The organism is Acinetobacter colistiniresistens (assembly GCF_000413935.1).
GTDB classification, from domain to species: Bacteria; Pseudomonadota; Gammaproteobacteria; order Pseudomonadales; family Moraxellaceae; genus Acinetobacter; species Acinetobacter colistiniresistens.
Map to the genome: position 1 here is coordinate 61762 of NZ_KE340376.1, position 57671 is coordinate 119432.

The window sequence follows — 57671 nt, forward strand, 5'->3', positions numbered from 1 at the left end:
AAAATGCGTCTACGTCCAATCATCATGACCACACTTGCATTCGGTTTCGGTGTTTTACCACTTGCGCTTGCAAGCGGTGCTGGCGCAGGTAGCCAACACTCAGTCGGTTATGGTGTACTGGGTGGTGTAATTTCTTCAACACTTTTAGGTATTTTCTTCATCCCTGTATTCTTCGTGTGGATTCGTAGTATCTTTAAGTACAAACCTAAAACTTTAAATACTCAGGAGCATTGATCGTGATGCAAACTGTATGGTCTATTTCCAGTCGTGGCATTGCAATCTCTGCACTCGCGCTCTCTTTGGCTGCCTGCCAAAGTATGCGCGGGCCAGAGCCTGTTGTAAGCTCAGACATTCCGGATAGCTACGCGTCTTACGGTAATGCTTCTGGAACATCAATCGCAGAACAAGGTTACAAAGATTTCTTTGCCGACCAACGTTTACTGCAAGTGATTGATCTAGCGCTTGCCAATAACCGTGATTTACGTACTGCTGCTTTGAACATTCAAAAAGCACAACAGCAATATCAAATCTCGGAAAACAACCAGTTGCCAACGATTGGCGCAAGTGGTAGTGCGGTTCGTCAGGTCTCTCCTTCGGTTAACCCAAACAATCCATACTCTACCTATCAAGTGGGCTTAGGCTTAACGTCATATGAATTGGATTTTTGGGGTCGTGTACGTAGCTTGAAAGATGCTGCTTTAGATAGCTATCTTGCAACGCAAAGCTCACGCGATGCAACGCAGATCAGTTTAATCAGCCAAGTCACTCAAGCATGGTTAAACTACTCATACGCAAACGCGCAATTGAAATTGGCGGATCAAACGCTAAAAGCTCAACAAGACTCGTTTAACTTGAACAAGAAACGTTTTGATGTGGGTATTGATAGCGAAATCCCTGTACGTCAGGCTCAGATTTCGGTTGAAACGGCACGTAATGATGTCGCGAACTACAAAACTCAAGTTGCTCAAGCACAAAACTTGTTGAACTTGCTTGTTGGTCAGCCAGTTCCTCAGAACTTGCTCCCTCAACAACAAGTGGCGCGTATTACACAGCAAAGCGTGTTTAGTGCGGGTTTACCAAGTGACTTGCTCAACAACCGCCCAGATGTGAAAGCATCTGAATACCAGTTAAGTGCTGCGGGTGCGAATATTGGCGCTGCTAAAGCACAGCTCTTCCCAACCATCAGCCTGACAGGTTCTGCTGGTTATGCATCAACTGACTTGAGTGATCTGTTCAAAGCTGGCAATGGTGCCTGGTCTATTGGCCCAAGCCTGAATATCCCAATCTTTGACTGGGGTACACGTAAGGCAAATATCAAAATCTCTGAAACCGATCAGAAAATTGCACTGGCTAACTATGAAAAATCAGTTCAATCAGCTTTCCGTGAAGTGAATGATGCTTTGGCGACGCGTGCCAACATTGGCGACCGTTTAACCGCTCAACGTCGTTTGGTAGATGCCACCAATACCACTTATAAACTTTCAAATGCCCGCTTCCGTGCTGGTATTGATAGCTATTTAACAGTATTGGATGCACAACGCTCTGCTTATTCAGCTGAACAAGGTTTGCTGTTATTACAACAAGCCAACCTCAACAACCAAGTTGAACTGTACAAAACTTTAGGCGGTGGTCTCAAAGCGTCTACCAGTGAAACGGTAACGCATCAGCCATCTAGCTCTGAACAACATTACGCAAAAAAATAATTTCATTTTTTGCGGATAAAAAAGCTCACTTCGGTGAGCTTTTTTGTTGCAACCATTGCCAATATTTCTTATCTTCAAAAGCAATAGATTGATGATTTTGAAAATACAATGTTACTAAGCAGTTTAGAATCCGTACCCGGCCATGAAATTTTACGTCAGCTTGATGTGGTTTATGGCAGCACCGTTCGCAGTAAACATGTCGGCCGTGACCTGATGGCAGGTTTAAAAAACATCGTGGGTGGTGAATTGACAGGTTATACCGAACTGCTGGAGGAATCACGTCAAGAAGCCACACAACGTATGATTGACAAGGCTCAAGCTTTGGGCGCGAATGCCATTGTCGGGATTCGCTTTTCAACTTCAAATATTGCCCAAGGCGCCTCTGAACTCTTTGTCTACGGTACCGCTGTGGTAGTGCAGCCAGTTGCCCCTAAATTGCCTGATCCATTTGATGCATAGGCAACGACATGGAAGGATTAATTTTTCAGATTGTTCTGTTTCTGATTCTCTTCGCAGTTGGCTGGGGCTTTGGTCGTCATATCGAACAGAAACACTTGCGCGAACTGGACCAGAAAGAAAAACAATTTGCACATATTCGGATTGATACCAATCGTTTTGTGCAAACGACAGCATATGGACAAATGGTCAGCAGTAATGTAGTGATCTCACATGATTATTTTAAATATGTGTTGGCCACCATTCGAAACTTTTTCGGCGGGCGTTTAGTCAGCTATGAAAGTGTGGTGGAACGCGCACGCCGTGAAGCTGTGATTCGCCTTAAGCAAGAAGCACATGCCATGGGTGCCAATCAGATTATGGGCGTTCGACTCAGTACCACTGAATTGGGTATGCAAGGTGGGATGGTTGAAGTGTTTGCCTATGGAACAGCAATCATCAACACACATTAAAAAAATCCTGTGCCATGCACAGGATTTTTTTAGGACGCTGCAAAAATCGCTTGCCAGTAGTGATAGGTTTTCTCCTCCCCATCCTCCAGCTTAAACTCATAAGACATTTGCCGCGTTTCAGCAATTTCAAACTCAACTTGATGTTTGAATAACTCACCTGCATAAGCAAAAGTATGGTATTCCCCATTTTCACCACAGACATCGACGTCGCTCGGCATCCGCCCAATTAGCGCTGCATCGATATCTTGCCCAATAAACGACGCATCGAGCTTGCTGGCATCGGTCACGATGATTTTGGTTTTAATCCCTGAATCCAAGAAATTCTGCATAACTTGATTCGAGTTGAGATTCCAAATGGGTTCAACCACTTCAATGCCTAATGGATGTAAACGCTCTTCCCGATATTGACGCACATCACTGAGATAGATATCACCAAAGATGAAATGCTCAACACCTTGAGCTTTAAAATGATGGGCAGCATCCAACATCCGTTGTTCATAGACAGGCAAATTCTTTGGCAAAAATACAGGATAGAGTGGAATACCAATACTCTCGGCCTGCTTTTCCAACAGTGCATGTGGAATGGCATGCATGGAAGACAGCTCGGTTTCTTCATTCACTGTGGTTAATAAGGCAACCACCTCAAACTCATTTTGTTGTAACACCGTATAAAGTGCTAATGCCGAATCTTTACCACCGCTCCAGTTAAACACAGCTTTCTTGCGATTGTTCACACTTATTTCACTTTCATTTTGCGAATCATCTTATACAACAAGTTGGGTGACAATCGAGAGACCAACACACCCAATTGTTCTTTTTTCCCACCGACGACAATATATTGCTCGCCTGCCATTAAGGATTCCACCACCCGTTCAGCAAAAACATCGGCATCGAGACCATTTTCAATGGCTTCATCCTGATGCCCTTGGGGTTTTCCTTCACCATTCAGGGCATTAAAAGAGACATTGGTTTTAACAAAACCAGGAAAGACCACCGAGACTTCAACCCCTTCTGGCGCAACTTCGGCACGTAGACTATTGGCCCACATGTGAATGGCCGCTTTTGCGGCAGAATAAGTTGCACGATATTGCGTACCCAACAAGCCTGCCACACTGGAAACAAACACCACCCGACCTGATTTTTGTTGCAGCAAGGTCGGTAATACGGTTTTGGTAAAGAAGACTTGGGAAAAATAATCCACCTCCATAATGGCACGTTCAGTGTGCATGGTGGTGTCTTGAATCAGGGCCCGTTGACTCAAACCCGCATTATTGATTAACCAATCAATCCGTCCCTTACAGGCCAAAACCTGTTCATGGGCATGGCGGACTTGGGCTTCATCAGTAATGTCTGCTGCAATCGAAAGGTGTTGTTCAGGTTTAAGTAAACCCACCCGTACCGCTTCCAATTCATCATAACGACGTGAAGTGAGGACTACTTGTGCGCCTTGCAAGGCACATTCCCGTGCCAAGGCTTTGCCTAAACCAGAAGAAGCGCCTGTAATCCAGACTACTTTATTTTCAAGCGTTTTGAGTTTTGCCATTTTGATATTCTACCTATGCTTGCTGACGCATAAACTTAAGAAAGTAATCCACATATGTTGCAGCCAACTGCTGATCAATTTGTGAACCTAATTTTTCCAGACGCTTATAACCAAGATGAGTGGTCATATTAATCACTCCATTTAAGGTTTTATCGACCACAAAATTGAACTTCAAACATTTCTTCGGTTCGCGGATTAAATGAGTCACCCCAACATCAATCACTTCGGTTAATAATTTCAATGCTTTTAAAATTTCAGCATGATCACCCTGTATAAGTTTCTGACTGGATGCTTGGATCTGCTCAGCCAATTGCTGCTTAACAGGATAAGTCATATAAATACGTTCATCTTCAAGATATAAGGTTTTAGAAAGATATTCGACCAAAGGAATTAAGCGGTCATTGCCAAAGAACGAGATTGACCATGGCATATACTTGCGAATAGCCTCTAAAATTTGTTGTATGACTTTTTCAGATTCACCCGTTTGTGAATGCTGTTGGTTTTCTTGTAATAGCACCATAAAAACCTGTTCAATCACTTCACAAGCCATTTCAGATAAAACATTACCTAAAGCATTGGCCTGACTCTCTTTATTTCCTTGTAATAACTGCGTCCGAATATGTGCAAATCTTGCATAAGTATCCGCATGAATATTTAAAAAAACGGCGGTCTTCATTCTAATAACCCTAATTTTTAGATCGCATAAAAAAGAGCTTGTGATACAAGCCCTTTTATCAGATCAACTTTTCTATCATTTTTTGCGTTGTACCCGCCGAATTTAGCACACTCTAATCTGTATCAACATGCATAAATGCTAAAAAATGCTTGACGCAATCCGTTGCAGCATTTTGGTCCACCTGATTGCCCATTTTTTCTAAACGCTTATAGCTTAAATGTGCCGTCATATTAATCACCCCATTTAAGGTTTTATCCACTACGGTATTAAAATTCAGGCATTTTTTCGGTTCACGAATCAAGCTAGTCACGCCTAAATCGACAATTTGAATCAAGGTTTGGAACACATCGACCATATCACTGATTTCATTATTTTTGAGTTGCGTAACGAGCGTATGTGCTTGCTGAACCAATTGCCGATCAATTGGATAAGACACATATACCAACTCATCGTGATACTTGATCATATTGGAAAAATAATTGGCAAATGGACAGAGACGCTCATTGCCAAATAAGGCAATCGACCATGGCATATATTTGCGTACCGCAGCAATAATCTGTTGAATCACCCTTTCAGATTCAGCCGTATATTTTTGTGTTAACTGATTCGGTTGGCGATTTTGGATCAATAACACGGAAAAGACCTGCTCGACAATCTCACAGGCAATTTCTGACAGCACTTCACCCAAGATACGAGACTGGCTTTCATGCGTGCCCGCATTCAGTTGCTGACGAATGCTTTCAAATTGTCCATGTGTAACGTCATTAATTTTCAACAGGATTGAATAAGTCATGAGCAGCACCTTTTTTAGTTTTTCGCATTTTTATATTGTTGTTTTAAGCATCAATATTTTTAAGTTATGTGATGCATTAGACAAATTTAATCCTATTTGTATAAAAATCCAACGCCTTTCATCGGCTTTTTTAGAAAAAATGAAGTCTATAAAGACGTTATCGCAATTGAGTAGCCAGTTAGCGGTAATCAAAACCATTTTATGAAGATGTACTAAACACCCTTCTATAACAGTTCAAAAAACCGCAAATTAGTCATTCTTTAAGCGGCTTTTATCATTCGCATCCGCTCAGGCTGAAATGCCTACAGAAGCGAGGATTTTTTGCTACAATAGATCTAATTTTTTATTCAATTTTAATCTTCTGTACTATGACTGACGCTCAATCTGCTCAAAATATTGCAACCACTTACGATCCAACTGAGATCGAAAAGAAATGGTATCAAATCTGGGAACAACAAGGTTATTTCAAACCCTCAGGTCAAGGTGAATCATTCTGTATCATGATTCCGCCACCGAACGTCACTGGTAGCCTGCACATGGGGCATGGTTTTAACAATGCCATCATGGATGCACTGACCCGTTACAATCGTATGATGGGTAAAAACACCTTATGGCAACCCGGGACTGACCATGCAGGGATTGCAACGCAGATGGTGGTCGAGCGTCAATTGGGTGCACAAGGTATCAGCCGTCATGACTTAGGCCGTGAAAAATTCATCGAAAAAATCTGGGAATGGAAAGAGCAATCAGGCAATACCATTACCCGTCAGATCCGTCGTTTAGGTTCTTCTGTAGACTGGTCACGTGAACGCTTCACCATGGATGAAGGTTTATCCAATGCAGTCAAAGAAGTCTTTGTTAAACTGCATGAAGATGGCTTGATCTACCGTGGTAAACGTCTCGTCAACTGGGACCCGAAACTACAAACGGCGCTATCCGACTTAGAAGTTGAATCAGATAAAGAAGAAGCAGGTTCACTCTGGCACTTCAAATATTTCTTCGAAGATAAAAACCTTCGCACCCATGATGGTAAAGACCACATCGTTGTCGCTACCACTCGTCCTGAAACTCTGTTAGGTGATACTGCAGTTGCTGTGGCACTGGATGATGAACGCTATACGCACCTTGTGGGTCAAAACATTATCCTGCCAATTACAGGTCGTGCTGTTCCAATCGTTAAAGATGAATATGTCGATAAAGAATTCGGTACAGGCTGTGTAAAAATCACCCCTGCTCACGACTTTAACGACTATGAAGTCGGTAAGCGTTGTGAGTTGCCAATCATCAATATCTTCAATAAAAATGCTGAAGTATTGGCTGAGTTTGAATACATCGCCAAAGCAGGCGAGCAAATTTCTAAAACCATCCCTGCTCCTGCGGACTATATTGGTTTAGAGCGTTTTGAAGCGCGTAAAAAACTGGTTGAACAAGCTGAAGCTGAAGGCTGGTTAGATCAAATCCAACCTTATACACTGAAACCACCTCGTGGTGACCGTTCAGGTGTAATCGTTGAGCCGTTATTGACGGATCAATGGTATGTAAAAATTGCACCATTGGCGCAACCTGCAATTGAAGCGGTTCAAGATGGTCGTATCAAGTTTGTGCCTGAGCAATACAGCAACATGTACATGGCGTGGATGAACAACATCCAAGATTGGTGTATCTCTCGTCAGCTTTGGTGGGGTCACCGTATTCCAGCTTGGTACGATGCTGAAGGCAACATCTATGTCGGCCGTGACGAAGCGGAAGTACGTGCCAAAAATAACATCCCTGCTGATGTTGTGTTAAACCAAGACGAAGACGTACTGGATACGTGGTTCTCTTCTGCGCTGTGGACCTTCTCAACTTTAGGTTGGACTGGCGATGCCAAGAAAGATGCGGAAAACTATTTCCTTAATACTTTCCACCCAACTGATGTATTGGTGACTGGTTTTGACATCATCTTCTTCTGGGTTGCTCGTATGATCATGTTTACGATGCACTTCATGAAGAATGAAGATGGTACGCCACAAGTACCGTTTAAAACGGTCTATGTTCACGGTCTGGTTCGTGATGGCGAAGGTCAAAAAATGTCGAAGTCTAAGGGTAACGTGCTTGACCCACTGGATTTGATTGACGGTGTTGACCTTGAAACCTTGGTACAAAAACGTACTACAGGGTTGATGAACCCGAAACAAGCAGCGAAGATTGAAAAATCAACCCGTAAAGAATTCCCAGAAGGCATTCAAGCTTATGGTACTGACGCAGTTCGCTTCACGTTCTGTGCGCTTGCCAATACGGGTCGTGACATTAAGTTTGATATGAAACGTGTTGAAGGCTACCGTAATTTTGCCAACAAAATCTGGAACGCGACCCGTTTCGTATTGATGAATGTTGAAGGCCAAACCGTTGCTCAAGAAGCGCGTCCTGAGCTGTGGGAACTTCCTGAAAAATGGATCATGAGCCGTCTGCAAAAAGCAGAAGCTGCGGTACATCAAGCATTCGCTACGTATCGTTTAGACCTTGCTGCACAAGCGATTTATGACTTTATCTGGAATGAATACTGTGACTGGTATGTTGAGTTAACCAAACCCGTTCTAAACGATGCCAATGTGTCTGAAGAGCGTAAAGCAGAAGTTCGTCGTGTGTTACTTGCGGTAATGGAAGCGTCTTTACGTTTGGCACATCCGTTGATGCCGTATTTGACTGAAGAAATCTGGCAAACACTTGCGCCAATGTTAGGCAAAGGCGGTGCAACGATTATGACTGCGCAATATCCTGTTCCTGATCAAGCGAAAGTGAATGATCAAGCTGAAGCAGACATGCAGTGGTTACAAGGTTTGATTGGTGCGGTACGTAATATTCGTGGTGAAATGGGCTTAGGTAATGCACGTTTATTGCCTGTATTACTCAAGAATATTTCTGATGCTGAGCGTGAGCAAATCATCCGTATTGAAGCATTATTCAAAGCACTTGCTAAAGTTGAAAGCATTGAGTTCTTAAGCAATGAGCAAGAACCACCGTTGTCTTGTTCTAGCGTTGTCAGCCATGCATCGGTATTTGTACCAATGAAAGGTTTGATTGATCCTAAAGCTGAATTGGGTCGTTTGCAGAAAGACTTGGATAAGGTTCAAAAGCAACATGATCAAATTGCCAATAAACTTTCGAATGAAGGTTTCGTTGCCAAAGCACCAGCAGCAGTTGTTGAAGGTGAAAAGGTTAAATTGGCTGAGTTTGCTGATCAGTTAGCGAAAATTAAGCAAAGTATGGAGCAGATTGCTGCTTTATAATTAAAATATATGAAAACCCAGATAAATATATCTGGGTTTTCATATAACTATAACTAATTAAATTTTATTTTAAAAACCTATAAGATGAATATTCATACCAAGTCAAACAAAGAAATTATTAGGCAAATAACAAGAATTGCAGATAATTTTGAAGCATCCCAAGAAAATTATCTTTTATCCTATCCTCATTTCTTGAATTACTTTAAAAATATAGAGACTATTAAATTAGAAAATATAATTATTGGAATCAGTTTTACATACTCATGGATGCCCACAATTTTAAAAAAATTAAAACTCAACAATTCGGAATATCTACTTTCAAGCTTAAATGATGTAAAACAAGGAAAAAGAATAAATGAAAAACAGCTTTTATTTCTAAAAAAAACATTTAACAATTCACTTGTCGGTACATCTAAATTATTACATTTTATTAATCCACATAACTATGCAATTTGGGATAGTAGAGTGTTATACTTCTTGTCTAATCAGGAACCTTATACATATAGATTAGAGAATATTCAGACTTACTTTGAATATCTAGATTTAGTTGAAAAACTAACTAAAGAACAAGGTTTTGAAACTTTCTATACATTGATAAAACAGAAAATGGACTATGAAATTACAGAGTTTCGAGCCCTAGAATTTGCTTTTTTCTTAGGCATAGAATAAAAAATTCTCCATATACTTGTATCACACATAATTGAGTCACAGAAAAATAAAATGAGCGGATATAATTTAGATCAAAAACTAGTCATCGGTTTAGCATCAAGTGCCCTTTTTGATTTAGAAGAATCGGATGCCGTCTTTCGAGAAAATGGAGAATTAGCTTATCGAGATTACCAAAGAGATCATGAAAATCAACCATTAGAATCTGGGGTAGCATTTCCATTTATTCAACGTCTTTTAAGCTTAAATGACCTTTTTCCACCAGAAAAACCATTTGTTGAAGTAATTTTACTTTCTAGAAACGATCCTGATACAGGGTTAAGAGTCATGAACTCTATTGAACATCATCAACTAAATATTAAACGTGCAATTTTTTTACAAGGTCGCACACCTCATAAATATATTAATGCTCTTAATATTAGTTTATTCCTATCTGCTAATGAAATAGATGTTAACCAAGCTATTAATGCTGGGTATCCAGCAGGGTTAATCTTAAAAGGGCAAATATTTGATATTGCCCATGATGAAGAACTACGTATTGCTTTTGACTTTGATGGAGTCATTGCAGATGACTCTTCAGAACAAGTATATAAAGAAAATGGATTACCAGCTTTTATTGAAAACGAGTCTAAATTAGCAGATCAACCTGCAAATGCAGGTCCACTACATAAACTTTTGCAACAGCTTTCTACTCTTCAAAAAGCAGAACTCAATTTTTTAAAAGATCATCCGACTTATGAAAGCCGCTTAAGGATTTCAATTGTTACTGCACGTAATGCACCAGCACATAAACGTGTAATAACCAGCTTACGTGCTTGGGGAATCGATACAGTTAATGAAGCATTTTTCTTAGGTGGTATTGAAAAAAGGAAAGTTCTAGAGATATTACAACCTCATATTTTCTTTGATGACCAAGTTACTCATGTCGAAAAAACTGCTAGCAGTATCGCCTCAGTACATATTCCATTCGGGGTCGTTAATAAAAAGTTAGATTCTAGTGAGCAATTTTCTGATATGGAAAATCATGAAAATATTCAAACTACAGAACTAAAATAATTCTCAATATATCTCTCCGCTCAGGAGAATGGTTGACGAAAGATAATTTTATATTATAAAACCCCATGCCCCAACAACATCTCCACTCCACTCACCTTTTTCATATGCTTTAAACGCTCTTTTTCCCACTTCAACTGTTGCTTTAACTCCGCACAATCCGCATCTATGACTTTATACACATCACTAATATGTAGATGCTCAGCTTTGACTTTTTTCGCCAACTGAAAAGAATCTAAAATCTCCTCAATTTGACTTTCAAGCTGCTGACTCTGTGCATCCAAAGCCAGTTTATAAAACTTCACTTGCTCCACTGATAACTCTTTAGCTCCAACACCTTTATTCTGTTCTAGCTGTAATTGAAGTTTCAGTAAATAAAACAAATCCTGCTGTTCATAAGCCTGACTCGCTTGCTGAAACAACTCGGTTTTTTCTTCTTTCTTGGTCTCGTCTTGCTCACGGTCAGGGTGAATCATCGCAGCAATTTTTAAATACACCGTTTTCAATGATTGTGCTGCCATCTGCTCAGCTTGTTCACGTTTCTGTTGCTGTCGAAGTTGCTTGGCTTGTTCACGGGCTTGTTGCTGCTCGGCAGCATATTGCTCAAAATCATCTTGTTCTAATTCTGTACTTTGCTCATAACTTTGATGCTGTTCAAACTTGACTGACTGTACTTTTTTATTCTTTTTAAGCGATTGCTGGGCGTGTTGCTGATAAAAGGTATCGATCTGCTTGACCAGTGTTAACTGTTCATCCTTCAACATCTTGGAACGCTTTAACATTTGGGCAAGCTGGGCAATTTTTTCATCCAGTTGCTGCATTTCCGCTTTGGAAAATTCATGCTGTTGTAATAGCGTCCAAAGCTGATCTAACTGCTGAAATAGGATTTCATGCAGCTCGCTATACACAGGCATCAGTTTTTGCCGTGTATGTTGTTGAATCTCGGCTTGGGCATTCTGCCATATAGTAAGGCTGATTTTTTGCTGTTCTATTTGATCAATCAGGCGATTCAGCTTTTTCTGCTGTGCAGATGGTTCAGCCCTTTGCTTTAAACTGGCTTTGAGATCAAAAGACATAACGCATCCGCCTAAAAATAAAAAAGTGTAGCAATAATCAGACGGCGAAAGTAGCGGCACTCGAATAGAATCAGCTCCATAAAAAATAAAGCCACTCTATTGAGCGGCTTTTTCAATCACATAAATGGATTACTGTGCGGTATAACCACCATCCATCACCACCGCCTGTCCTGTGATTCCTGCCCCTTTGCTACTGGCGAGGAAAATCGCATAGTCGGCAATTTCTTCAACACTGAGTAAACGCTTCTGTGGCACCATGGCTAAAATCACATCTTCCAAAGCGCTTTCCAGACTCACATTACGGGTTTTGGCCAAGTCGGCAATTTGCCCACGTACCAATGGCGTATCCACATAACCCGGACATAATGCATTCACGGTAATGCCATCACGGGCACATTCCAAAGCCGCCACTTTGGTCAAGCCGATCACGCCATGCTTGGCACTGTTATACCCCGCCTTCCCTGCAAAACCAATCAGGCCATTGATCGAAGACATATTGATAATACGACCATATTGTTGTGCTTTCATAATTGGAAATGCATGTTTAATCCCGATAAATGAACCTGTCAACATCACCTGTACCAGTTTCTGATAAATATCCGTTGAGAAATCTTCAATCGCTGCAACATGCTGAAAACCCGCATTATTGATCAGGATATCCAGACGCCCAAAAGTTTGTGTAGTCAAATCAATCGCGGCTTTATAAGCTTGTTCATCAGTTACATCGCAAGGCGCAGACAAGGCTTCAAAACCCTGCTGTTTTAACTGCTCCACGGCTAGCTGGCATTTCTCTGCATTGACATCAGAAATCACCACTTTGGCACCTTCCTGTGCAAATTTTTTCGCAATTTCTAAACCGATACCGCTCGCAGAACCAGTAATAAAGGCCACTTTGGCTTCGAGTTGTTGAGTCACTGTGCTACTCCTGTTCTTGATCATTTTGATTGCTCACCTGTCAAAACAGGCAAGCTGAATTTAAAATTTGCCTTAGACAATACCGAACCATGTAAATGCAGCAATCACCACAAATACCGCCAAGGTTTTAATAATCGTCACTGCGAAAATATCTTTATAGGATTGCTTATGGGTTAAACCTGTCACCGCAAGCAAGGTTATCACCGCACCATTATGTGGTAGCGTGTCCATACCACCCGACGCCATCGCTACCACACGATGCATCACTTCTGGTGGAATGCCTGCCGCCACAATAGCTGCGTTATAGGTTTCTGCCATCGCGCTCAAGGCAATACTCATCCCACCCGATGCAGACCCAGTAATCCCTGCTAGTACTGTCGTGGTCACTGCACCATTCACCAAAGGATTGGTAAAGGTCGTCCCCAATGCATGGCTAATCAAAGCAAAGCCCGGTAATGCCGCAATAATCGCACCAAAACCATATTCAGAAGCAGTATTCATCACCGCCAATAATGAACCACTGATACTGGCATTCACACCTTCTTTAAAATTAGTTACCACGCGTTGATAATCAAATAAAATCGCGGCAATAATGCCGACAATCAAGGCCAAACCGACTGCCCAGATCGCCCCTGTTTTTGCTACATCAACAGTGTAGTTGGCTAAACCAATTGCATTAAAATCAAAGCCATTTGGATACCATTCTTTGATGGCTGTGGATAGATAACGGTTCATCACCGCAACCAGAATCAACGGAACAAAGGCCATACATTGACGCAGCACTGAACCGTTGTTTTGCTTAGATAGCTCTACATCAGTAGTCGTTTGCGTGGCTGCATCTTCAGCAGCAAAACCAGCATAACCTTCACCTGCACGAGCAGCGGCTTTACGGCGTGACTCTAGATACAACAGCCCCATGCTTAAGACGAAGATTGCTCCAATTACACCCAAAAACGGTGCTGCATAGATATTGGTACCAAAGAAGGTGGTTGGAATCACGTTCTGAATTTGTGGTGTACCCGGCAAGGCATCCATGGTGAATGTAAATGCACCGAGGGCAATGGTGCCGGGAATCAAACGTTTTGGAATATTGGCCTGTTGGAACAACTGATTGGCAAATGGATAAATCGCAAATACCGCCACAAATAAGCTAACACCGCTATAAGTCAGAATGGCACCCAGTAAAACCACCGTTAAAATGGCTTTCTTTGCACCAATCAAATTGACAATGGTACGGGCAATCGACTCGGCAATACCTGACATTTCCACCACTTTGCCAAAGATCGCCCCCAGCAAGAACACCAGAAAATAGTCTTTAATGAAATTAACCATTTTCGGCATAAAAACGCCCGAATAAAACGGCAATACATTGGCGGGGTTAATCAGAAAAACCGCCAGCAATGCACATAACGGTGCCATCAAAATCACGGAAAAACCGCGATAGGCCGTGTACATCAGCAAGCCTAAAGACAGCAGAATGACAAATAAGTCCCACATATTCTTTTACTCCATTCCAAAGAATATATGTCAGGGTCAACCAAATTATTTTTTTTATACTATGTGGTGGTTATCCTAACCATAAACAAAATTAAAATACTGCGAACTGCAGTACAGAATCTAAAGCAAAGACGCATGCTAAAACGTATTTTAAAATAGCATTAAAATCATAAAAAACAATATCATTAAATCAAAATCAATCATTTAAATTAATCATAAAAATCATATAGATACAAAAATAACACCCAAATAATTTAATTGATTAATAAAACAAATTAACTATTCAAAAATACTCATTAATCCCATCAAAGTATATTTAGCTTATTATTTTAATCATCTATTTTCCAATATTGCGATAAAATAATTCAATAATCATTTGCCGATTTTTTAAAAATAAATAGCTTGCCTCTCATCAGCGAATTAACAAAAATGCCAGTCACAATGTGCTGTTTTTTTTATAAATTACAGCATATAAATCAAAAACTTTCCGCATAGGTCGTCCACCATGACTTTAAAGCAACTCAAAGCATTTCTGGCTTTGACCCGTACCCTGAATTATGCAAATGCCTCTGCTGAATTGCATCTCAGTCAATCTGCTTTAAGTCTAAGTATCAAATCACTGGAAGAAGAACTGGGTGGCAAGCTGTTTAAACGTAATACCCGTCGGGTTGAGCTGACACAGGAAGGAAAGTCCTTGATTCCCTATGCCAAGAAATTACTGGCCAATTGGGAAGATATGGAAAAGGATGTTAAACAACGTTTTAAACTCAATCGCGGAACATTGAATATTGCTTCGATGCCCTTTGTCACCCATGCGATTTTGCCGCAAGTGATTCATAGCTTTTTAGCCAAACATCCCAATATCAGCTTTTCCATTCATGACATTCCCAATGAAAAAGTACTGGAAAATGTGCAGGATGGTATCTTTGAAATAGGGATCTGCTTTGAACCGCCACGCAATGACCAATTGGAATTTAAGCCCTTATTTGAGGAAGACTTCCTTGCACTCTTACCAAAAACGCATCCTTTGGCAAGCGCGGATTCGATCAGTTGGAAACAGTTGTGTGCCAATCCCTTTGTGACCTTACAGCATCCCTCCATTGTTCGACACCTGATTGAAGAAAACTGTCTTAAAAACCATCTGACTTTAGATTTAAAAGTCGAATGTCATCAGATCAGTTCCCTCTCCAGCTTTGTGGCATTGGATATGGGGGTCAGTGCCATCCCCCGTCATTTTCAGAATTTTATCGACAAGGAACATAATGTACTGATTGAAATTGAGGACGGCAAGCTGCCTCAGGCGATTGGCATTGTCTATAAAAAAGACTTTGAACTTTCCAATATTTCAGCCGAGTTTATCGAGATCTTGCTGCAACATGATTTTGGCTAAGCCTGATTGACTGCTACACAAAGACAGATTCGCTCCGTCATCGTGCCCTGTTAAGTGAAATAGATAAAATTTATTGTATTAATGAGTTTCCCTCATTAATCCTTTAGAAATTTAAACTTCTGTAAATAATCCCTGAGTGCTAAAACTATTAGAAACCAAGGAATTTACAGGTGAAAAAATGAATAAAGTCTATTCAAGCGCAGCACTGGCACTGCAAGATGTGGTGCAAGATCAGCAGACTTTTGCGGTTGGCGGTTTTGGCTTATGCGGTATTCCTGAGGCCTTGATTCAGGCGCTGAAAGAAACAGGTGTCACAGGCCTGACTTGTATCTCTAATAATGCAGGTATTGATGATTTTGGCTTGGGTGTGTTGCTCAAGACCCGACAAATTAAAAAAATGATCTCGTCTTATGTGGGCGAAAATAAAGAATTTGAACGCCAATATCTAAATGGTGAACTCGAAGTTGAACTCACCCCACAAGGCACATTAGCGGAAAAACTACGTGCTGGTGGTGCTGGTATTCCTGCTTTTTATACTGCAACAGGTGCAGGTACCTTAGTGGCTGAAGGTAAGGAACAACGCGAATTTAATGGTCGTACTTATATTCTGGAACCCTCTCTTACCGCAGATGTGGCCTTGGTTAAAGCCTATAAAGCGGATAAAGCCGGCAATCTAGTGTTCCGTAAAACCGCTCAAAACTTTAATCCTGAATGTGCAATGGCTGGAAAAATTACCATTGCCGAAGTTGAACAGATTGTAGAAATTGGCGAACTGGATCCAGATGAAATCCATTTAGCAGGGATTTACGTCAATCGTGTGGTGCTCAATGCCACACCAGAAAAACGGATCGAACAAAAAACCCTCAAAGCACAGGACGCATAATCATGGCATGGACACGTGAACAAATGGCACAACGTGCCGCACAAGAATTACAAGATGGTTTCTACGTCAATCTGGGTATTGGCCTGCCCACTCTAGTTGCCAATTACATTCCAGAGGATATGGATGTATGGCTGCAATCGGAAAATGGTCTGCTCGGTATTGGCGAGTTTCCAACCGAACAGCAACTCGACCCTGATTTAATCAATGCTGGCAAACAAACTGTCACCGCGCGTGCAGGTGCAGCCTTTTTCTCCAGCAGTGAATCCTTTGCCATGATTCGTGGCGGACACGTCAATATCGCCATTTTGGGTGCCATGGAAGTCTCTGAACAAGGTGATTTGGCCAACTGGATGATTCCGGGCAAAAAAGTCAAAGGCATGGGTGGCGCGATGGACTTGGTTGCAGGCGTACAGCGTGTGGTGGTGTTGATGGAACACAATGCCAAAGACGGGACTGCCAAAATCGTCAAACAGTGCAGCTTACCACTGACAGGTCAAAAAGTGGTGCATCGCATTATTAGCGATTTAGGTGTTTTGGATGTTGTTGCTGAAGGCATCAAACTGGTGGAACTAGCACCTGATGTGACTGAACAACAAATTCAAGCTGCTACAGGTGTTGAGCTGTTGATTGAAGCCCAAGCTTAATTCTACACACGCTTTTATTTTTCTCGTTGAAGTGATGCTGTGATGGCATCACTTTTCGCTGTTTTCACAACAGTAAAAATTCATTTAGGACAAATGAATCAGCTACAACAAAATTAAAAATGGATGCTCAAGATGAATAAACAACCTGCCGTGTTAGAACGGTTTGCCCTGCGGATTAGTAACTGGTCGGAAAAATGGTTTCCTGACTCTTATATTTTTGCCCTGCTCGGTGTAATTATCGTTTCCTTTGCTGCCATCGGCATTGGTGCATCGGTACAAGATGTCGCAAGCTCCTTCGGGAATGGTTTCTGGAGTTTAATCCCCTTCACCTTACAAATGACCATGCTGATTATTGTCGGTTATGTGGTTTCGGTTTCTGCACCTGTGAAAAAACTGATTCAGATGATGGCACGTATTCCCCATTCGGGACGCAGCGCCATTGTCTTGGTCGCCACGGTCAGCTTATTGATTTCTCTGGTCAATTGGGCAGTCAGTACCATTTTGACCGCGTTATTGGTGATTGCGCTGGCCAAGCGTAAAGAGCTACAGATGGACTACCGTGCTGCTGCCGCTGCTGCCATTATTGGTATGGGAGCAACATGGGCACTGGGCATCAGTTCGTCTGCGGCACAATTACAGGCCAATAAAGCCAGTTTGCCTGAATCCATCTATAACCTCACAGGTGTGATTCCATTTACCGAAACCATCTTCCTATGGCAATCCATGCTGATGACTCTGATCTTAGTGATTGTCTCGATTGCGATTGCCTATTGGTCTGCACCGAAAGGTGACAACGTCAAAACCATGCAGGATTTTGAGCTGAGTTTTGATGAAGAAGAAAAAACTGAAGTTAAATCAACCCGACCGGGCGACTGGTTGGAAAACTCACCCTTATTGACCATTATCGTGGTGGCATTAGGCTTGATTTGGATGTTCATCGAGTTTTCTAAAACCAATCCCATCATCGCCATTTCCAGTCTCAATACTTATAATTTTGTGTTCTTGATGCTGGGTCTGGCACTACACCGTACACCGCGAAACTTCCTCAATGCAGTGAGTCAGGCAGTGCCTGCGGTGTCGGGGATTCTGATTCAGTTCCCGCTCTACGGCAGTATTGCCTTTATTATGACTCAAGCGCTGAATAGTCAAGATTTATCGCTGTCGCATTATATTGCTGAATTCTTTGTTTCGATTGCTTCAAAAGAAACCTTTGCGATTGTGATGGGCATCTACTCTGCAGTACTGGGTTTCTTTGTTCCTTCTGGTGGTGGTAAATGGATTATTGAAGCGCCTTATGTGATGCAGGCAGCCAATGATTTACAAGTGCATTTAGGTTGGTCGGTACAGATTTATAATGCGGCCGAAGCCTTACCAAATCTGATCAATCCCTTCTTTATGCTGCCCATGCTCGGGATTTTAAAACTCAAAGCCAAAGACGTGATTGGCTTTACTGTGACTCAATTGGTGTTCCATCTACCTTTAGTACTGTTCTTACTCTGGATTTTAGGACGCACTTTAACGTATAGCCCACCAGTCATGTAACTACACAGCTCCGTCAGCGCCACTTTTTATCTTGAAACTCTTGAAGATGAAAAGTGGTGATCACTGTTGCTTACTATCAATCATCTACCGATCTTCATGCGAGTTCTCTCGCCTCGCTTTATTCAGCAATGTCCAAAACCGTGCTATTTTTAAGCAAATTGCACCACTTTTCACCAAAATTACAATTTAACTTCTAAATTGGTGCGTTTTTTGCTTTAGATATTTCATCAAATTAAGTTGTTGTGATACAGCTTGAGTTTCTAGATTTACTAAATCCATTTTGGTGCAGAAAACGAATCAAACATTTGCATCAAAATAAAATTTAGCACTTTTTTTGAGCATCATTATGCAAAACGTAGATCTATTTTTCTTACTGCTCGGGGCAGTACTGGTATTGGCAATGCACGCTGGCTTTGCGTTCTTGGAGTTGGGCACCGTGCGCCATAAAAACCAAGTCAATGCATTGAGTAAAATCCTCACCGATTTTGCCATTTCAGCGATTGCCTATTTCTTTGTAGGCTATTGGATTGCATATGGTCAAAACTTTTTCCATGCAGGCAGCACCTTAGCCGCCGATCATGGTTATAACCTGATGCGCTGTTTCTTCTTACTAACTTTTGCTGCGGCGATTCCTGCGATTATTTCGGGCGGTATCGCTGAACGTGCCAAAATGCGTGCTCAAGCCATTGCCACACTGATCTTGGTTGCCCTGATCTACCCTTTGTTTGAAGGCATGATCTGGAATGGTAACTACGGTCTACAAAAATGGTTAGAGAACTCTTTTGGTGCAAGTTTCCATGACTTTGCAGGTTCTGTGGTGGTGCATGCCATGGGAGGCTGGATTGCCCTCGCCGCAGTAATTTTACTGGGTGCCCGTCATGGTCGTTATAAGAATGATGGTCGTGTCAGTGCCCATCCACCCTCATCTATTCCATTCCTTGCTTTAGGTTCATGGATTCTAATCGTGGGCTGGTTTGGTTTTAACGTGATGAGTGCACAACGGGTTGAAGCCATCTCTGGTCTGGTGGCAATTAACTCACTGATGGCAATGGTCGGTGGTACTTTGGCAGCCAACTTTATGGGCCGAAATGACCCTGGTTTCTTACACAATGGTCCATTGGCAGGCTTGGTCGCAATCTGTGCAGGTTCAGATATTGTGCACCCAATTGGTGCATTAATCATTGGTGGTACGGCGGGTGCACTGTTTGTTTACCTGTTCACCTATACTCAGAATAAACTAAAAGTTGATGATGTGTTAGGTGTCTGGCCATTACATGGGGTATGCGGTGCCTTGGGTGGTATCGCAGCAGGCATCTTTGGTCAACAAGCTTTAGGTGGTCTCGGTGGTGTTTCCATCATCTCGCAAATCATCGGCACAGGTCTCGGCATTCTCATTGCATTGCTTGGTGGTTTTATTGTCTATGGCCTGTTAAAAGCCACTATGGGGATTCGTCTTTCGCAAGAAGATGAATATCGTGGCGCAGACCTTTCCATTCATAAGATTTCAGCCAACTCTGAAGAGTCCATGTTCTAAATCCAAACCCTTTTAAGCGACGGCAACGTCGCTTTTTTTATGTTGAACAGATTGCGGTCGAATTCCAATCTATCAATTTAATTTCAACTCAATAACGCTGTTTATTGAGATCAACGCCTTGATCGGGATTCTTGACTGCTCCCCACCGCCATTCAAATCCAGACCGTAATCATGGCACATATCATGCTTTATATTTCTTGCAATTTTTACTGTAATTTACAACTTTTAAATTACGCCACTCATCCACTATTACGATTAACAAAACCGTAAAAAATATCGCTTGAGCATGTGCATTCAACTCCATTAAGATGAAAAATAATGTTTTTTAATACACCAAAAAGAACACATTATTTTTCATAAAAATGAACGGTTAAACGGCAACAATGACGCATACGATCATAACGATACAAAAGGAGTTTTGTACATGATTTATAAACGCACCATGACCTCTCTGCTTTGTGCAGGCACAATGATATTCGGACTCAGTGCCTGTAGTGACAACAAAGCGCCGGCTGCTGGCGACAAAGCGACTGAAGCGGGTGCCTCCACTTCGGGAACATTAAACAAAATCAAAAGTTCTGGCACGATTGTGCTGGGTTATCGCGATTCATCAATTCCCTTTTCATATATTGCATCTACCCCAAACCAACCGGTTGGTTATGCACATGATCTGCAACTTAAAGTTGTTGAAGCTGTAAAGCAGAAGCTGAATATGCCAGACCTGAAAATCCGCTATAACTTGGTCACCAGTCAGAACCGTATTCCACTGGTCTCGAATGGTACCGTGGATCTGGAATGTGGCTCGACCACCAATAATAAAGAACGCCAACAGCAAGTCGATTTCTCTGTCGGTTTCTTTGAAGTGGGTTCTCGACTACTAACCGCTAAAAATTCGGGCATTAAAGACTTTGCCGATTTAAAAGGTAAAAAACTGGTCACCACTGCAGGTACGACGTCTGAACGCTATATCCGTCAACACCAACAAGAACTTGGCATTGGCGAAATCATTTCTGCCAAAGACCATGCTGAATCCTTCTTGATGCTACAAAATGGTCGTGCTGTCGCGTTTATGATGGACGATATCCTGCTGGCAGGAGAAAAATCTAAAGCCAAAGATCCAAATCAATGGGAGATTGTCGGCACAGCACCCATCCATGAAATTTATGGTTGTATGCTGCGAAAAGGCGATACAGGCTTTAAACAAGTGGTCGATGATGCCATTAAGGCAACCTATGCGTCTGGTGAAATCAACAAGATGTATGAAAAATGGTTCCAGCAACCGATTCCACCGAAGAACATTAATTTGAACTTCGCCATGTCTGATCAACTCAAAGCTTTAATCAGCAATCCTCACGATCGCGATCAATAATCCCCGCCCCTTATAACAAGAATAGTATTGTGGGGTCGGGAAACAGAGGATGTTGTCCCGACTCTACTCAGGAGTTGTTATGAATTATAGCTGGAACTGGGGTGTTTTGTGGCAATCAACAGGCATCGGAGACACCACCTACCTGAACTGGATTGTCACGGGCCTCGGATGGCTCATTGTGATTGCTGTGGTTGCATGGAGCATTGCCCTACTGCTCGGCAGTATTCTTGGCATCATGCGTACACTTCCCAATAAAACCGCCAGAGCAATCGGTACGGCCTATGTGACATTATTTAGAAATGTGCCCTTACTGGTTCAATTATTTATTTGGTTCTATGTGGTTCCCAACTTCCTACCCGCACCGATTAAAAACTGGTGGATCAATGATCTGGGAGCCAATACCACCGCGCTGATTTCCGCCAGTGTCGGACTCGGCTTATTCACTGCAGCGCGTGTATGTGAGCAGGTCCGGACAGGCATTGAGGCTTTACCCAAGGGGCAAATCAATGCTGGCTATGCCATGGGGTTTACCACGGCACAGCTGTATCGCTATGTCATTCTACCGCAGTCTTTTCGTACCATTTTGCCACCACTGAGTTCTGAACTGACCAACTGCGTGAAAAACACCTCGGTCGCCTCTCTGGTTGGGGTCGCAGAAATCATTTCACAGATGAAAACCATTAGTGAATATACCCAGAACACCATCGAAATTTATACCTATGTCACGCTGATTTTTATCGTGATCAACATCTGCCTCATTTTTAGCATGAACCTGTTGGAAAAACGTCTGCGTATTCCTGGTTTAATCTCAGGAGGCAAGTAATATGGAATGGTTAACTTCTTTTCTCAATGACTTACAGCAGTCTGGCCCTGCCCTCTGGTACGGATTCAGCATCACCTTAAAAGTGGTAGTAATTGCCACCATTGGTGGTATCGCCATTGGTACGCTACTGGCGATGATGCGTTTGTCTTCAATCAAAATTCTGAACTGGATTGCACAGGCTTATGTCGACCTGTTCCGTTCTATTCCGCTGTTATTAGTATTGATGTGGTTCTATTTTGCTGTGCCATTTTTTTATACCGCAATCACAGGACAATATCTGACCATTGATACCGCTTTGGTTTCAAGTATCGTGGCCTTCATGCTGTTTGAAGCCGCTTATTTTTCTGAAATTGTACGTGCAGGGATTCAGTCGATTCCCAAAGGTCAAGCGGCAGCGGCTCAAGCCTTAGGCATGAGCTACGGGCAGTCGATGCGACTGATTATTCTGCCTCAGGCGTTCAGGAAAATGACCCCGTTATTACTGCAACAAACTATTATCCTGTTTCAGGATTCCACCATGGTCTATGCGATTGGTTTACTTGATTTTTTCAGAACAAATTATGTTCGTGGCGATTTAATGTCTCTGCTCACCCAATATATTTTATTTGCAGGGTTGGTGTACTTCACCATCAGCGCTCTCGCGACATTCGCAGTGAAACGTTTACAAAGGAGGTTAAGTGTATGAGTGACAATAAAGTAATGATAGACCTCCAGAATGTCAGTAAGTGGTATGAACAATTTCAGGTACTGACTGAATGCAGTACTCAAATTTGCCAAGGTGAAGTGGTGGTGGTTTGTGGCCCATCGGGTTCAGGAAAATCCACCTTGATTAAAACCGTGAATGGGCTTGAGCCATTTCAGCAAGGTAAAATCTTTGTCGATGGCGTGCCTGTACATGAACCCAAAACCGATATGACCAAACTGCGGAGTCGAGTCGGTATGGTATTTCAGCACTTTGAACTGTTTCCGCACTTAAGTATTACCGAGAACCTGAGCATTGCACAGATCAAGGTGCTTGGACGCTCAGAAGCGGAAGCCAATAAAAAAGGACTGGCCTATCTGGATCGTGTGGGATTGAGTGCGCATGCCAATAAATATCCGGCACAACTCTCTGGCGGTCAACAACAACGGGTCGCAATTGCGCGTGCACTGAGCATGGACCCGATTGCGATGCTATTTGATGAACCCACCTCTGCACTTGACCCTGAAATGATCAATGAAGTGCTTGATGTGATGGTCGGGCTGGCCAAGGAAGGAATGACCATGATGTGTGTCACCCATGAAATGGGCTTTGCCCGCCAAGTCGCCAATCGTGTAATCTTCATGGACCAAGGAAAAATTATGGAAGACTGTTCTAAAGATGAATTCTTTGGTGCACCACGTGGTGAACGAGCCCAGCAATTTCTGGATAAAATTCTGCATTAAATTTTTGAATACACTCACACGATAAAGCAGCGCTCAGGCTGCTTTATCGTGTGAATTACAACAAAATAAACATGGTGATATAGCCAGTTCCGCTCATTCAGCAAATTTGAATCAGCAAACGGTCAAATTATAAAATTTGCCACTCATTTTTATGTTGTAGATCTCTTCATTTAGCATTTTTTATGTATATTTAAGAGGCTTTTAAGCTTGTTCACATTAAATAACACAAATTTTCATCTGGTTTTAATAATACGCTCAATGACTCTGAAAACACCTTTTTTTGCGCTGGCCAGCTTTTTATTATTGCTGAGCTTTTTCATCTTATTATTCGTGTTTCCAGTCGGCGGTGCAATTGACTTACATCTGATTCAGCCTTGGGTCAGTTTGCAAGGTACATTTCCTTATAAAGATGACTGGTTTCTAGATAAACTGAACCACAGTTATGTCAAAAACCTACTCACAGCCGTGTATCTGATCTTTCTCTTTTTATGGTGTGCCTCATTTAAAGTCGAAAAGCTCAAGGCAAAGCGCTGGGAATATGGCTATATGTTTTGGGTAAGCATCCTGTGTACCGCTGTGGTTGGATTCTTCAAATCACATTCGGCTCATGCATGTCCCTGGTATATGACCCATGAAACAGCGACTGGCTTTATCTGGGATTTTTCAGCAACTGCAGGACATTGCTTTCCAGGTGGGCATGCCAGTGCAGGATTTGCCTTAGTCACGGGCTATTTTGTTTATCGCTTGGACAATAAGACACGTGCATGGTTCTATCTTTTTGCTGGAATGGTTATTGGTTTTGCTATGGGTTGGGCACAAATGATGCGTGGTGCTCATTTTCTTAGCCATAACTTGTGGACGGCATGGTTCTGTATTGCGGTGAATCTTGCCATGTATGCAATCACTTATAAACGTCATCAACAAGCTGCAAATCATAATGCAGTACCGATAACAACAGTTGATGTGGTAAAGTGAGTCCAGTACCAAAATCCATGGTACGCATCACGACCACTTTAGGATATTTTTTTCTTCCATATGACTGACTTTCAAGCCTTTTTAGAATCCACTTTAACAACGCAGCAATCATCTATTCAATCTTATGAACTAGATTCCCACAAAGTATGGTTAAAAAAAGCATCTGAACGTCATGGGCTATGGCTATATACACCATTAAAATGGTTAGCAAAAATATTTAACTTAGGCTCAATTACGCCTGTTCCAAACCAAGGCGGTGCAGCTGCAATTCAATGTGAATTTAGGAGAATCCAGCAACTCAATGCGCTAGGAGTCTCAACACCAAATGTTTTGGCAGTATCAAAAAAAGGCATTTTACTCGAGGATGTCGGCGCCCAACGTCACAGCCCTGTGGATCAGCTCGATCAAAAGATTGCCAGTTTAAAAGACCATCCAGAATTACAATTTGAGTTATTTAATCAAGCCATTCAATCTATTCGCAATATTCATCAACAAGAAGGTTATTTGAGTGAAGCATTTGCTCGTAATATTCTGGTCGATGAACAAAACCAGTTCACTTTTATTGATTTTGAAACCGATCCCAGAGATGTACTCAGCCTACATGACTGTTTTGTACGTGATTGGTTGCTATTTATCTTCTCAACGGCCTATCATTTTGAATTTGAAAAACTTGAGCAAGCCAGCCAGTTGCTCTATCAGGCTCTCTTGGATGAACCTCAAGTCTATAAAGACATTTGTAAGGTTGGCAAACGCCTAAATTGGGTGTTACGCTTTAATGTCAGTAAAGTTGGCAATGATGGCAAACGTATTCAGAAATGCGTGCTGTTCTTGCGCTATTTACAAGATCAGGCGCTAAAAAGCTCACGCTAATGACTATAGTCGTGATGAGCTAGTTTTTTAGGGAGTTTGACCAATACACTCAATCCCCCTAATTCGATACTTCGAGATAAAGTCAAAATGCCACCTAAACGTTGCGTTGCTTTATCGACAATCGACAGACCAAGTCCACTCCCGACTTCTAAATGATGGTGTACACGGTAAAAACGTTTCAGTACCTTATCATATTGCTCAGGATCAATCCCTGTACCGCTGTCTTCGATTTGGATATAAGCAAAATCATCCGCATCACTATACACTGAGATATTAATAACACCCTGATTTGGCGTATATTTAATTGCATTATCAATCAAATTAAAAATAATTGAATGAACCGTTGATTCAAGACTTTGCATTTCAATCGGATCATTACGTTCAAAGCCTAAATCAATCTCTTTTTGCATGGCTAAATTCACCAATTGCTCAACACAATTTAATGCCACATCATTCAAACGAAAGTGGGTATTGGGTTCAATTAAACTGAGTGCAACATCTTGCTTTGCCAACGCCAACAATTGGGTGACCAAATGTTGAATACGGGCTAATCCCTTACTTAGATTTTGTAAAGCTTCATGTTCAGGGAACTGACTGATCAAGATCCGAGTTTGTAAATTTAAGGCTGTTACAGGTGTTCTGAGCTCATGGGCGGCATCGGCAATAAATTGTTTTTGTTCAGTCTGAGCATGCTGAATACGCTCAAATAGACGGTTCATTTCTTCAATGGTCGGCAACAATTCTTGCGGATAATCTTGGCTATCTATGGGGGCCAATCCATCTGAGTCACGTTGGGTCAATTCTGTTTTAAAATCGTCTAAAGGCTTCAAACTCAAGCTAATAATGAAAGCAAGCACAAAAATAGCGATCGGCAGCAGCAAAATATAAGGAACAAACATGCTGCCAGCTAACTCCCAGGCAAAAGCATGACGCACCTGTTCCTGCTGACTGACTTGAACTTGATAGTCCTGTAAGGGCACAACATAGACACGCCATTTCCCCTGTGGCGTATCCTGCGTATAAAAACCAGCTTGTTTCACAGGGGGAATCAATAAATGCGTTTGATGCCATAAATGATTTTGATCTTTATAGGCCCATATATCAATCAACAAATCTTCTTCATGGTAAGTTCGGTGCAGCTCAACCCGACTTGAAACAGGAATGATTGGCTGTGAAATTGATCGCTCAGCCATGTATTGCATTTGAGTATCCAGAATCTCATCAACTTCATGTAATGAAATCCGATATGCCGCTAAAATGAGAAAACAGCCGAGCACCACACTAAAAATGGAAGTACCCCAAATCAACCTTTTCTTAAGTGAATAATGCTTTGCTGTTTTCATAAATTTAAGATTGCCCTAGACGATAACCTAAACCACGAATGGTACGAATAAAGTCTTTACCCAACTTGGCACGTAAATGATGCACATAGACTTCAATGGTATTACTGGTCACTTCACTATCAAAATCGTATAACTTATCTTCTAAATTGGCTTTAGAAAAAATCTTGTTTGGATGTGAAACCATCGGAATCAGGATCGCCCACTCTCTATTTGACAATTCAATTTGTTGCCCTCTAAAGGTCGCCAAATGTTGCTCGACATCGAGTGTTAATTCACCGCTTTTGAGTAATTGAGATTGGCTCTTAAGCTGGGCTGCCTCATTACTACCACGACGTAGTAAAGCATTAATACGGGCCAATAACTCATCAAACTCATAAGGTTTAATAAGATAATCATCTGCCCCCTGATTCAGCCCATCGACACGATTCTGTAACTGATCTCTTGCAGAAATGATCAGAACAGGCAAAGAACTCCGCTGACGAATCTGTTTGAGGATTTGCATCCCGTCCATTAAAGGCAAACCCAAATCCAATAGTACTAAATCAAAGGATTGCTTGGTGAGTAAAGCCAATCCATCCACCCCATTATTGACCCACTCTACGTCGAATTGATGGTATCGCAATAAAGTCAATGTCGACTCTGCAATCATAAAATCATCTTCTATCATCAAGATCTTGGTCATGATTTCATTTCACCTTAAGGGTTAGGACATGTTTGCAACATGTCATCTTTGGAGTTAATTACTTTAGTTTTTACATCAAGCAGGCTCAGCATTGTTGGAAACAAATTATCTTGGCTGAGTTTAGTTTTACGTTGTTGTTCCAGGCACTGCATCTGTTTAGCCGCATGTTGTTGCCATGTATTCGAAAACCACATGACCATAGGGATATGGGTCTGCTGAGAGGGTGCAATGGCATAAGGAGCACCATGCAAATACATACCACTCTCACCTGTTGACTCACCATGATCAGATAAATACCACATACCTGTTTGATACTGCGTAGTTTGTTTTAATGTTTCGATCACTGAATCTAAAATATAGTCAGTATAAAGCAAGGTATTGTCATAGCTGTTGACCAAGGCTTCTTTACTACATCCTTGAATGGCATTGGTATCACATGTTGGCTTAAACACGCGATAGGCTGGCGGTACACGCTTATAATAGGCCGGACCATGACTTCCCATTTGATGTAATACCACCAAATGTGGTCGTGTATCATCTTTTGGAATCGTTTCTATATACGCTTTTAGACTATCAACCAGCATCTCATCAAGACACTCTCCGTCTTTACACCACTTTTTCTGAATCGGTTCAGGAATCTGGAATTGTTGAACACGATCACAGGTGCCTTTACAACCAGAATTATTGTCAATCCAAGTCACTTGATAACCTGCTCGTTGAGCAATATCAAGTAACCCCTCACGATGACTTGCAAGGCGCTCATTATAATCTTCTCTTGGCATGCCAGAGAACATACAAGGAACCGACACAGCTGTTGCTGTCCCACAAGAACTGACTTGGGAAAAGTTGATAATGTCCTGCTTCGCTAATTTAGGATTGGTTTCTTTGCTATAACCATTCAGTGAAAAGTTTTCTGCACGTGCTGTTTCACCTACAACCAGTACCATCAGTTTAGGCAAACCTTTTACCGCTTCTACATGCTGTGCATCTTCGCCATACGTCACCAGTGGGAGGTTTTCTTTAGGTGCTTTCTTTTTATAATATGAAATAAAAGATCCGATCATATTCTGAGGAGAAATCATGCCTTTCAGATCTCGGTTTTCACGAAAAATTGCTGCAAAATCAACATAAAAAACAAATAGAAGTCCAGCAACCATAGCCAATGAAAGTACAGATGCAACCACCTTTTTTAATATTTGGCCTAGTACCGGTTCAGGTTTAATCTTCACCAGCAGGATCACAATGATCGGCAGGATGGTCATCCCTAAGGTCCATACCACAAGATGCCATGACCAAGTATCTCGTGCTTCAGCGGCATTGGTTTGCATCAAGTTTTGAATTTGGTCAGAGGTAATCCAGACACCTAATGTGTTGACCGTATACGCGGCAAAACCACCAATAAAAACCAGAGCAATCGCAACAGGTTTCGCAGTCCATTTCCAGCTTAGCAGTTGGAATAGAAAGTTATATACGGCAACAACAACCAATATAGAAGCCAGTACAAAAAAACCTGCTTTCATTCCAGTATATGGAGTAAGAGACTCCATTTTTTTATAGAAAGCAAAATTTAAAAATACACCTAACCAGATAGCAAGTAAGGCATTAAAAGTTAATAGCGAGATAGGTCTAGTCTTGAGTTTCTGTAGCAGCATGGTCATCATAATCTAAAAATAAACTTCTTAGCGTCTCTAAGATAAAAATTAAAACTTAAAAATGACTTAAACTAAATAATAATAGGCGCAATAATATCTGCAATTCGGTTCTAGATTTACTTGCAAATCGAGAAGGATATTTAGTTTCAAACCATCCCGCTCATTTGCGCTCTCTCCATTACGTACCCTAGTTTTATTCTTAAAAAAATCATTCCATTTAGTGGAATTACTATACTACAAGTCATATCCCATACAAACAAAAACACCCTTTAAGGTGTACTTAAAGGGTGTTCGATAAGAAAAGGAATTTAGAACTTAAATTCTAAACCCAAACCTGCGACAGGTTGCTTGTCTTTTTTGCTTGCTTGCTCAAGCGTTAGATAACCAGCATAACCATAGGTTCTGACCTGTTTGTTAAACGCATAGTCTGCTCCAGCAATAATTTGTTTGGCTTTAAAATCAGCTGTATTGGTTTTAAAACTGGTGTCATTTTGGCTGTATTGACCTTTTACTGTCCAGTTTTTCGCTTGAGGAATGTTATATTCAGCGCCCAATAACCAACCTTGTGCATCATCAATATTTTCTGAGCCTGGTGCATTTCCAGCAACCGCTTCAACTTTAGAGGTTTGATACAGTGCTTTAAGCGCTAAACCTTCAACAGGATTGACTCGACCAATAGCACGAACGGTATTGGCAGCAGCAAATAAACTACCTCCTGTAATTGCAGGTTCAGCCGCATTTAAGAAACCACGACCAAGGAAAGTGCTTGGAATCGCTTTATCATAACCGATACCCGCAACCACCAATGGGTTTTCATACGTGACTGTCGCTGACCATGCATCTCCCAAACCTCCACCTGCAACTTTTGCACCGCCACTGGTCTGTTTAATACCAGAAGACTCGCCTGTCGCAAGCAACGCATTAAATTTAAATGCGCCATCTAATAACTGAACTGCTGGTGACTCATAGATCACAGCATTATCAATACGGTTCTCACCTGTGAAAATACCCGTGATATCCGCCTTGTTTGCAACATAGTTATTGAAGGTATCGACAACACTCGATAACTGTTTAACCGGTGTATCGTGCTTACCAATTTTCAAGGTACCTAATTGGGAATCTTTTAAACCGACAAAACGATTACGCTGTGTCCAGTCACTGCTATCGCCATCCGCACTAAAACCCCATTCGATTGCGTAGACTGCACTTAAACGCTCAGTGAGTTTTTCATCACCTTTAATTCCTATAAATGAACTGTTTGAACTGATTTCCCAAACATCTTTATTTGATTTAGTCGCATTTTTTTCTGGTAAATAATCAACGCTGGCATCGATTTCACCATAAAGTGTTGGCGCTGCAAATGTGGTTGTTGCAAGTAAACTGAGCACTGCTGCTGTTACAATTTTGATTTTCATTGTTTACATCCTGGTTAAATTTGTAACAAATCCTACACAGTAACTTTATATGACAAAACGATTAAAATCTTATTTATTTATTCTAATTTCGACTAAAGTTTAATTTTTAGCCAGCTATAATCTGTGCCATAGATTTTAAATTATCTTTTTATATTTTAACAAATTATTTTCGATATCAAATAATTAAAAATCAAATTAAACGCTTTTCATCATCAAACTACGATATTCAAAAAAATAAAAAATCCGATGAAAAACATTCAATCTCTAGATAAGTACAAGGACTGAACCCTATTTGTCATTTTACATCTGTTCGATTTAGCAAAAAAATTTTAATAAAAATATGCTTTCATCTTACATAATTTTTCCAATGAAAAATTGGCCATAAACAAAGCACAGCAATCACGCAAATCGTGATCAAATAATAAAAATAACCGAGCCAATCCCCGACAATCCCACTCCATAAATAAAGAAAACCACTCACCGTCGCCATAATCGAGACTTGAAAGGTAAAATCTGTGCCAGCAAATTGTTTACGGCTATATTGCATCACTAAGGTAAGCATCACCACCAACAGCATGGCAGAGCAGGCATCTTCAACAGCATTGACCACATAAAGCCAGATTGGAGAAATTTGATACCCAAATTCGTAAGCATGAGCCAAAACAGTATAAGCCCCCAAACTCAAAATCTTAAGCAGTGAAAAACCAATTAAACTTTGCGTTCTGGAAAAATACTTCAATAATAAACCTGCCATGGCAGCACCCAACAATGCAGCAACCGCACCAAACATGGTAATAAACACCCCAATCTGAGTAAAATTTAATCCCATATCCACCATTAAAGGTTTTAATAAAGGTCCTGCTAAACCATCCGCCACTTTAAAACTAATCAACACCAACAACCATGCTTTTAATTCTGAAGAAGACTGGAAATAAGCGAGATAAGCTTTGATCGACTGCGCTAAAGATACGCTAACAGCGGTATTAGGCACCACTTTACTCATGTGTTTCGGTTCACGATAAAACAAAACCGGCAGCGTATTGAGCAAGACCAGTGCTGCCAAAGCCAGAAAGGTCTTTTGCCACTCCAGCCAATCTAGACACCAAAGTACTGCCCCTCCCCCCACAATAAAACCTAAACGAGATCCGATCACTTGAAAGGTGTTGCCCCAGTGTTGTTGATCACTTTTCAGTAAATTGACTGCCAGACCATCCGTCGCAACATCCTGAGTTGCGCCAGTTAAATTCATGAGGAACAGGAGTGCAAAAAAAACCAGCAAATAACTAGGTTGGTCTAAAGCCTGAATCGGGAAAAATGACAAGACAATGAGAATCAGCACACTCGCAAGTTGAGTAGGAAGAATCCAACTGCGGTAATGTCCGAATCTTGAGATAGCAAACCGATCTACATAGGCCGCCCAAAAAATCTTAATCGACCAAGGCAACATCAATAAACCAAAACCGCCAATATGCGCCAAGGACACGCCCTGCGCCCTTAAAATCACAGGCAGTGCATGGGTCATAAACCCCACAGGTAAGCCCTGCGCCCAGTATAAAGAAAACAATAAAATGTAAACCTGACGAAGATTAAGCATTTTCAGTTTTCCATGAGCGCATACCAAAGGAGCTCAAGTATCCAATCCTTTCATCGGCATAGCAATAAAATCTTATTTTTTGCCAATGCAGTGCTTGTCATCAGCGTTTAACATGATTGTAGTTGTCATTACATATTATAATTTATGTCGCAGCATTTTCCAGATTTACCCCCATTAGTGCCACAACGTGGATCGCTTTATAGTCGTGCTTTATGTAAGAAACTTTTCTTAAGCCAAGGTTGGACTGTTGTCGGGGAAATTCCCAATCTTCCCAAGGCCGTTGCGATTATTTCTCCACACACCTCCAATATTGATGGTTGGTATGGCTTTCTCGCTATCGGTGGATTGGGTTTAAAAATTACTGTACTGGGTAAAGATACCTTATTTAAGCCAGCTTTGAAGCCACTGTTAAACTGGGCAGGGCTCATTCCTGTACATCGAGATAGTGCGCATGGTTTAACTGAGCAAGTGGTTGCCAGCATTCGCCAGCATGACAAAATCTGGATCGGAATGGCACCTGAAGGTACCCGTAAAAAAGCCGAAAAAATGAAAAGTGGCTTTTATCATATCGCCCATGCAGCAGGTATTCCCATTGTCATGTTCGCCTTTGATTATGACCACAAAACCATTTATTGTTTAGGTGCCTTTACCCCGACAGGTCACTATCCACAAGATCTTGAACAGATCATGCAACGTTATGTAGGTCACTTCTCTCCAAAGAACCCACATTGGCTGGCAGAACCCTTACAAAAACTTGTGAAAAAAAACTAGAAAAAGAGGGGCAAATCTGCTCTGATGTGCCCATCTTTTTTGTACATTTTATCTGCATTCGATATGAAAATTGCTCGACTGTCTTGCTTGGCTGTCCTTGGCTTCGCGTTATTGGGTTGTGATCAAACCGCAAAGAAAACACCCTCTACTACGGCGATTAACGCACGTGAACCGGTTATTGCACTTGCACTCGGTGGTGGGGGCGCCAAAGGTTTCGCCCATATTGGTGTCATCAAGGTGTTAGAGTCACATGGGATTAAAGCCAAAATTGTTACAGGTACCAGTGCTGGTAGTTTTGTCGGCAGTATTTATGCCAGTGGGCAAACCCCTTATCAAATGCAAAACCTCGCCTTGAAATTACAAGAATCAGATTTGCGTGACTTAACCTTGAATAGCCAAGGCATTATTCTGGGACAGAAACTTCAGAATTACGTCAACACACAGGTCGGCAATAAACCGATTGAACAATTTCCAATTCGTTTTGCCGCAGTTGCAACACGTTTAGATAGTGGTAAAAAAGCAGAATTTATTAAAGGTAATGCAGGTCAAGCAGTACGTGCTTCATGCAGTATCCCCAATGTCTTTGTTCCTGCTGTCATTGGCAACACCAAATATGTAGATGGTGGTTTGGTCAGCCCAATCCCTGTTAAAACTGCAAAAGATATGGGGGCTGATATTGTGATTGCCGTCGACATTTCTGCCCGTCCAGTCGGTGGTAAACCTTTAAGCATGTGGGGCTTATTAGACCAAACCATTAATATTATGGGACAGCAAAGTATTAATGAAGAACTGAATCAAGCCACTGTGGTGATCCAACCTAAAGTTGGCCATCTGGGTGCATTAGACCTTAAGTCTAGTAATGAAGCCATTTTAGAAGGTGAAAAAGCAGCACAGGCCAAGATTACAGCAATCCAGAATGCGATCACAACCTTCAAAAACTCTCCTGCTGCACTGAAACCGGCTCCAAAATCTAAATTCTAATCATAAACTTGGGCAGTTGATCTTAAAAAACCATCATCTGCCCATTTCCTAACTAAAAAAACAATCTTTGTATATTCATCAAGATAATCATCTGCTACAGTGCTTAAAGTGAATATTTTTTCACCTCCACTCCATTTAATGAGACGAGCAAATCTATGGAATTTGTAGTTGAACCTTGGCACTGGTTTGTATTAGGGATTTTACTGATTCTTTCAGAATTGATTTTGCCTGCTTTTGCTGCATTATGGTTTGGTATAGCAGCAGTTATGGTTTGTATTTTACTGTGGCTTTTCCCCATGATGGGCTTTACCACCCAAGTGATTACTTGGGGTATTTTATCTATTTTGTGCACGATTCTTTGGTTCAAATTTATTAAACCACTGTCCATTGATAAAACCAAAGCTGGGCTCCCTCGCGAAGCAACCATTGGTCAAGTTGGTATGGTCATCCAGACTGGGCTTGAACATGGACAAATCATTGTACGCTTCTCAATGCCTGTTTTAGGTTCTGATGAATGGCATTGCCGTTGTTCTGTTCCAGTACAAGTGGGTGATCGCGTGCGCGTGGTTGATATTTTGGGTAATGATTTAGTCGTTCAACCTCATACGTCATAAACACAAAGAGGGTTTTCAATGTCTGTCGGTACTATTGTTGTTTTAGCTTTCTTAGCTTTTATTGGTATAACCATTTTTAAAGGGGTTCGCATTGTTCCCCAAGGTTATAAATGGATTGTTCAGCGTTTAGGTAAATACCATACCACGTTGGCTCCAGGTCTTAATTTCGTGATTCCCTATGTTGATGAAGTTGCTTATAAAATCACAACCAAAGATATTGTTTTGGATATTCCTTCGCAAGAAGTAATTACCCGTGACAATGCGGTGTTGGTGATGAATGCAGTGGCTTATATCAATCTCACCACACCAGAGAAAGCGGTGTACGGGATTGAAAACTATACATGGGCCATTCAAAACCTCGTTCAAACCTCACTGCGTTCAATTGTGGGTGAAATGGACTTGGATGATGCACTTTCTTCTCGTGATCATATTAAAGCGAAACTGAAAGCAGCCATTTCTGATGATATTTCGGATTGGGGGATTACCCTAAAAACGGTTGAAATTCAAGATATTCAACCTTCACACACCATGCAAGCTGCGATGGAAGCCCAAGCCGCAGCTGAACGTCAACGTCGTGCGACCGTGACCAAAGCCGATGGTGAAAAACAGGCAGCGATTCTAGAAGCAGATGGTCGTTTAGAAGCATCTCGTCGCGATGCTGAAGCTCAGGTCGTTCTTGCTGAGTCATCACAACGCGCGATTGAAATGGTCACCACTGCAGTCGGTGATAAAGAAATTCCTGTGGCTTACTTACTCGGTGAGCAATATGTGAAAGCGATGCAGGATCTTTCTAAATCAAGCAACGCAAAAACTGTGGTGCTTCCAGCCGATGTACTCAATGCCATTCGTGGAATTATGGGTAAACACTAAACCCGTTGCTCCTGAAAAAATAAAGCAGCGTTATCGCTGCTTTATTTTTTAGTGCTGTTGGAGCAATTTTCGCGTCTTAACGGGAAGTTTTTCCACCACTAAATCATAAGAATCTTGAATCAAGTCTTGCAGCAAATCGGCTGTTATTTCATGACCACTGGCAATTGAGATCCAATGTTTTTTATTCATATGGTAGCCTGCTGAAATTGAAGGATATAGCTCCTGATATTCCAGACTTTTCTCAGGCTTACATTTAATCGTCACCAGTAACTTGCCCGAATAAGCCCCAATCAACATAAATACCTTGTCGCAGATTTTGAATACCTCACAATCTGGGCCAAAAGGCTGTGACTGAATGGAAAAAGCCAGTTGCTGTCCGTATTCAAGCGCCACTTGTTCTAATTGTTCATCCTTCATGTAACCGCACCCCATTGTTATTTATTATTGATCAAGTAGAGGGCTATCGCTTAGCTTAACTTTTACGTGCGAGCAAGAATTGAGAAATCGCAACGAGTTCTTTGGCATCTTCACCAAAATAAGCAAGGGCTTCAAAGGCTTGATCATGCAAGCTTTGCGCATAAACTTGTGCCTGCGCTAAGCCCATTAAGGCAGGATAAGTCGATTTTTGCATTTGCTCATCTTTACCCGCTGTTTTACCGAGAGTCTCAGTGCTCGCCGTAATATCCAAAATATCATCTTGTACTTGAAAGGCTAGACCAATGCTCTGTCCAAACTGGCGTAATTTTGGAATCGCCTGATCAGTACCTGCAAAGATAGTTACCGCCCCCATCATGATTGCAGCTTGAATCAATGCACCGGTTTTATTACGGTGAATATTCTCTAATTCAGTTTGATCTACCTGTTTATTAGCCCCTTCTGCCTGTAAATCAAGAACCTGCCCACAGACCATTCTTGAACTGGCGGTTGCTAAAATCTGTACCTGCTTCAAGACAATAGCAGCCTCGGTTCCCTGTCCTTGTTCGTCGAATAAACGACTGCCCAAAATTTCAAAGGCCATGGATTGTAAAATATCACCCGCTAATAGAGCCGTGTCTTCACCAAAGGCGACATGACAGGTGGGTTGGCCACGGCGCAGCAAATCATTGTCCATACAAGGCAAATCATCATGTGCCAATGAATAGCAATGGATCAGTTCAACTGCAACTGCGGCACGACGCGCCGCTGCAAAATTATGATTCGACTGTAACGAAGCTGCTGCATAACAGAGTGCAGGACGAATGCGCTTTCCACCTAACATCACTGCATGATGAACGGCAGCCTTTAAAGGTTCTGGAATTGAGAATGCAGCCAATGCTGTCAATAAATCTTGTTGAATACGTTGTTGAGCTTGTATGAGAACATCCGCATTAACTTGAGAAATAGATGACACAATTGCCTCGGGAAATCTTAATAAAAGGAAGTTGACAAGACTTGTCAGAATGTTGACATCATAACACTTTTTATCTGAAAAAAAGGGATTTGTCTTTTTATTCGATTCAAAATAATAAGGCCCTCAAATGAAGGCCTTAGCAATAAATTTAGAATAAAAAATTAGAAAGCATCGCCCGGTACACGCACCCAACCTTCCATCAATACACGGGCGCTGCGGCTCATGATGGCTTTTTTCACTGACCATTTGCCATCAATCAACTCAGCCTGAGCTCCAACACGTAAGGTTCCAGATGGATGACCAAAACGAACCGCTTCACGCTCGCCCCCACCTGCGGCTAAATTAACCAAAGTGCCTGGAATCGCGGCTGCCGTACCAATTGCAACTGCTGCCGTTCCCATCATGGCATGATGTAATTTACCCATCGACAAAGCACGTACCAATAAATCGACCTCGCTTGCCGCAACCGCCTTACCACTAGATGAGTTATAGCTTTTAGGTGGGGATACAAAGGCAATTTTAGGCGTATGCTGACGTGCTGCTGCTTCAGAAATATCTTTAATCAGCCCCATTTGTACTGCACCATAAGCACGGATTTTCTCAAAACGTGCTAAAGCAGCTGCATCACTATTGATCTGATCTTGCAATTCAGTGCCTTGATAGCCAATCTCTTCGGCATTGAGGAAAATGGTTGGAATCCCCGCATTAATAAATGTTGCTTGGAATGTCCCCACTTCAGGCACTTCCAGTTGATCCACCACATTTCCTGTCGGGAACATATCGCCCCCTTCTTCGCCATCATCGGCAGGATCTAAAAATTCAATTTGCACTTCCGCCGCAGGGAAAGTCACCCCATCCAGCTCAAACTCACCAGTTTCCTGTACTTGCCCATTGGTCACCGGAACATGTGCAATGATGGTTTTTTGAATATTCTTCTGCCAGATCCGTACTGTGCAAATGCCATTTTCAGGAATACGCGCGGCATCAACCAAACCATTTGAAATGGCAAATGAACCAACCGCAGCAGTTAAATTACCGCAATTTCCACTCCAGTCGACAAAAGGTTGATCAATCGATACCTGACCAAATAAATAGTCGACGTCGTGTTCTGGTTGTGCGCTTTTTGCCAAAATCACAGTTTTACTGGTACTAGAGGTCGCTCCTCCCATCCCATCAATCTGTTTCCCATAAGGATCTGGGCTCCCAATTACACGAAGGAGAAGTTGATCACGTGCTTTGCCCGCTACTTGCGCCGCTTCAGGTAAATCATCTAGTTTGAAAAATACACCTTTACTTGTTCCGCCACGCATATAGGTTGCTGGGACTTTGATTTGCGGTACTGAGCTCATGTCAATTTCATCCTTTTATCATGTTCTTGGTGCAGATTGGTTTTGAGTCTAAAGTTACTGCATGGCATTCAAAAATACCATACGACCAATTGTTTTAGGATCGGTCACGCGAGCTCAAATCTCGACCTTATATTGGGTCGGTTTCCTTACTTGCACAATGGCAGAAATTCCAATCCGTCTGTCGGGAAAAACAAGGACTGAATTCAAGCGTCTAAATTTACAGCAATTTTCATTTTAATATTCATACAAACAAATGATTTTAAACAACTTATCAAGACAACTTCGCAGTCATGGCATCGCTGTACTTTTACTAGGCGAAAATCTTTGAATCTATTAGAATAATCCAGTTAATTCCTCGTCGAGCTCAGTCCTTTGAACAACGATTCTTCTCAACTTCAGCGTGGACTAAAAAACCGCCATATCCAACTCATTGCCATGGGTGGAGCGATTGGTACGGGCTTATTTTTAGGTTCTGCGCAAATTATCCAGTCTGCTGGACCATCCATTATTTTGGGGTATGCAATTGGTGGCTTGATTGTTTTTCTCATCATGCGCCATTTAGGTGAAATGATTGTTGAAGAACCTGTTGCAGGTTCATTTAGCCATTTTGCTTATAAGTATTGGGGTAAATTTCCAGGCTTTATCACCGGCTGGAATTATTGGGTTCTCTACATCCTTGTCGCCATGACTGAGCTAACGGCTGTAGGGAAATATATTAATTACTGGTGGCCGCAAATCCCGGCATGGCAGTCTGTATTATTTTTCTTTGTCGTGATTACGGCAGTAAACCTGACCAATGTTAAATTTTATGGTGAATCAGAGTTCTGGTTAGCAATCATCAAGGTAACTGCTGTGGTTGCCATGATCTTGTTTGGTTTGTTCCTACTCTTCACTGCAGATGCCAACTCAACAGCCTCATTTAGCAACCTTTGGTCACATGGCGGCTTTTTCCCGCATGGCTTCGAAGGCTTGTTCTATATGCTGGCTTTCTTGATGTTTGCCTTTGGGGGAATTGAGCTGATTGGTATGGCTGCGGCAGAAGCCAAAGATCCAAAGACAACCATTCCTAAGGCGATTAACCAAGTGGTCATTCGTATTTTGGTGTTCTATGTCGGTTCGCTTGCCATTCTCTTATCACTTGTGCCTTGGAACCAACTCGATCTTGGTGGCTTAGATAAAAGTCCATTTGTCATGATTTTCAGTCAGATGGGCATTGGCTGGGCAGCACATTTACTTAACTTTATTATCCTGACAGCAGCATTATCCGTCTATAACAGCGGAATGTATGCCAACAGCCGTATGGTATTTGGTTTGGCTCAACAAGGTAATGCACCGAAAGTCTTTACCAAAACCAATAAACAAGGTGTCCCAGTTCCAGCAGTACTGCTCTCTGCGTTCCTGATCTTTGGTTGTGTGTTGTTAAACTACTTTGTGCCAGAAGATGCGCTCGGACATTTAATGTATGTCGTTGTTGGTGCACTCGTTTTAAACTGGGCCATGATCAGCTTGACGCACTTGAAATACAGACGCCATATCAAAACAGCCCAAATCAAGACTTCGTACCCAGCTTTATGGTCTCCATTCAGTAACTATCTGGTTTTAGCATTTATTGGTGTGGTGCTGTATATCATGTGGCAACAAGGTTTTAAAGAATCTGTACTGATGATTCCAATCTGGATCGTCGCCATGTTTATTTTCTATAAGTTTTTAAATCGTAAAACTGAAGATTAACAGTTGATCGGTTTCATTAAAAAGTGATTGCTTATGCAATCACTTTTTTGTTTATAATCATAAAATTATGCGCTTATAGCTTAACTGGATAGAGCAGTTGCCTCCTAAGCGACCGACGTGGGTTCGAGTCCCGCTAAGCGCATACCCTATCTGGCTCCAATGTAAATAACGACAACCTGCTAAATATCCCAGTTTCTTTCTATACTGGTAATCTGACTATAAACACTCTGATACTCGGCTTGCTTCACGGTACACCAAACATCGACAAATGCTTTGCCTAAATATTCATTCAGATACCGATTCGCCTTCAATAGCTTCAATGCTTGTATTTGCTCAGTTGGCAATAACACATGCTCACTTTTCAGTTTTAATTGATGCGCTTGCTTAGGAATTTCTAATTGATGCGTTAGACCATGCAATGTTCCTATCAAAATTGTAGCTACAGCCAAATAAGGATTACAGTCCGCTCCGGCAACCCGATACTCCAAACGTTGATTGTCTTGATCTGAACAAGGAATGCGAATTGCCACGTTACGATTATTAACGCCCCAATTGGCCTCTAGCGGCACATGATGGCCGAACTTGAAACGGCGGAAGGAATTCAGGTTTGGCGCTAAAATTGCCATTGAATCAGGCATAAATAACAATAAGCCACTGATGACTTTTAACAATGCTTCGGATGGCTCTGCATTCGAACTAAACAGATTCAGGTGATTCTGATCTAAAAGGCTCATATGGAAGTGCATCCCACTACCCGCTTTATGTATCTCAGGCTTCGCCAGAAAATTAGCACGCAGATCATATTTATTGGCAATCTGTTTAATTGTTCTTTTTAACAACATGATTTGATCGCATAGCTTTAAAATCTCTGTCGTATGCTGCAGATTGATCTCGTACTGACTTGAAGAAGACTCAGAGACAATACCGGTAATCTGAATACCCTGCTGCTTTGCAACCCATTCAATCTCATTCAGCACATTTTGATAATGGTCAGAGGTATTGATATCAAAACATTGCGTTATGGTTTCCTCAACATCCCCCGCCATGTTCAGGGGCTGCAAATAGAACTCAATTTCTGCTGCAATGCAGGGAAAATAGTTTTGATGATGCAATCGGGTGCTGATTTTTTTCAAGATGTTGCGCGGTTCAAATAAACAATCTTGATGCATGTTCTGTTTCATGCTGAGTAATAACTGTGCGGTTGTTTCAGGCTCAATCGCATGGGGTTGTAGTGTTCCCAAAACAGGTTCACATAAATAATCAGGCTCCCCGATATATTTCCCAAGACCAGTTTCCTCAATGACTTTGCCCTCTAAACTCATGGCATAAATGGACAAGGGGAAATAACAGCCTTTGGCCAGATTTCGTAGACAACCAATATCAATACGTTTACCGCGCAAATGTCCATTCAAATCACATAAATAGATATCGATATGTTGTGTGTCTGGGTAGTGTTCTAAATAAGCTTCGACTTCTTCTATAAATAAATTCTTTATCGTATGCACATCAACATCATGTTTCTGCATTGCGGTATCAAGATACTTTTTAAGTGCAGAAGGATGATTGATCTCAACAAGTACAGCACTCATCGCTGGTCACTCGAGTTATAGGGTTAGAATCAGCTTAGTAGAGACCCGTAGAGAAGTAACGTAAACAGTGCGTAAATTTATTGCTGTACCGAATAAATTCTGTATAAATCTGCTGAAAAATAAAAAGCCCATATCCATGAGCTTTTTATTTTTGTCGAGCATTACTGGATTTTGCCTTCAATCAGCTGCTGGTTTAGCAAAGTTTTTGCTTGTGATTGAAGTTGTTCTGCTTTGACAGCTTTCCCTGCAACAGACTCAGCTTGGTCATTAAAATAGCTAAAATGAGACTTCTCATTTTTCGCTGCAAATTTTAACGCAACAATTTGATTCTGGTTAAATGCATTACTCCATGCCCCTCTGACCGCACTCCAATACGCTGCATTGGTCTTCCAGTAATCATAAGCCGCTTTGAAATCATAGCCTTCAACTTTGTTGTACTGGTTAACACCAAGTTCACGTGCAAGTGCGGTATTGGTTTTGCTATCAAATTTAATATTATCTTGCTCATGTACCCAACCTGTCGCTGTGATTGCGTGTCGATTGATACCGATAATCACATCATAATCATTACGCGTAGTATGTTCACGGCGTGGCAATGGGCGATAGGTTTCATTGGATACCCATTCAACAACACCGTTGTCTTTGGTCCATTTGCCTAAACCAGCATAACGGGGTGAATCATCAACTTGCCATACTGTTTGTAACCATTTACCGTTGCTTTCAGCTTTTTTTAGATCAATGCTTTTCCAGCGATAGTCACCAATATAGCTCCACATTTTAGTAGGTTCATATTCCCAATCTTGACGCCAGTGTTTTACCACTTGCCCACCCGCAACCAAGATATGCTGTAATGACACTTTGTTCGGTGTATTTTCTATGACAATAACGGTTTCGTGGCCACTGGATAAATCATCATCTTTGAGTTCATAACCTTGTTTGAGTGAATAAAGCTCTTCAAAACGGAAGTCAACTTTGTACTCTCCTGCCATTTTCAAAATGGCTTGGCGCGCTTGTTCCTGTGTCAGATCTTCATGTAAAGATTGCTGCTGTAATGCCTCAGCTAGTTTTATTGGCTGTTGTGCCGCATTTACACTTGTTATCCCCATGACAAATGCCGTAACCAAAACATAAGACAGCTTAAGTTTCATAAAAAAATCTCAATTCAACACTAAATTACTGATTCAAACAGATAAAACAACTTTTCAAAGTTCAGCCGTATGTATCTTTTTGAAATAAACCTGTAAAGCATTGTAAATTATTATGAGAATGATTACCATTTAAATTATGGAATAATTTTCATTGCGATCAAATACTGTGAATATGCTGTCTCCCCAATTTTCTCCTAGACCTAATTTTTTATTTGCTTCCCTTTTAGCAGTAGGCTTAATCTCCCCAGCCACCCATGCCATTGGGCAAACGACAGGGGTTATGACCAAAGCAACCTCTTATGTCCTTGACACGATCGTGGTAACGGGAACACGTTCAGAAAAAAAATTAATTGATAGCCCTATTCGAACTGAAATTATCAGTGAAGATGAACTCAAGCGAACCAATGCGATCACCCTAAAAGATGCTTTGGAAAACATTCCAGGGATTTTGTTAAGAGAGATTCATGGAAAATCAGGCTATGAAATTTCATTACAAGGCCTGAGTAGTGATCAAGTACTGATTTTGATTGATGGCTTACCGCTTGCAGCCAGCACCAGCTCTACCGTTGATTTAGATCAATATTTAATTGGGGCAATTGAGCGTATTGAGGTGATTAAAGGTGCTGCATCAGCACAATATGGCTCATCGGCAATGGGTGGTGTGATTAATATCATTACCCAAAAAGTTCAAGAAGGTGTCTCAGTTTCAGGGCAGATCGATATTGGCTCCTATGGCAAACAAAATGCAGATGGAAAAAGTACCTCAATCAATAATCACCATCAGAAAATCAGTATTCAAGCCGCAAATGCAAACTTGAAAGGCCGTATTATTGCGGATCAATCCAACAATGATGGATTTGCGGTAAAACCAGAGAACTACGCACAACAAGGTGATGAACAAAAACGCCAACAATATGCAGTTTATGGTGCGTGGCAACCCTCAGAGCAATTTATGCTTTGGGCAGATTTCAATGAATACAAAGAAAAAGATCATCAACGCAGTTTACTCTTTGTATCCCCATTTGATTTAAAGCAATACAAAGTTGAAGACATCGAGCGTCAACGTTTTAGCGCAGGATCTCAATTCAACCTCATGGATACGACCAAAGTCGATTTAAAGGCAGTCCATGAAACCTATGATTCCACTTCAGTTCAAACTGTAGATGGTTATCTATCTGCATTGAGAAATTCAAAACAAGAAAATAATCATCTCAGCTCGCAGCTCACGCTACCAACATGGCGGAAGCAGAATTGGCAGTTAGGCTATGACTGGCATGAAGAAAAGTTAGAACAAAGCAACAACGGTAAATTTGAGATGCAGGGAGGCAGTGTCAAACGTGATCGCCATGAATTCTATGTGCAGAATGATTTTAATATAGTCTCAAATCTCGATGCCGTCATCGGTTGGCGTTTCCAAAATGATGATGATTTTGGTGACCACAATGCCTTTAAACTCAGCACCAAATATCGCTTTTATGAACAAAATGACCTATTGGCAGATTTACGCTTAAGTTATGGTCAGGGCTATCGTGTTCCCAATCTCAAAGAACGCTTTTATTCTTTTGATCATAGTCACTTAGGTTATATCGTGATTGGTAATCCTAATCTAAAACCAGAGTCATCTGATAGCTATCAACTCGGACTTAGCCTCGTTCAAAATGAACATTGGAATGCCGACTTCAACCTGTTCTGGAACGATGTTAAAGACCTCATTCAAACAGACTATGACAATGCTACAACACTGAATGGTATTACCCAATATAGCTATAGCAACGTTGCCAAAGCTGAAACCAAAGGCTTTGAAAGTGCTGTCAAATGGAATCTGACACCGTATCTTTCCCTGAATGGCGCTTATACCTATACCGAAGCGAAAGATAAAACTACAAATACCCTTTTAACAAGACGACCAAAACATATTGCGCGTTTAGGTGCGGATTATGCCCTGAATGATCAATTCGATTTGACTTTAAGAGGTCGTTATCAAAGTGATGAATACGGGGACAGTAGCAACCAAAAACAATCTCCAAGCTGGATCACTTTTGACTCACAAATTGATTACCGCATTAACAGATATATCAGTGCCTTTGCAGGCATCGACAATATGTTCAATGAACAACGTAACTTTTCTAGCGCAGTAGATTATCGACCGATCGCCGGACGATATAGCTACATGGGGTTGCGCTTTAACTGGAATAGCAATCTGAAATAATCTTCAAAGGATCACTCAACCATGTCTCATTTAAATTTAGCTAAATTATTTGCTCTAAGTACTTTAAGTACCCTACTCATTGCCTGTGGTGGCGGTGGTGGTTCTTCTGATAATGGTGGAAATAGCAATCCACCTGCAACAAAAACAGATTTATTTACGGTAAAAGCTAAACAATGGAGTGTAACGCCAAGTGCCAATAACTCCTATTGCTATGATATTGACACTCAAGCAGAAATTTCTTGTACAACGGCTGAATGGGATTTGAAATTTGCCATGGGTACGCGTACCCCCCTACTTTTTTCAAACAGTGGCGTCAGTGGTTCAGGCAATGGCGGCGTGCTTTACTCGCCCTTTGATGCAACTTGGGAAAATCTATCTAAAGAACTGGATGCAACGCAAGGTGGCAGCTTGCCAGCACAGGCATGGAGTGTAGATGCGTATAGCAATGCATTTATGGATACAACCTCTGGCAGTAACAGCTTCTTCGAATATGATTTATTTGGTGATCATCGCATGTCACCAAATTTCAAAACATTCTTAGTCACCACCGATTCAAGCTCTAAAAATGTAGTCGGTACTTATGAAAAGCCAGTTTTCGCTGTACAGATTTATAATTATTACCAAGGCACAACGTCTGGTTATATCTCGATCCGCTATATCAATACCCAGCTTCCTCACGATGTAAAAACCTTAACCATTGATGCAACCCAAGGCTGGAATTATGTCGATCTCAGCACAGGAATGACTACCAAAGATGCAAATGCAAAGTGGCAATTGGCATTTAACCGTTATAACGTACAGCTTAACCAAGGTATTGGCAGTATGGTTGCCTCACAACCTGCAGGTTTCTATTCTGCTGATGGCAAAGCAATTACGGAACAATTTAAAAATACGAACGCATACCTAACAACTGAAGCAGACCTAAAAGCCGCCGTATCAACAACGAATGTAAAATGGGGTTCCAATAGCATTACCTCCATTTTAAACCCAACCTTCCAAGGCGCTTACCCGCAAAAATTATCGTATGGTTGGTATAACTACTACCCGACATTAGCTGCCGCACAAGCAGATGGCTTACAAGCTGCGCATATGCTGAAAGCAAACACCAATAGTGCAACCATCATTAGAGGCAATAAAGGCAATAGCTACGCACGTCTGCATCTCAAAGATGTTAAATACGCCGATCCAAGTAATGCATCAAGTGCAACCACATGGACCTTTGAGCTAGACATCCAACCCGCCAAATAACAAAATCAATAGAAAACGGAGCATTGCTCCGTTTTTTTATTATCAACCCATACATTTCTTATACTTAATCGATCAGCCGTACAGCCTTTAATCTTCTTATTCTGATCGCCAGTTCTTTCAAAACATAATTGACAAAGACCACCAGCATAAAGCCAATCACAAAAGAACCAATCACATCAAACGGAAAATGGACGCCTACAAAAATCCGAGATAAGCCAACAATAACGCCTACACCTAAGCCAAGCAAACCAATCTTCTTAAATCCAGCTACCCAATACGAAAATGCAATGATGGTCACCGTTAAAGTATGCTGACTTGGAAAAGATGAACTTGAACCATGACCAATCAGCTTATGCCCTAAATTGAGCTGAAATGGACGTGGATGGTGATAAAAAAATTCAATTAAGTCACTTAATATCAGTGAAAAGAGCACGATCAATAAGGTTTTCGCAAATAAAAGACTATACGTTTTCCATTGAATCACTAACAAGAAGACCAGGAAACTGATAAACACCGTATTTAAATCATTTGCAGAAAAAATGGCAAGCTTGTCTAAAACAGGAGATTCAGTAGCAAAGGAATTGATATGATTGAATAAAAAAATATTAAAATTTTCGAAAATCATTTTCGGTTCTATCCACACAGTCCATGACAGCTTTGTAGCACCACTTTACAAGATAAAAATGAAATAATTGTGAATTTTTTATATTTTATTTTTCAAATATTTAGACAACAAAATCTTTTTTACATATTAAACGAGAAGCAACTCTCATTTTACAGAATAAATAGGATGACTTCATCCTATTTATTCCTGGTATTTCCTTTTTAGAATTTAAATTCTAAGCCACTCCCTACAACAGGTTGCTTATCTTTCGCACTCGCCTGCTCGAAGGTTGAATAACCTGCATAACCGTAGAGTTTCACTTGTTTATTAAATGAATAATCGGTACCCACCAGTAATTGCTTCGCATCAAAATCCGACTCACCATTTTTAAAGCTGGTTGAGTTTTGGCTATATTGGGCTTTCACCGCCCATTTGGACTGATTCGGCAATTTGTATTCGGCACCAATCAACCAGCCTTGTGAATCATCAATATTCATCGCAGCTAGATCATTGCCCTTTTTATCTGCAACTTTAGAAGTCTGGTACAGCGTTTTCAGTGCCAGCCCTTCTATTGGTGTCAAACGACCAATGACACGGACTGTATTCGCTGCTGCAAAGACCTCTTCCACTTGGGTTTCAGTCTCTGCCGCATTCAACAAACCATGCCCTAAAAAGTCACTTGGAATGGCTTTATCATAGCCTACACCCACCAAAAACAATGGATGGCTATAACTGAGCGATGCAGACCAAGCATCCCCTAAACCACGTCCAGCAACATTTACGCCACCACGTTTGTCATCTTCAATCCCTCGGCTCTCGCCCGTTGCAAGTAAAACACTTGCTTCGACATTACCGCCATTCAACGCAATTTCAGGTGAGTCATAGACCACGACATTATTGACCCGGTTTTCACCCGTCATAATGCCCGTAATATCGGCTTTATTACTGATATAGTTATTAAAACTATCTACAGGGCTGGATAAATCCTTTAACGGGGTATTATGTTTACCAATTTTAATTGCACCAAAACGGTCATCTTTTAATCCTACAAAACGATTTCGTTGTGACCAGTCTGTTTTATCACCATCTGCGTAAAATGCCCATTCTGCTAAATAAATCGCACTTAAATGTTCGGTTAATTTTTCTTCACCCTTAATCCCGAGAAATGAACTATTACTATTCACTTTCCATACGTCACGGTTGGATGAATTTGCATTTATTTCAGGTAAATAATCTAAACTTACATCAATTTCTCCATAGATTTTTGGAGCTGCAAAAGTAGAACTTGCGGCAATACTCATCAGCATTGCAAATACAATTTTCATCTTCATTTTTATTGACCTAACCATCTAAAAAATTAAAAAAACACGCCTATTTCGCTATATTCCAAGCAAAAAATTAAAAGTAAACTAGAATAGACTCAAGATAATATGCTTTTATATTTTCCAGAATATAAAAGCATATGAGTAATTCAACTCAGATATTATAAAATGGGAAAACACCAAATATCAAAGCACTACCCATTAATACACAACAGGTAATAAATGCCCATTTCAGGGTAAATTTTTGATGATCCCCCATTTCAACAGCAGCCAAACCACATAATAAATAAGTTGAAGGAACCAGCGGAGATAATAAATGAATTGGCTGACCGATAATAGAAGCACGTGCAATTTCAACGGGTGCAATTCCATAATGTGAAGCAGCTTCAGCCAAAATCGGTAATACACCGAAATAGAAGGCATCGTTTGACATAAAGAATGTCAATGGCATACTCAACACCCCTGTAATCGGCGCCAAATAAGGTCCTAGACTTGGTGGAATCACAGCCACGAAACCTTTAGACATCGCTTCAACCATACCTGTACCAGACAGAATTCCAGTAAAAACACCTGCCGCAAAAATAACACCAACCACGGCCAATACACTGTCTGCATGCATTGCAATACGTTTTTTCTGCATATTGACGCAAGGATAGTTCACCACTAAGGCAATACAGAAACCCAGCATAAACAAGATCGACATTGGTAAAATCCCTTTTACCAAAGATGCCATTAAAACGAGTGTTAGAATACCGTTAAACCAGCGTAAATGCGGGCGCTGAGCTTCTGGATCTTTAGAAATGGAAATCTCATCCGCATGACTAATATCAACCAGTTCAATCACACCTAAACGTTTGCGCTCGTACATGCCATAAAGATAGGCCAAGAAGAATAACCAAGCAGCAGCAACAATCATGGATGGAATCATTGGAATAAAGACTTCACTGGCATCGACCTGTAAAGCACTCGCTGCACGTGCGGTTGGTCCACCCCATGGTGTCAAATTCATGACCCCACTACAGAGCAACATAAGGCAAGTCATAATCAGTGGGTTCATGCCAACACGTTTGTATAGGGGCATCATTGCTGCCACACAAATCATATAAGTGGTTGAACCATCACCATCTAAAGAAACCAATAAAGTTAAAAATACAGTTCCTAAAGTAATTTTTAATGGATCACCTTTTACTTTCTTTAAAATCCATCTTACTGAAGGGTCAAATAACCCAGAATCAATCATTAATGCAAAATATAAGATGGCAAAAAGTAACATTACTCCTGTTGGCGCAAGTTTTTTAATCCCCTCCAACATGGTATTGCCGAGTTCAGCCAATTGAATATGACTTAGACTTTCAAAATAAAAACCTAAGCCCCAAGCGATAATTGCGAAGATAAATGGAATTAAAATTAATGCAACTAATGCACTGAGACGTTTTGACATGATCAAATACATAAAACACATGATCATGCTGATACCTAAAAAAGTCAGCATTGAAAGCAATCCTTAGCATATTAAGTTTTTTTATTGGGTAAACCGCTACCCTAATCCAGCACAGATTCTATGCGATTTAAGTTTAGGCAATTCATTTAATTTAATTATATTCTTAACGCATCCATTCACATGAAAAATACTTTAAAATAATACAAACATATATTAAATATAAAATTATGATTATTAATAGTTTTTAATTACAAACCATATACCAAACAGCACAAGCAACTGAATAATAAATAATCAAAACACGATATCCAGAGAATAGAAGTGCCATATTATGGTGCACTTTTAGATTAAAAAAACAACGATCACAGCTAAAAGATAATCAAAGTAAATATCATTTATTTATAAAACTTCTATTCAAATTAAAATGAATTGAAATCGACATCATTTTAATGTCCTTAAAAATTGAGAATAATTATTATAATTAAAAGATATTAAAATAAAATTAAAAAAATCATATTTTGATAAAAACACCCATTATTTAAATCCAAATTCCTTAGTTTTATGCACCCTATATTCATTTGGTGAAATACCCACCCAGCTTCGATAAGCTTTTCTAAAATTTGAGGTATCAGAAAAACCCAATCTTTCAGCAATTTCATCAATACTCAAGCTTGTGGCCAAGTACTCATCAGCGAGCCGTCTTCTGGTGCTATCTAAAATTTCCTGATAGCTCAGCTCGGTCTCCGCCAAGCGCCGGTACAAAGTTCGTTTAGACAAATGTAATTGCTCTGCAATTTCTTGAGCTGTTGGGAAATGCCCCACTGCATCTAATAGAATCAGTCGAATTGTTCGAATTAACTCAGGTTCTTGTACATGATCAGTTGTACCCAACATCCGCTCACAAAAGGACTGGCACATATCTGCCGTAATCGGGTTGGCATTCGGACATGGCTTTTCCAACCAATCAAGATCAAAATGCCATTGCATCACATCTGCATCAAACTCTATGGGGCAGCGAAATACTTTTTGATATTCATCTGCATAATCAGGCGCTGGATAAGGCAGTAATAGTTTTTTCCCTTGAAATGGGGCTTCTAATACACATTCAATTAAACTTTGCATTGAGCTAAACCAAAACTCACAGACCAACGGTAGCAATCGACCCAGCGCAATAATTTCATGACCTTCAAAAATAGCCATGTCATTTTGAATATGAAAGGTTTTTTTTAATACAGGTCCTGCCAGCTTAATATGGCGTATCCCCAAATCAGCCGCCTGCCGAAGATTACGGGACGAATACAAGGCATATCCATAGACCCCAAAATCAGATAAACGTTGCTTTTGGCCTGCATGTATCCCAACTAGGGGGTCTTTTGACAATCGTTGAATATTCCGAAAAAGTTGTATTTTTTGATATTGAGAAACATGAGTAGCCGCACTTGTCAGCGCTTCATCTGCAATTCCTGTCCCCTCCAACACCTCGGCTATGGAATAACCCTGCTGCTGCATTTCATTGAATAAGCTGGTTAAACCAAGCAAAGGAACATGCTGAGCCAGTCCTGTATGATCGTATCGAGCTTCAATCATCGTTTGCTTATCAGCATGTTTACGCATTTTTTCACCTCATCCCTTGAGTGATGATGCATAATGGCACGAAATTACTTTTTGTTGTCTCAATTTAACATCGACTACAAAACGCATCAATCATAAAGTCTCTTCTACTAATAAGCATGAAAGGAGCAACAATGACACTTTCAACTTCTCAACCATTCGGTGATTCAGCAACTGAACATATGCTTTCGGTTTTTAAACAACAACGCACCGCTTTTGATGCTAAACCCTACCCAGATCTAGATGAGCGTCGCAGTAAGCTATTGCACATTAAAAAACAGATCATCCGTTATCAGGATGTCATTGCAAGCGCAATTAATACGGACTTTAGTTCACGCTCGGCTGATGAATCAAAATTGCTCGATTTGCTCGGTTCAGTACTCGAAGCAGAACATGCGATTCGCCACTTGAGACGCTGGATGCGTCCAAGTAAACGCCAGACTGAACTGCTCTTTTTATCCAACCGCTTACGTGTGCAATACCAACCTAAAGGTGTGGTTGGAGTGATTGTGCCTTGGAACTTCCCTGTTTACTTGGCCTTAGGACCTTTAATTGCTGCCATTGCTGCGGGCAATCGTGTCATGATTAAACTGCCTGAAGTAACACCTGCTACCAATGCAGTGGTGAGACGTATGCTAGCTGAGATTTTCAGTGAAGATGAAGTCGCAGTTTTTGGTGAGGAAATTCTGGACCCGGCACAATTTACCACCTTGCCATTCAACCATATTGTATTCACAGGTTCGCCTGCGATTGGCCGTGTCGTAATGCGTGCAGCGGCTGAAAACCTCACACCTGTAACACTAGAATTAGGCGGTAAATCTCCAGCTTTCGTCAGCCGAAATTATCCTTTGGCCGATGCCGCGAAACGTATATTACATGGTAAAGCAACCAACTGTGGTCAGATCTGTGTTGCACCTGACTATGCACTGGTACCTAAAGAAAAAGTGGATGAGTTCGTCGCAGAATGCCAATCCAATTTCACCCAGATGTATGGCAACAATATTCATCATAATGACAATTACACCTCGATTATCAGTGATCGTCATCTGAAGCGTTTACTTGAAATACTGGATGATGCACAAGCCAAAGGTGCTCAAATCATTGTCTGTGGTGAGTATGATCGAGCGCAAGATGCGCGTCGTATGCCTGTACATATCGTGCTGAATTGCACAGCAGACATGCGTATTCTTAAAGAAGAACTGTTTGGCCCCGTTTTACCTGTGCTTGCTTATGACACACTGGATGATGCGATTCACTATATTCAAGCCGGCGAGCGGCCTTTGGCGTTGTACTGTTTCAGCCTTGATGCGCATGAACGTGAGTACATCTTAAAACAGACCCATTCTGGCGGTGTGACCATCAATGACTGGGGCTGGCATGTCGTCAACCATGATGCGCCCTTTGGTGGGATCGGGAACTCAGGAATGGGGACTTATCATGGTGAAGAAGGTTTCCGTGAGCTTTCACATGCGAAAACCGTGTTTGCCCGTCATCGTTTCTTCCCAACGCAACTGTTCTATCCGCCTTATGGAACTTGGGTACAAAAGCTTACTTTACGTTTCTTCCTGAAACAGGGTGACCCAACGCTAAAATAAGCCATAAAAATAAAAAAGCCTCATTCAGAGGCTTTTTTATTTGACATCGATGATTAGAAAATCACTTTAGCATACCATCCTGTTGGTATTTCGGTGAACGTGGTCCATAGAGTAAACCCAAACCAGGATTCTGCTGTGTCGGTGTAAATAATTGGGTATTTACGATGCTTGCCAAAGGATAAGCACGATCATTTAAACTCCCGGCAATCTGTTCCACCAACGCACCGACCAATGAGCTGAGTAAATCATTGTTGCCATTATTGCTGGATTGAACCGCTTTCTTTTCACCTGTCCAAAGGACTTCGCTACTCTTCAAATCAACCAGTTTTGCTTCTACGCTCACAGTCGCAACACTTTGAATGACTTGATATTTGGAACCATATTCTTTAATCCGAATATAGAGCGCAGCATCCGCACCAAAAATTTCCTGTAATTTCTGTGGCGAAATGCTTTGAGCATCATGACCATTGGTCACACCGTTCTCTTTAAACATCGAATCAACCACAGAAATTGGAAAAACATAATAACCTGCTTCAGCTACAGGTGTAACAACCGTTGGCCAATAACTATAAGTTGCTTTTACCTCTGGTGAATCATTGACTGGTGGCAACACCAGAATCGATTTCGGCATATGCTGCTTATATACCGTCATGTCTTTATTCACCGCAGGAGATGATGCACAGCCCGTAAGTACTAAACCTGCAAGCAGGAGGTTCGAAACTAAAAATGCCTTGATCATGGCTTTTCAACTCCTCCATTGGCATTCATTTTCTGTAACAAGCGATCCATCAATACGGTCGATTCAGGATAAACTTGTCGTTCCAATTGAAAATACTCAACTGCTTTTTGCGCATTATTCTCTTGCAAAGATAACAAGCCCAGATGTGCATATAGCCCAGGCGGAACAGCGAGATTTTTCGCTTTGGCTTTTTCGATTTCCGCTTCTAGCTTGATAATTTGTGCATTGGGTGTGGCTTTTTCTGGTGCGTTATACATCAAATACGTCTGTTGTGTATAAGACCCCCAACTATACAAAGGTTGAGGCCCAGCAGCACAGCCAACCAGCCCGATGCTGATCAGACTGGCGCAAACAATTTTTTTCATTTTACAGCGGCCTAGTTTATTGTGCAGTCCAACGGTTATTCTGAATATCAGTTACCAAATTGTTGACGGCTTCACGTACCGCTAAATCCAATACCTTACCATTTAAGGTCGAGTCATAAGAGGCTGTAGAGCCAAAACCAAGCACTTCACGTGCACTGAGTGCGTATTCACCCGCACCTTGTACTGAGTGAACGATTTCAGACGTTTTCACATCGACAATATTCAAATTCACTTTGGCATAAGCAATCTGTTGCTTACCACGGCCTAAAATACCGAATAATTGCTGATCACCCACTTCTTTGCGGCCAAACTCAGACACATCACCGGTAATCACATAACGTGCACCTTTAATCGTTTGAGCAGCATTGCTATACCCCACTTCTTGCTTCAGTTCAGATAGGTTGTCACGATTTAGAACCGAGAAATAGCCTGTTTGCTGTAGATGGGTTTCTAAAATGGTTTTTGCCTGTCCGCCAAGACGATCAACATTATCAGAGAAGATGCCTCGCATATAGCTAGAACGATTATCAAACTTACCAATCGAAACCAGTACTTTAACCCCGTTATATTTAATTTGTTGAACTGCTGCCGTTACTTGTGGACTTTGGATTGATTTTGATGTTTCTGTGGTTGAGCAGGCCATTAAACCTAAAGAACTGAGTGCAGTAATCGCTAATAATTTTTTCATTTTGACTCGAATAAGACATTAAAAAGCTTAACCAGTATATACTAAAAATTGAAAAACACGCGCTAACAATTAAGCAGCTAAGTTATTATTAAGCTTTATAAAAGCATATTTCAGCCCATTTAAATATTGCAAATTAGACCGATCTGGTGATCGCTCAATACGCTGTGATAAGCTTGAATATGCAGCCATTTTTCTTGGTTTAATCAGATAAAATAATCATTCGAATTTCAAACATCTTTTTTTAATTTTTTCTAAGGTTTTATGCATCCAGCTCACCATTACAGCTTTTAAAGTGGACGCAAGTCAACGAGCTAAACCGCATTGAGTTATTCAGCGTTTGTAAGATAAATATGAATAAAATTCGCTTTTATATTGACCACTATTTTTCGCAATGCTACTTTCATTTTGCTACGTATAAAGTTCAATCCATACTCAAGGTGTGGTACATCTCTAGATATATCACTCAGCCTAAACTTTTCTTTTAAATATCATTTTATTTCAGTCATTCATCGTAAGTATTAAGACAGTGAACTTCTGGTTCACAGCAGCATTGACCACACCAACTCGTGAAAAAGGATAAAAAATGTTTGGAAAAATGATACATCAGGATTTATTGATTAGTAACTTAATTGAGCATGCAGCAAAATACCACGCAGACACTGCCATTTTTTCACGTGAAGTCGATGGCCAGCTCAGTACAACGGACTGGAAACACATCCAGCAGAATAGTAAACGCTTAGCAAATGCTTTCAAGGCATTTAATTTAAGTGAGGGCGATCGTATTGCTACAATCGCATGGAATAACCGCCGTCACTTAGAATCATGGTACGCCATTTCTGGATGTGGTTATGTTTGCCATACGATTAACCCTCGATTATTTCTAGAGCAGTTGACCTTTATTATTAATGATGCTCAAGATAAAGTTATTTTCTTCGATATTACATTTTTGCCATTAATCAGTGCGCTTAAGGATAAAGTTCCTTCGGTTGAAAAATTGATCTGTTTAAGCGCCTATGATGAAAGCGTCGCTAGCACACTTCCAAACGTTATTTTTTATGATGAGTTAATTCAAGATCAATCCGTAGAATTCGATTGGCCACAATTCAAGGAAGAAACTCCGAGCTCCTTATGTTATACCTCGGGCACCACGGGGAATCCCAAGGGAGTCTTATATAGCCATCGTTCGACCTTACTGCACACGATGGCCATTGCGCTCCCCGACTCTTTAAATATTTCTGCTCGGGATATTGTCATGCCTGTGGTTCCCATGTTCCATGTCAATGCATGGGGCATTCCCTATGCAGCAGCAATGGTCGGGAGTTCTCTCATTCTGCCTGGGCCAAATTTAGATGGTGAGAGCCTCGTTCGTTTAATTGATGATTATAAAGTGACAGTGGCATTGGGTGTGCCTACCATTTGGCAGGGCTTATTGCTTGCTGCCAAAAAAACAGGCAGCCGCTTGCAAAGTATGCAGCGCAATGTAGTTGGAGGCGCAACCTGCCCACCCTCTATCATCCGTGAATTTAGAGATACTTATCATTGTGACACGATTCATGCATGGGGGATGTCAGAAATAAGTCCACTGGGCACAGCCAATCAACCCAAAGCAAAACATGCCTCGTTAAATCCCGAACAACTTGAGAAATTACGCCAGAGTCAGGGCCGTCCACCTTTTGGTATAGAGTTACGTATTGTTGATGAAAAGAGTACAACACCGCTTGCAAATGATGGGCAGACACAAGGAAATTTACAAATTCGCGGTCCATGGGTGGTTGACCACTATTTCAATCAAGAAAAAAGTTCTCTGACTTCAGATGGTTGGTTTGATACAGGGGATATTGCAACCATTGATTCTGATGGCTACATGACCATCCGTGATCGTGCTAAAGATTTAATCAAATCAGGCGGTGAATGGATTTCATCTGTTGAAATAGAGAATATTGCTGTAGGCCATCCTGAAATTCGTATGGCTGCCGCAATTGCTGCACGCCACCCCAAATGGGATGAACGTCCAATTTTAATTGCGGTAAAACAAGAGCACTCCACTTTAACTGAAGAGGATGTACTGACCTATTTTTCCGATAAAATCGCATCTTGGCAGATTCCAGACGCCGTCATTTTTGTTGATGCTCTCCCGATCAATGGCACCGGGAAAATTGTTAAGGCAGAGCTACGCGCAGCATATGCTGATTTTTTACTAAAATCCTAATGGCTAAATACCACGACAGAATAAATTCACTATTCACCAAAGCGTAATCCAACTCCCGCAATGGTGAAAATATACTTGGGTGTTACTGCGGAGTCCCCTATTTTAGTTCTGAGTTTTTTTACCAAGATTCTAAGATAGTGGGTATCCTCTTCATGGCTAATGCCCCATAACTCGGTCATGATTTGTTTTTGCGTCACGATCTTGCCTTGATGACGAATCAACAGGGTCAACAACTGAAATTCTTTTTTGGTTAAGGTAATCTCGCCACCAGCCAGTTTGGCCGCATGTTCAGCCACATCCACCCAAAGTTGTCCATCATTAAACACCAGATTGTGCTCGGACTGTTGTGGCTTATTGCGAAACATGACCCGAATTCGGGCACAAAGCTCCTGAATGCTAAAAGGCTTGGTCACATAGTCATTGGCACCCGCATCCAAGAGCTGAATTTTCTGATTCTCATCTGGACGTGCTGAAAGCACAATCACAGGAATATCACTCCATTGTCGCAATTCAATCAGCACCTCCTGCCCATCCATATCAGGCAGCCCTAAATCCAGAATCAATAAATCAGCACCGCGTGATGCCAGAATTTCCAAGCCCTTCATCCCATTTTCAGCCACCTGTACCTGATAGCCTTGCGCACGCAGGGCAATGTCCAGAAATTTCCGAATTTGCAGCTCATCATCAATAATAAGAATCGATGCATGTGGATTCATTGTCTGTGGCATGAATATACTTTTAATCCTGATGAAGTGGTAATCGTATTCGAATTAAAGAGCCTTGACCATATGGTCCCACCAAGGCTTCAATACTGCCCATATGCGCCCCAATAATCGCTTTCACAATTGCAAGACCTAATCCCGTTCCCGTTTTACCTCGATCCCCACGCTGCATGGTATAAAACATATCAAAGATCTGTTCACGTTCTTGTTCTGGAATACCTACACCCTGATCCAC

General features: G+C 41.2%; 53 protein-coding genes and 1 tRNA gene (2 of these 54 only partly in view). 28 read left to right on the top strand and 26 right to left on the bottom strand.

Going from position 1 to position 57671, the window contains the following annotated elements; genetic code table 11:
* The 4 genes from adeJ to F907_RS17130 all read left to right on the top strand — a co-directional run.
* Positions 1–234 carry the 3' end of a multidrug efflux RND transporter permease subunit AdeJ gene (gene adeJ, locus F907_RS17145; protein ID WP_016651042.1) on the top strand. 2940 nt of this gene lie to the left of the window's left edge, so the window shows 234 of its 3174 coding nt (coding positions 2941–3174); its start codon lies beyond the left edge, outside the window; its stop codon occupies positions 232–234.
* Positions 235–239: 5 nt separating this feature from the next.
* The gene (gene adeK, locus F907_RS17140; RefSeq protein WP_016651043.1) at positions 240–1703 is read left to right on the top strand and encodes a multidrug efflux RND transporter AdeIJK outer membrane channel subunit AdeK; all 1464 of its coding nucleotides are present in this window, start codon (positions 240–242) and stop codon (positions 1701–1703) included.
* 108 nt (positions 1704–1811) lie between these two features.
* Positions 1812–2162 carry a YbjQ family protein gene (locus F907_RS17135; protein ID WP_016651044.1) on the top strand — a complete coding sequence of 117 codons (351 nt, stop codon included), beginning with the start codon at positions 1812–1814 and terminating at the stop codon, positions 2160–2162.
* An 8-nt stretch (positions 2163–2170) separates the two neighbouring features.
* Positions 2171–2611 (top strand): YbjQ family protein, encoded by a 441-nt coding sequence (locus tag F907_RS17130; RefSeq protein WP_016651045.1) that lies wholly within the window; start codon positions 2171–2173, stop codon positions 2609–2611.
* Positions 2612–2640: 29 nt separating this feature from the next.
* Here F907_RS17130 and F907_RS17125 read toward each other — a convergent pair whose 3' ends face one another.
* The 4 genes from F907_RS17125 to F907_RS17110 all read right to left on the bottom strand — a co-directional run bounded on the left by F907_RS17125 (position 2641) and on the right by F907_RS17110 (position 5623).
* On the bottom strand, positions 2641–3351 hold the full coding sequence (locus F907_RS17125; RefSeq protein ID WP_032861640.1) for a Dph6-related ATP pyrophosphatase: 711 nt from the start codon (positions 3349–3351) through the stop codon (positions 2641–2643).
* Positions 3348–4154, bottom strand: a complete 807-nt coding sequence (locus tag F907_RS17120; protein WP_016651047.1) for an SDR family NAD(P)-dependent oxidoreductase — start codon at positions 4152–4154, stop codon at positions 3348–3350. The genes F907_RS17125 and F907_RS17120 overlap by 4 nt, the downstream gene beginning before the upstream one ends.
* A gap of 13 nt (positions 4155–4167) precedes the next feature.
* A complete protein-coding gene (locus F907_RS17115; protein WP_016651048.1) occupies positions 4168–4830 on the bottom strand; it encodes a hypothetical protein in 663 nt (220 codons plus the stop codon).
* 112 nt (positions 4831–4942) lie between these two features.
* On the bottom strand, positions 4943–5623 hold the full coding sequence (locus F907_RS17110; protein WP_016651049.1) for a hypothetical protein: 681 nt from the start codon (positions 5621–5623) through the stop codon (positions 4943–4945).
* A gap of 368 nt (positions 5624–5991) precedes the next feature.
* Between F907_RS17110 and F907_RS17105 the strand changes: the two genes are divergently transcribed.
* From F907_RS17105 to F907_RS17095, 3 genes are all read left to right on the top strand, one after another.
* Complete coding sequence (locus tag F907_RS17105) at positions 5992–8892, top strand: valine--tRNA ligase (protein WP_016651050.1); 2901 nt, start codon at positions 5992–5994, stop codon at positions 8890–8892.
* Positions 8893–8976: 84 nt separating this feature from the next.
* A complete protein-coding gene (locus tag F907_RS17100; RefSeq protein ID WP_016651051.1) occupies positions 8977–9561 on the top strand; it encodes a hypothetical protein in 585 nt (194 codons plus the stop codon).
* Between the two features lie 51 nt (positions 9562–9612).
* On the top strand, positions 9613–10614 hold the full coding sequence (locus F907_RS17095) for a 5'-nucleotidase (protein ID WP_016651052.1): 1002 nt from the start codon (positions 9613–9615) through the stop codon (positions 10612–10614).
* 53 nt (positions 10615–10667) lie between these two features.
* Here the strand turns inward: F907_RS17095 and F907_RS17090 are convergent, their stop codons facing one another.
* The 3 genes from F907_RS17090 to F907_RS17080 form a co-directional block, all read right to left on the bottom strand.
* Positions 10668–11687, bottom strand: coding sequence for a coiled-coil domain-containing protein (locus tag F907_RS17090; protein ID WP_016651053.1), 1020 nt, complete (start codon positions 11685–11687; stop codon positions 10668–10670).
* A 129-nt stretch (positions 11688–11816) separates the two neighbouring features.
* On the bottom strand, positions 11817–12602 hold the full coding sequence (locus tag F907_RS17085) for a 3-hydroxybutyrate dehydrogenase (RefSeq protein ID WP_016651054.1): 786 nt from the start codon (positions 12600–12602) through the stop codon (positions 11817–11819).
* Between the two features lie 72 nt (positions 12603–12674).
* Positions 12675–14099, bottom strand: a complete 1425-nt coding sequence (locus F907_RS17080) for a GntP family permease (RefSeq protein WP_016651055.1) — start codon at positions 14097–14099, stop codon at positions 12675–12677.
* A gap of 505 nt (positions 14100–14604) precedes the next feature.
* Between F907_RS17080 and F907_RS17075 the strand changes: the two genes are divergently transcribed.
* The 11 genes from F907_RS17075 to F907_RS17025 all read left to right on the top strand — a co-directional run bounded on the left by F907_RS17075 (position 14605) and on the right by F907_RS17025 (position 25554).
* Positions 14605–15489 (top strand): LysR family transcriptional regulator, encoded by an 885-nt coding sequence (locus F907_RS17075; RefSeq protein ID WP_004803082.1) that lies wholly within the window; start codon positions 14605–14607, stop codon positions 15487–15489.
* Positions 15490–15667: 178 nt separating this feature from the next.
* Positions 15668–16372 carry a CoA transferase subunit A gene (locus tag F907_RS17070; protein ID WP_005243873.1) on the top strand — a complete coding sequence of 235 codons (705 nt, stop codon included), beginning with the start codon at positions 15668–15670 and terminating at the stop codon, positions 16370–16372.
* Positions 16373–16374: 2 nt separating this feature from the next.
* Positions 16375–17016 carry a CoA transferase subunit B gene (locus F907_RS17065; protein WP_016651056.1) on the top strand — a complete coding sequence of 214 codons (642 nt, stop codon included), beginning with the start codon at positions 16375–16377 and terminating at the stop codon, positions 17014–17016.
* Between the two features lie 132 nt (positions 17017–17148).
* Entirely contained in the window at positions 17149–18558 is a 1410-nt protein-coding gene (locus tag F907_RS17060; protein ID WP_005269560.1) for a short-chain fatty acid transporter, read from the top strand.
* Positions 18559–18904: 346 nt separating this feature from the next.
* Positions 18905–20092, top strand: coding sequence for an ammonium transporter (locus F907_RS17055; protein ID WP_016651057.1), 1188 nt, complete (start codon positions 18905–18907; stop codon positions 20090–20092).
* A 424-nt stretch (positions 20093–20516) separates the two neighbouring features.
* Entirely contained in the window at positions 20517–21461 is a 945-nt protein-coding gene (locus F907_RS17050; RefSeq protein ID WP_016651058.1) for a transporter substrate-binding domain-containing protein, read from the top strand.
* Between the two features lie 79 nt (positions 21462–21540).
* Positions 21541–22284: an amino acid ABC transporter permease gene (locus F907_RS17045; protein WP_016651059.1), complete on the top strand. Its 744-nt coding sequence runs from the start codon at positions 21541–21543 to the stop codon at positions 22282–22284.
* A 1-nt stretch (position 22285) separates the two neighbouring features.
* Positions 22286–22969, top strand: coding sequence for an ABC transporter permease subunit (locus F907_RS17040; protein WP_016651060.1), 684 nt, complete (start codon positions 22286–22288; stop codon positions 22967–22969).
* Between the two features lie 14 nt (positions 22970–22983).
* Positions 22984–23709, top strand: a complete 726-nt coding sequence (locus F907_RS17035) for an amino acid ABC transporter ATP-binding protein (RefSeq protein ID WP_171068362.1) — start codon at positions 22984–22986, stop codon at positions 23707–23709.
* A 258-nt stretch (positions 23710–23967) separates the two neighbouring features.
* Positions 23968–24684, top strand: a complete 717-nt coding sequence (locus F907_RS17030) for a phosphatase PAP2 family protein (protein WP_016651062.1) — start codon at positions 23968–23970, stop codon at positions 24682–24684.
* Positions 24685–24744: 60 nt separating this feature from the next.
* Positions 24745–25554: a BUD32 family EKC/KEOPS complex subunit gene (locus F907_RS17025; protein ID WP_016651063.1), complete on the top strand. Its 810-nt coding sequence runs from the start codon at positions 24745–24747 to the stop codon at positions 25552–25554.
* Here the strand turns inward: F907_RS17025 and F907_RS17020 are convergent.
* The 5 genes from F907_RS17020 to F907_RS17000 form a co-directional block, all read right to left on the bottom strand.
* The gene (locus F907_RS17020) at positions 25551–26897 is read right to left on the bottom strand and encodes an ATP-binding protein (protein ID WP_016651064.1); all 1347 of its coding nucleotides are present in this window, start codon (positions 26895–26897) and stop codon (positions 25551–25553) included. The genes F907_RS17025 and F907_RS17020 overlap by 4 nt on opposite strands.
* A gap of 4 nt (positions 26898–26901) precedes the next feature.
* Entirely contained in the window at positions 26902–27579 is a 678-nt protein-coding gene (locus tag F907_RS17015; RefSeq protein WP_016651065.1) for a DNA-binding response regulator PmrA, read from the bottom strand.
* Between the two features lie 14 nt (positions 27580–27593).
* Entirely contained in the window at positions 27594–29231 is a 1638-nt protein-coding gene (locus F907_RS17010; RefSeq protein ID WP_032861685.1) for a phosphoethanolamine transferase, read from the bottom strand.
* Positions 29232–29539: 308 nt separating this feature from the next.
* Positions 29540–30646, bottom strand: a complete 1107-nt coding sequence (locus F907_RS17005; protein ID WP_016651067.1) for a porin — start codon at positions 30644–30646, stop codon at positions 29540–29542.
* Positions 30647–30992: 346 nt separating this feature from the next.
* Positions 30993–32240 (bottom strand): MFS transporter, encoded by a 1248-nt coding sequence (locus F907_RS17000; protein WP_016651068.1) that lies wholly within the window; start codon positions 32238–32240, stop codon positions 30993–30995.
* 144 nt (positions 32241–32384) lie between these two features.
* Here F907_RS17000 and F907_RS16995 point away from each other — a divergent pair, with 144 nt between their 5' ends.
* From F907_RS16995 to F907_RS16980, 4 genes are all read left to right on the top strand, one after another.
* Positions 32385–33011 carry a lysophospholipid acyltransferase family protein gene (locus tag F907_RS16995; protein ID WP_005269542.1) on the top strand — a complete coding sequence of 209 codons (627 nt, stop codon included), beginning with the start codon at positions 32385–32387 and terminating at the stop codon, positions 33009–33011.
* Between the two features lie 63 nt (positions 33012–33074).
* The gene (locus F907_RS16990; RefSeq protein ID WP_032861687.1) at positions 33075–33992 is read left to right on the top strand and encodes a patatin-like phospholipase family protein; all 918 of its coding nucleotides are present in this window, start codon (positions 33075–33077) and stop codon (positions 33990–33992) included.
* 155 nt (positions 33993–34147) lie between these two features.
* Complete coding sequence (locus F907_RS16985; protein ID WP_016651069.1) at positions 34148–34606, top strand: NfeD family protein; 459 nt, start codon at positions 34148–34150, stop codon at positions 34604–34606.
* An 18-nt stretch (positions 34607–34624) separates the two neighbouring features.
* Entirely contained in the window at positions 34625–35476 is an 852-nt protein-coding gene (locus F907_RS16980; protein WP_004652274.1) for an SPFH domain-containing protein, read from the top strand.
* A gap of 48 nt (positions 35477–35524) precedes the next feature.
* On the opposite strand, the gene F907_RS16975 is transcribed toward F907_RS16980, so the two are convergent.
* From F907_RS16975 to prpF, 3 genes are all read right to left on the bottom strand, one after another.
* Positions 35525–35893, bottom strand: coding sequence for an MmcQ/YjbR family DNA-binding protein (locus F907_RS16975; protein WP_016651070.1), 369 nt, complete (start codon positions 35891–35893; stop codon positions 35525–35527).
* 55 nt (positions 35894–35948) lie between these two features.
* Positions 35949–36866, bottom strand: coding sequence for a polyprenyl synthetase family protein (locus tag F907_RS16970; RefSeq protein WP_016651071.1), 918 nt, complete (start codon positions 36864–36866; stop codon positions 35949–35951).
* A 161-nt stretch (positions 36867–37027) separates the two neighbouring features.
* Complete coding sequence (prpF, locus tag F907_RS16965; RefSeq protein WP_016651072.1) at positions 37028–38215, bottom strand: 2-methylaconitate cis-trans isomerase PrpF; 1188 nt, start codon at positions 38213–38215, stop codon at positions 37028–37030.
* A 372-nt stretch (positions 38216–38587) separates the two neighbouring features.
* Between prpF and F907_RS16960 the strand changes: the two genes are divergently transcribed.
* Together F907_RS16960 and F907_RS16955 are read left to right on the top strand one after the other, a co-directional pair.
* Positions 38588–39946, top strand: a complete 1359-nt coding sequence (locus F907_RS16960) for an amino acid permease (RefSeq protein ID WP_005269533.1) — start codon at positions 38588–38590, stop codon at positions 39944–39946.
* 69 nt (positions 39947–40015) lie between these two features.
* A tRNA-Arg gene (locus F907_RS16955) sits at positions 40016–40088 on the top strand.
* A 37-nt stretch (positions 40089–40125) separates the two neighbouring features.
* Here F907_RS16955 and F907_RS16950 read toward each other — a convergent pair.
* Positions 40126–41535 carry a glutamine synthetase family protein gene (locus F907_RS16950; protein WP_016651073.1) on the bottom strand — a complete coding sequence of 470 codons (1410 nt, stop codon included), beginning with the start codon at positions 41533–41535 and terminating at the stop codon, positions 40126–40128.
* 161 nt (positions 41536–41696) lie between these two features.
* Entirely contained in the window at positions 41697–42683 is a 987-nt protein-coding gene (locus F907_RS16945; RefSeq protein WP_016651074.1) for a DUF6607 family protein, read from the bottom strand.
* A gap of 151 nt (positions 42684–42834) precedes the next feature.
* Here F907_RS16945 and F907_RS16940 point away from each other — a divergent pair, with 151 nt between their 5' ends.
* Positions 42835–44892, top strand: coding sequence for a TonB-dependent receptor plug domain-containing protein (locus tag F907_RS16940; RefSeq protein WP_016651075.1), 2058 nt, complete (start codon positions 42835–42837; stop codon positions 44890–44892).
* A 21-nt stretch (positions 44893–44913) separates the two neighbouring features.
* Positions 44914–46140, top strand: a complete 1227-nt coding sequence (locus F907_RS16935) for an HmuY family protein (RefSeq protein WP_016651076.1) — start codon at positions 44914–44916, stop codon at positions 46138–46140.
* A gap of 64 nt (positions 46141–46204) precedes the next feature.
* Here the strand turns inward: F907_RS16935 and F907_RS16930 are convergent, their stop codons facing one another.
* The 4 genes from F907_RS16930 to F907_RS16915 all read right to left on the bottom strand — a co-directional run bounded on the left by F907_RS16930 (position 46205) and on the right by F907_RS16915 (position 51121).
* Complete coding sequence (locus F907_RS16930; RefSeq protein ID WP_016651077.1) at positions 46205–46765, bottom strand: phosphatase PAP2 family protein; 561 nt, start codon at positions 46763–46765, stop codon at positions 46205–46207.
* 200 nt (positions 46766–46965) lie between these two features.
* Positions 46966–48075 (bottom strand): porin, encoded by a 1110-nt coding sequence (locus F907_RS16925; RefSeq protein WP_016651078.1) that lies wholly within the window; start codon positions 48073–48075, stop codon positions 46966–46968.
* 145 nt (positions 48076–48220) lie between these two features.
* Positions 48221–49558, bottom strand: coding sequence for a CitMHS family transporter (locus F907_RS16920; RefSeq protein WP_016651079.1), 1338 nt, complete (start codon positions 49556–49558; stop codon positions 48221–48223).
* A gap of 483 nt (positions 49559–50041) precedes the next feature.
* On the bottom strand, positions 50042–51121 hold the full coding sequence (locus F907_RS16915; RefSeq protein WP_016651080.1) for an AraC family transcriptional regulator: 1080 nt from the start codon (positions 51119–51121) through the stop codon (positions 50042–50044).
* Between the two features lie 131 nt (positions 51122–51252).
* Here F907_RS16915 and F907_RS16910 point away from each other — a divergent pair, with 131 nt between their 5' ends.
* Positions 51253–52713: a coniferyl aldehyde dehydrogenase gene (locus F907_RS16910; protein WP_016651081.1), complete on the top strand. Its 1461-nt coding sequence runs from the start codon at positions 51253–51255 to the stop codon at positions 52711–52713.
* 61 nt (positions 52714–52774) lie between these two features.
* Here the strand turns inward: F907_RS16910 and F907_RS16905 are convergent, their stop codons facing one another.
* The 3 genes from F907_RS16905 to F907_RS16895 are packed head-to-tail and all read right to left on the bottom strand — an operon-like array spanning position 52775 to position 54505.
* The gene (locus F907_RS16905; protein WP_005269522.1) at positions 52775–53452 is read right to left on the bottom strand and encodes a DUF799 domain-containing protein; all 678 of its coding nucleotides are present in this window, start codon (positions 53450–53452) and stop codon (positions 52775–52777) included.
* Complete coding sequence (locus F907_RS16900; RefSeq protein WP_016651082.1) at positions 53449–53817, bottom strand: DUF4810 domain-containing protein; 369 nt, start codon at positions 53815–53817, stop codon at positions 53449–53451. Before F907_RS16900 ends, F907_RS16905 begins: the two co-directional genes overlap by 4 nt.
* Before the next feature lie 16 nt (positions 53818–53833).
* Complete coding sequence (locus F907_RS16895) at positions 53834–54505, bottom strand: CsgG/HfaB family protein (RefSeq protein WP_016651083.1); 672 nt, start codon at positions 54503–54505, stop codon at positions 53834–53836.
* Between the two features lie 583 nt (positions 54506–55088).
* On the opposite strand from F907_RS16895, the gene F907_RS16890 reads away from it, so the two are divergent.
* Positions 55089–56714: a long-chain fatty acid--CoA ligase gene (locus tag F907_RS16890; RefSeq protein WP_016651084.1), complete on the top strand. Its 1626-nt coding sequence runs from the start codon at positions 55089–55091 to the stop codon at positions 56712–56714.
* Between the two features lie 29 nt (positions 56715–56743).
* Here the strand turns inward: F907_RS16890 and F907_RS16885 are convergent, their stop codons facing one another.
* Together F907_RS16885 and F907_RS16880 are read right to left on the bottom strand one after the other, a co-directional pair.
* Positions 56744–57442, bottom strand: coding sequence for a response regulator (locus F907_RS16885; RefSeq protein ID WP_016651085.1), 699 nt, complete (start codon positions 57440–57442; stop codon positions 56744–56746).
* A gap of 10 nt (positions 57443–57452) precedes the next feature.
* Positions 57453–57671, bottom strand: partial view of a sensor histidine kinase gene (locus F907_RS16880; RefSeq protein ID WP_016651086.1) — the end only. The gene runs 2430 nt beyond the window's last position; only the last 219 of its 2649 coding nucleotides appear in the window; the start codon falls outside the window, past its right edge; the stop codon is at positions 57453–57455.

Coding starts and splice junctions, on each gene's coding strand:
- adeK (WP_016651043.1), top strand. CDS start 240: ATGCAAACTGTATGGTCTATTTCCAGTCGTGGCATTGCAATCTCTGCA.
- F907_RS17135 (WP_016651044.1), top strand. CDS start 1,812: ATGTTACTAAGCAGTTTAGAATCCGTACCCGGCCATGAAATTTTACGT.
- F907_RS17130 (WP_016651045.1), top strand. CDS start 2,171: ATGGAAGGATTAATTTTTCAGATTGTTCTGTTTCTGATTCTCTTCGCA.
- F907_RS17120 (WP_016651047.1), bottom strand. CDS start 4,154: ATGGCAAAACTCAAAACGCTTGAAAATAAAGTAGTCTGGATTACAGGC.
- F907_RS17115 (WP_016651048.1), bottom strand. CDS start 4,830: ATGAAGACCGCCGTTTTTTTAAATATTCATGCGGATACTTATGCAAGA.
- F907_RS17110 (WP_016651049.1), bottom strand. CDS start 5,623: ATGACTTATTCAATCCTGTTGAAAATTAATGACGTTACACATGGACAA.
- F907_RS17105 (WP_016651050.1), top strand. CDS start 5,992: ATGACTGACGCTCAATCTGCTCAAAATATTGCAACCACTTACGATCCA.
- F907_RS17100 (WP_016651051.1), top strand. CDS start 8,977: ATGAATATTCATACCAAGTCAAACAAAGAAATTATTAGGCAAATAACA.
- F907_RS17095 (WP_016651052.1), top strand. CDS start 9,613: ATGAGCGGATATAATTTAGATCAAAAACTAGTCATCGGTTTAGCATCA.
- F907_RS17090 (WP_016651053.1), bottom strand. CDS start 11,687: ATGTCTTTTGATCTCAAAGCCAGTTTAAAGCAAAGGGCTGAACCATCT.
- F907_RS17080 (WP_016651055.1), bottom strand. CDS start 14,099: ATGTGGGACTTATTTGTCATTCTGCTGTCTTTAGGCTTGCTGATGTAC.
- F907_RS17075 (WP_004803082.1), top strand. CDS start 14,605: ATGACTTTAAAGCAACTCAAAGCATTTCTGGCTTTGACCCGTACCCTG.
- F907_RS17070 (WP_005243873.1), top strand. CDS start 15,668: ATGAATAAAGTCTATTCAAGCGCAGCACTGGCACTGCAAGATGTGGTG.
- F907_RS17065 (WP_016651056.1), top strand. CDS start 16,375: ATGGCATGGACACGTGAACAAATGGCACAACGTGCCGCACAAGAATTA.
- F907_RS17060 (WP_005269560.1), top strand. CDS start 17,149: ATGAATAAACAACCTGCCGTGTTAGAACGGTTTGCCCTGCGGATTAGT.
- F907_RS17055 (WP_016651057.1), top strand. CDS start 18,905: ATGCAAAACGTAGATCTATTTTTCTTACTGCTCGGGGCAGTACTGGTA.
- F907_RS17050 (WP_016651058.1), top strand. CDS start 20,517: ATGATTTATAAACGCACCATGACCTCTCTGCTTTGTGCAGGCACAATG.
- F907_RS17045 (WP_016651059.1), top strand. CDS start 21,541: ATGAATTATAGCTGGAACTGGGGTGTTTTGTGGCAATCAACAGGCATC.
- F907_RS17040 (WP_016651060.1), top strand. CDS start 22,286: ATGGAATGGTTAACTTCTTTTCTCAATGACTTACAGCAGTCTGGCCCT.
- F907_RS17035 (WP_171068362.1), top strand. CDS start 22,984: ATGATAGACCTCCAGAATGTCAGTAAGTGGTATGAACAATTTCAGGTA.
- F907_RS17030 (WP_016651062.1), top strand. CDS start 23,968: ATGACTCTGAAAACACCTTTTTTTGCGCTGGCCAGCTTTTTATTATTG.
- F907_RS17025 (WP_016651063.1), top strand. CDS start 24,745: ATGACTGACTTTCAAGCCTTTTTAGAATCCACTTTAACAACGCAGCAA.
- F907_RS17020 (WP_016651064.1), bottom strand. CDS start 26,897: ATGAAAACAGCAAAGCATTATTCACTTAAGAAAAGGTTGATTTGGGGT.
- F907_RS17015 (WP_016651065.1), bottom strand. CDS start 27,579: ATGACCAAGATCTTGATGATAGAAGATGATTTTATGATTGCAGAGTCG.
- F907_RS17010 (WP_032861685.1), bottom strand. CDS start 29,231: ATGCTGCTACAGAAACTCAAGACTAGACCTATCTCGCTATTAACTTTT.
- F907_RS17005 (WP_016651067.1), bottom strand. CDS start 30,646: ATGAAAATCAAAATTGTAACAGCAGCAGTGCTCAGTTTACTTGCAACA.
- F907_RS17000 (WP_016651068.1), bottom strand. CDS start 32,240: ATGCTTAATCTTCGTCAGGTTTACATTTTATTGTTTTCTTTATACTGG.
- F907_RS16995 (WP_005269542.1), top strand. CDS start 32,385: ATGTCGCAGCATTTTCCAGATTTACCCCCATTAGTGCCACAACGTGGA.
- F907_RS16990 (WP_032861687.1), top strand. CDS start 33,075: ATGAAAATTGCTCGACTGTCTTGCTTGGCTGTCCTTGGCTTCGCGTTA.
- F907_RS16985 (WP_016651069.1), top strand. CDS start 34,148: ATGGAATTTGTAGTTGAACCTTGGCACTGGTTTGTATTAGGGATTTTA.
- F907_RS16980 (WP_004652274.1), top strand. CDS start 34,625: ATGTCTGTCGGTACTATTGTTGTTTTAGCTTTCTTAGCTTTTATTGGT.
- F907_RS16975 (WP_016651070.1), bottom strand. CDS start 35,893: ATGAAGGATGAACAATTAGAACAAGTGGCGCTTGAATACGGACAGCAA.
- prpF (WP_016651072.1), bottom strand. CDS start 38,215: ATGAGCTCAGTACCGCAAATCAAAGTCCCAGCAACCTATATGCGTGGC.
- F907_RS16950 (WP_016651073.1), bottom strand. CDS start 41,535: ATGAGTGCTGTACTTGTTGAGATCAATCATCCTTCTGCACTTAAAAAG.
- F907_RS16945 (WP_016651074.1), bottom strand. CDS start 42,683: ATGAAACTTAAGCTGTCTTATGTTTTGGTTACGGCATTTGTCATGGGG.
- F907_RS16935 (WP_016651076.1), top strand. CDS start 44,914: ATGTCTCATTTAAATTTAGCTAAATTATTTGCTCTAAGTACTTTAAGT.
- F907_RS16930 (WP_016651077.1), bottom strand. CDS start 46,765: ATGATTTTCGAAAATTTTAATATTTTTTTATTCAATCATATCAATTCC.
- F907_RS16925 (WP_016651078.1), bottom strand. CDS start 48,075: ATGAAGATGAAAATTGTATTTGCAATGCTGATGAGTATTGCCGCAAGT.
- F907_RS16920 (WP_016651079.1), bottom strand. CDS start 49,558: ATGCTGACTTTTTTAGGTATCAGCATGATCATGTGTTTTATGTATTTG.
- F907_RS16915 (WP_016651080.1), bottom strand. CDS start 51,121: ATGCGTAAACATGCTGATAAGCAAACGATGATTGAAGCTCGATACGAT.
- F907_RS16910 (WP_016651081.1), top strand. CDS start 51,253: ATGACACTTTCAACTTCTCAACCATTCGGTGATTCAGCAACTGAACAT.
- F907_RS16905 (WP_005269522.1), bottom strand. CDS start 53,452: ATGATCAAGGCATTTTTAGTTTCGAACCTCCTGCTTGCAGGTTTAGTA.
- F907_RS16900 (WP_016651082.1), bottom strand. CDS start 53,817: ATGAAAAAAATTGTTTGCGCCAGTCTGATCAGCATCGGGCTGGTTGGC.
- F907_RS16895 (WP_016651083.1), bottom strand. CDS start 54,505: ATGAAAAAATTATTAGCGATTACTGCACTCAGTTCTTTAGGTTTAATG.
- F907_RS16890 (WP_016651084.1), top strand. CDS start 55,089: ATGTTTGGAAAAATGATACATCAGGATTTATTGATTAGTAACTTAATT.
- F907_RS16885 (WP_016651085.1), bottom strand. CDS start 57,442: ATGCCACAGACAATGAATCCACATGCATCGATTCTTATTATTGATGAT.